This window comes from Shewanella sp. SM71 (genome assembly GCF_025653905.1).
Classification (GTDB): Bacteria; Pseudomonadota; Gammaproteobacteria; order Enterobacterales; family Shewanellaceae; genus Shewanella; species Shewanella oncorhynchi.
In genome coordinates this window covers 173,015-230,685 of sequence record NZ_JAKKRW010000007.1, presented here as the reverse complement: position 1 = coordinate 230,685, position 57,671 = coordinate 173,015, and the positions used below count along the sequence as shown (strand labels likewise).

At 44.6% G+C, this 57,671-nt stretch carries 52 protein-coding genes and 1 riboswitch (2 of these 53 running past the window's edge); of the genes, 17 read left to right on the top strand and 35 right to left on the bottom strand.

From position 1 onward, the window contains the following. From tolR to motY, 5 genes are all read right to left on the bottom strand, one after another. Window positions 1–47: the beginning of a protein TolR gene (gene tolR, locus L5L97_RS09355; RefSeq protein WP_113938780.1), read on the bottom strand. The gene continues 388 nt to the left of window position 1, outside the view; only the first 47 of its 435 coding nucleotides appear in the window; it begins with the start codon at window positions 45–47; the stop codon falls past the left edge of the window. Continuing rightward, window positions 47–733: a protein TolQ gene (gene tolQ / locus L5L97_RS09350; RefSeq protein WP_028760350.1), complete on the bottom strand. Its 687-nt coding sequence runs from the start codon at window positions 731–733 to the stop codon at window positions 47–49. The genes tolR and tolQ overlap by 1 nt, the downstream gene beginning before the upstream one ends. Continuing rightward, a complete protein-coding gene (gene ybgC, locus L5L97_RS09345) occupies window positions 723–1,124 on the bottom strand; it encodes a tol-pal system-associated acyl-CoA thioesterase (RefSeq protein WP_263181062.1) in 402 nt (133 codons plus the stop codon). Before ybgC ends, tolQ begins: the two co-directional genes overlap by 11 nt. Before the next feature lie 171 nt (window positions 1,125–1,295). Next, window positions 1,296–3,479 (bottom strand): prolyl oligopeptidase family serine peptidase, encoded by a 2,184-nt coding sequence (locus L5L97_RS09340; protein WP_173496538.1) that lies wholly within the window; start codon window positions 3,477–3,479, stop codon window positions 1,296–1,298. Window positions 3,480–4,240: 761 nt separating this feature from the next. Next, the gene (gene motY, locus L5L97_RS09335) at window positions 4,241–5,110 is read right to left on the bottom strand and encodes a flagellar protein MotY (RefSeq protein ID WP_113938782.1); all 870 of its coding nucleotides are present in this window, start codon (window positions 5,108–5,110) and stop codon (window positions 4,241–4,243) included. A gap of 141 nt (window positions 5,111–5,251) precedes the next feature. Between motY and rnt the strand changes: the two genes are divergently transcribed. Continuing rightward, a complete protein-coding gene (gene rnt, locus L5L97_RS09330) occupies window positions 5,252–5,923 on the top strand; it encodes a ribonuclease T (protein WP_105252848.1) in 672 nt (223 codons plus the stop codon). A gap of 100 nt (window positions 5,924–6,023) precedes the next feature. Here the strand turns inward: rnt and L5L97_RS09325 are convergent, their stop codons facing one another. Further along, the gene (locus tag L5L97_RS09325; protein WP_006081247.1) at window positions 6,024–6,629 is read right to left on the bottom strand and encodes a peroxiredoxin C; all 606 of its coding nucleotides are present in this window, start codon (window positions 6,627–6,629) and stop codon (window positions 6,024–6,026) included. A gap of 385 nt (window positions 6,630–7,014) precedes the next feature. Between L5L97_RS09325 and L5L97_RS09320 the strand changes: the two genes are divergently transcribed. Continuing rightward, complete coding sequence (locus L5L97_RS09320; protein WP_263181064.1) at window positions 7,015–8,334, top strand: Na+/H+ antiporter family protein; 1,320 nt, start codon at window positions 7,015–7,017, stop codon at window positions 8,332–8,334. A gap of 164 nt (window positions 8,335–8,498) precedes the next feature. Here L5L97_RS09320 and L5L97_RS09315 read toward each other — a convergent pair whose 3' ends face one another. Both L5L97_RS09315 and upp read right to left on the bottom strand, forming a co-directional pair. Next, window positions 8,499–9,632, bottom strand: coding sequence for a GGDEF domain-containing protein (locus L5L97_RS09315; protein WP_263181065.1), 1,134 nt, complete (start codon window positions 9,630–9,632; stop codon window positions 8,499–8,501). A gap of 527 nt (window positions 9,633–10,159) precedes the next feature. Then, on the bottom strand, window positions 10,160–10,786 hold the full coding sequence (gene upp / locus L5L97_RS09310) for a uracil phosphoribosyltransferase (RefSeq protein WP_011789711.1): 627 nt from the start codon (window positions 10,784–10,786) through the stop codon (window positions 10,160–10,162). Window positions 10,787–11,116: 330 nt separating this feature from the next. Between upp and purM the strand changes: the two genes are divergently transcribed. The 5 genes from purM (at window position 11,117) to asnB (ending at window position 17,862) form a co-directional block, all read left to right on the top strand. Beyond that, a complete protein-coding gene (gene purM, locus L5L97_RS09305; protein WP_263181067.1) occupies window positions 11,117–12,154 on the top strand; it encodes a phosphoribosylformylglycinamidine cyclo-ligase in 1,038 nt (345 codons plus the stop codon). Beyond that, window positions 12,154–12,798, top strand: coding sequence for a phosphoribosylglycinamide formyltransferase (purN, locus tag L5L97_RS09300; protein ID WP_263181068.1), 645 nt, complete (start codon window positions 12,154–12,156; stop codon window positions 12,796–12,798). Before purM ends, purN begins: the two co-directional genes overlap by 1 nt. Window positions 12,799–12,955: 157 nt before the next feature. Continuing rightward, window positions 12,956–13,702, top strand: a complete 747-nt coding sequence (locus L5L97_RS09295) for an HAD-IIA family hydrolase (RefSeq protein ID WP_028760358.1) — start codon at window positions 12,956–12,958, stop codon at window positions 13,700–13,702. Window positions 13,703–13,943: 241 nt separating this feature from the next. Next, window positions 13,944–15,620 (top strand): M28 family metallopeptidase, encoded by a 1,677-nt coding sequence (locus L5L97_RS09290; protein ID WP_263181070.1) that lies wholly within the window; start codon window positions 13,944–13,946, stop codon window positions 15,618–15,620. 577 nt (window positions 15,621–16,197) lie between these two features. Further along, complete coding sequence (gene asnB / locus L5L97_RS09285; protein WP_105252850.1) at window positions 16,198–17,862, top strand: asparagine synthase B; 1,665 nt, start codon at window positions 16,198–16,200, stop codon at window positions 17,860–17,862. Between the two features lie 192 nt (window positions 17,863–18,054). Here the strand turns inward: asnB and L5L97_RS09280 are convergent, their stop codons facing one another. The 3 genes from L5L97_RS09280 to L5L97_RS09270 form a co-directional block, all read right to left on the bottom strand. Continuing rightward, window positions 18,055–19,155 (bottom strand): patatin family protein, encoded by a 1,101-nt coding sequence (locus L5L97_RS09280; protein ID WP_263181071.1) that lies wholly within the window; start codon window positions 19,153–19,155, stop codon window positions 18,055–18,057. 243 nt (window positions 19,156–19,398) lie between these two features. Next, entirely contained in the window at window positions 19,399–21,645 is a 2,247-nt protein-coding gene (locus tag L5L97_RS09275) for a TonB-dependent siderophore receptor (RefSeq protein ID WP_263181176.1), read from the bottom strand. A 387-nt stretch (window positions 21,646–22,032) separates the two neighbouring features. Continuing rightward, window positions 22,033–23,823, bottom strand: a complete 1,791-nt coding sequence (locus tag L5L97_RS09270; RefSeq protein WP_263181072.1) for an acyl-CoA dehydrogenase C-terminal domain-containing protein — start codon at window positions 23,821–23,823, stop codon at window positions 22,033–22,035. Window positions 23,824–24,069: 246 nt separating this feature from the next. On the opposite strand from L5L97_RS09270, the gene L5L97_RS09265 reads away from it, so the two are divergent. Continuing rightward, on the top strand, window positions 24,070–24,918 hold the full coding sequence (locus tag L5L97_RS09265) for a D-hexose-6-phosphate mutarotase (protein WP_263181074.1): 849 nt from the start codon (window positions 24,070–24,072) through the stop codon (window positions 24,916–24,918). A 189-nt stretch (window positions 24,919–25,107) separates the two neighbouring features. Here L5L97_RS09265 and L5L97_RS09260 read toward each other — a convergent pair whose 3' ends face one another. From L5L97_RS09260 to yceD, 11 genes are all read right to left on the bottom strand, one after another. Continuing rightward, window positions 25,108–25,983, bottom strand: coding sequence for an NAD(P)-dependent oxidoreductase (locus L5L97_RS09260; protein ID WP_263181075.1), 876 nt, complete (start codon window positions 25,981–25,983; stop codon window positions 25,108–25,110). A 168-nt stretch (window positions 25,984–26,151) separates the two neighbouring features. Continuing rightward, the gene (locus tag L5L97_RS09255) at window positions 26,152–26,631 is read right to left on the bottom strand and encodes an acyl-CoA thioesterase (RefSeq protein WP_105252855.1); all 480 of its coding nucleotides are present in this window, start codon (window positions 26,629–26,631) and stop codon (window positions 26,152–26,154) included. 117 nt (window positions 26,632–26,748) lie between these two features. Further along, entirely contained in the window at window positions 26,749–27,117 is a 369-nt protein-coding gene (locus L5L97_RS09250; protein ID WP_168823881.1) for a hypothetical protein, read from the bottom strand. A 232-nt stretch (window positions 27,118–27,349) separates the two neighbouring features. Continuing rightward, complete coding sequence (gene fabF, locus L5L97_RS09245; protein WP_263181077.1) at window positions 27,350–28,588, bottom strand: beta-ketoacyl-ACP synthase II; 1,239 nt, start codon at window positions 28,586–28,588, stop codon at window positions 27,350–27,352. A 236-nt stretch (window positions 28,589–28,824) separates the two neighbouring features. After that, window positions 28,825–29,058, bottom strand: a complete 234-nt coding sequence (acpP, locus tag L5L97_RS09240) for an acyl carrier protein (RefSeq protein ID WP_006081231.1) — start codon at window positions 29,056–29,058, stop codon at window positions 28,825–28,827. Between the two features lie 164 nt (window positions 29,059–29,222). Beyond that, window positions 29,223–29,969, bottom strand: a complete 747-nt coding sequence (fabG, locus tag L5L97_RS09235) for a 3-oxoacyl-ACP reductase FabG (protein WP_006081230.1) — start codon at window positions 29,967–29,969, stop codon at window positions 29,223–29,225. A 9-nt stretch (window positions 29,970–29,978) separates the two neighbouring features. Then, window positions 29,979–30,905: an ACP S-malonyltransferase gene (fabD, locus tag L5L97_RS09230; RefSeq protein ID WP_173245461.1), complete on the bottom strand. Its 927-nt coding sequence runs from the start codon at window positions 30,903–30,905 to the stop codon at window positions 29,979–29,981. Between the two features lie 62 nt (window positions 30,906–30,967). Continuing rightward, window positions 30,968–31,927, bottom strand: a complete 960-nt coding sequence (locus L5L97_RS09225; protein WP_028760369.1) for a beta-ketoacyl-ACP synthase III — start codon at window positions 31,925–31,927, stop codon at window positions 30,968–30,970. A 9-nt stretch (window positions 31,928–31,936) separates the two neighbouring features. Next, complete coding sequence (gene plsX / locus L5L97_RS09220; RefSeq protein ID WP_028760370.1) at window positions 31,937–32,965, bottom strand: phosphate acyltransferase PlsX; 1,029 nt, start codon at window positions 32,963–32,965, stop codon at window positions 31,937–31,939. Window positions 32,966–32,980: 15 nt separating this feature from the next. Next, window positions 32,981–33,151 carry a 50S ribosomal protein L32 gene (gene rpmF / locus L5L97_RS09215; protein ID WP_006081226.1) on the bottom strand — a complete coding sequence of 57 codons (171 nt, stop codon included), beginning with the start codon at window positions 33,149–33,151 and terminating at the stop codon, window positions 32,981–32,983. A gap of 16 nt (window positions 33,152–33,167) precedes the next feature. Continuing rightward, a complete protein-coding gene (gene yceD / locus L5L97_RS09210) occupies window positions 33,168–33,692 on the bottom strand; it encodes a 23S rRNA accumulation protein YceD (RefSeq protein ID WP_263181078.1) in 525 nt (174 codons plus the stop codon). 262 nt (window positions 33,693–33,954) lie between these two features. Here yceD and L5L97_RS09205 point away from each other — a divergent pair, with 262 nt between their 5' ends. After that, window positions 33,955–34,539: a Maf family protein gene (locus L5L97_RS09205; RefSeq protein WP_131523926.1), complete on the top strand. Its 585-nt coding sequence runs from the start codon at window positions 33,955–33,957 to the stop codon at window positions 34,537–34,539. Window positions 34,540–34,737: 198 nt separating this feature from the next. Here the strand turns inward: L5L97_RS09205 and L5L97_RS09200 are convergent, their stop codons facing one another. Beyond that, window positions 34,738–35,427: an HAD-IA family hydrolase gene (locus L5L97_RS09200; RefSeq protein WP_263181079.1), complete on the bottom strand. Its 690-nt coding sequence runs from the start codon at window positions 35,425–35,427 to the stop codon at window positions 34,738–34,740. 22 nt (window positions 35,428–35,449) lie between these two features. Beyond that, complete coding sequence (gene rluC, locus L5L97_RS09195) at window positions 35,450–36,409, bottom strand: 23S rRNA pseudouridine(955/2504/2580) synthase RluC (protein WP_105252860.1); 960 nt, start codon at window positions 36,407–36,409, stop codon at window positions 35,450–35,452. A 542-nt stretch (window positions 36,410–36,951) separates the two neighbouring features. On the opposite strand from rluC, the gene rne reads away from it, so the two are divergent. Further along, window positions 36,952–40,392, top strand: coding sequence for a ribonuclease E (rne, locus tag L5L97_RS09190; protein ID WP_263181080.1), 3,441 nt, complete (start codon window positions 36,952–36,954; stop codon window positions 40,390–40,392). 1,012 nt (window positions 40,393–41,404) lie between these two features. Here the strand turns inward: rne and L5L97_RS09185 are convergent. The 4 genes from L5L97_RS09185 to L5L97_RS09170 form a co-directional block, all read right to left on the bottom strand. Further along, window positions 41,405–41,614: a cold-shock protein gene (locus L5L97_RS09185; RefSeq protein WP_011789734.1), complete on the bottom strand. Its 210-nt coding sequence runs from the start codon at window positions 41,612–41,614 to the stop codon at window positions 41,405–41,407. Between the two features lie 307 nt (window positions 41,615–41,921). After that, window positions 41,922–42,737, bottom strand: a complete 816-nt coding sequence (rlmA, locus tag L5L97_RS09180) for a 23S rRNA (guanine(745)-N(1))-methyltransferase (RefSeq protein WP_263181081.1) — start codon at window positions 42,735–42,737, stop codon at window positions 41,922–41,924. 39 nt (window positions 42,738–42,776) lie between these two features. Beyond that, complete coding sequence (locus L5L97_RS09175; protein WP_263181082.1) at window positions 42,777–43,625, bottom strand: hypothetical protein; 849 nt, start codon at window positions 43,623–43,625, stop codon at window positions 42,777–42,779. Window positions 43,626–43,913: 288 nt separating this feature from the next. Further along, window positions 43,914–44,321, bottom strand: coding sequence for a DUF1398 domain-containing protein (locus tag L5L97_RS09170; RefSeq protein ID WP_263181083.1), 408 nt, complete (start codon window positions 44,319–44,321; stop codon window positions 43,914–43,916). 451 nt (window positions 44,322–44,772) lie between these two features. Between L5L97_RS09170 and L5L97_RS09165 the strand changes: the two genes are divergently transcribed. Next, entirely contained in the window at window positions 44,773–45,696 is a 924-nt protein-coding gene (locus L5L97_RS09165) for a hypothetical protein (RefSeq protein WP_028760379.1), read from the top strand. A gap of 173 nt (window positions 45,697–45,869) precedes the next feature. Here the strand turns inward: L5L97_RS09165 and L5L97_RS09160 are convergent, their stop codons facing one another. Continuing rightward, window positions 45,870–48,116, bottom strand: coding sequence for a TonB-dependent receptor (locus tag L5L97_RS09160; RefSeq protein ID WP_263181085.1), 2,247 nt, complete (start codon window positions 48,114–48,116; stop codon window positions 45,870–45,872). A 232-nt stretch (window positions 48,117–48,348) separates the two neighbouring features. Here L5L97_RS09160 and L5L97_RS09155 point away from each other — a divergent pair, with 232 nt between their 5' ends. Further along, the gene (locus L5L97_RS09155) at window positions 48,349–48,810 is read left to right on the top strand and encodes a Fur family transcriptional regulator (protein ID WP_049821724.1); all 462 of its coding nucleotides are present in this window, start codon (window positions 48,349–48,351) and stop codon (window positions 48,808–48,810) included. A gap of 335 nt (window positions 48,811–49,145) precedes the next feature. On the opposite strand, the gene L5L97_RS09150 is transcribed toward L5L97_RS09155, so the two are convergent. Continuing rightward, window positions 49,146–49,364: an Arm DNA-binding domain-containing protein gene (locus tag L5L97_RS09150; RefSeq protein ID WP_263163179.1), complete on the bottom strand. Its 219-nt coding sequence runs from the start codon at window positions 49,362–49,364 to the stop codon at window positions 49,146–49,148. A gap of 955 nt (window positions 49,365–50,319) precedes the next feature. Beyond that, complete coding sequence (locus L5L97_RS09145) at window positions 50,320–51,060, bottom strand: carbonic anhydrase (protein WP_219252817.1); 741 nt, start codon at window positions 51,058–51,060, stop codon at window positions 50,320–50,322. A 552-nt stretch (window positions 51,061–51,612) separates the two neighbouring features. After that, window positions 51,613–51,724: riboswitch (yybP-ykoY riboswitch) on the top strand. Window positions 51,725–51,735: 11 nt separating this feature from the next. On the opposite strand from L5L97_RS09145, the gene L5L97_RS09140 reads away from it, so the two are divergent. The 3 genes from L5L97_RS09140 (at window position 51,736) to L5L97_RS09135 (ending at window position 55,270) form a co-directional block, all read left to right on the top strand. Then, entirely contained in the window at window positions 51,736–52,821 is a 1,086-nt protein-coding gene (locus L5L97_RS09140; RefSeq protein ID WP_263163181.1) for a sodium:calcium antiporter, read from the top strand. Window positions 52,822–52,913: 92 nt separating this feature from the next. After that, window positions 52,914–53,306, top strand: coding sequence for a diguanylate cyclase domain-containing protein (locus L5L97_RS22945; RefSeq protein ID WP_263238335.1), 393 nt, complete (start codon window positions 52,914–52,916; stop codon window positions 53,304–53,306). Window positions 53,307–53,548: 242 nt separating this feature from the next. Next, window positions 53,549–55,270, top strand: coding sequence for a potassium/proton antiporter (locus L5L97_RS09135; protein ID WP_263163183.1), 1,722 nt, complete (start codon window positions 53,549–53,551; stop codon window positions 55,268–55,270). A gap of 196 nt (window positions 55,271–55,466) precedes the next feature. Here the strand turns inward: L5L97_RS09135 and L5L97_RS09130 are convergent, their stop codons facing one another. The 3 genes from L5L97_RS09130 to L5L97_RS09120 are packed head-to-tail and all read right to left on the bottom strand — an operon-like array spanning window position 55,467 to window position 56,343. Continuing rightward, window positions 55,467–55,796, bottom strand: coding sequence for a hypothetical protein (locus L5L97_RS09130; protein ID WP_263181086.1), 330 nt, complete (start codon window positions 55,794–55,796; stop codon window positions 55,467–55,469). Window positions 55,797–55,815: 19 nt separating this feature from the next. Then, window positions 55,816–56,031, bottom strand: coding sequence for a helix-turn-helix transcriptional regulator (locus tag L5L97_RS09125; protein WP_168823718.1), 216 nt, complete (start codon window positions 56,029–56,031; stop codon window positions 55,816–55,818). A gap of 54 nt (window positions 56,032–56,085) precedes the next feature. Continuing rightward, entirely contained in the window at window positions 56,086–56,343 is a 258-nt protein-coding gene (locus L5L97_RS09120) for a hypothetical protein (protein ID WP_251073342.1), read from the bottom strand. A gap of 122 nt (window positions 56,344–56,465) precedes the next feature. On the opposite strand from L5L97_RS09120, the gene L5L97_RS09115 reads away from it, so the two are divergent. Beyond that, window positions 56,466–56,591 (top strand): hypothetical protein, encoded by a 126-nt coding sequence (locus tag L5L97_RS09115; protein ID WP_263163186.1) that lies wholly within the window; start codon window positions 56,466–56,468, stop codon window positions 56,589–56,591. Continuing rightward, the gene (locus L5L97_RS09110; protein ID WP_105252880.1) at window positions 56,588–56,803 is read left to right on the top strand and encodes a helix-turn-helix transcriptional regulator; all 216 of its coding nucleotides are present in this window, start codon (window positions 56,588–56,590) and stop codon (window positions 56,801–56,803) included. Before L5L97_RS09115 ends, L5L97_RS09110 begins: the two co-directional genes overlap by 4 nt. A 71-nt stretch (window positions 56,804–56,874) precedes the next feature. On the opposite strand, the gene L5L97_RS09105 is transcribed toward L5L97_RS09110, so the two are convergent. Continuing rightward, window positions 56,875–57,671 carry the 3' portion of a fascin domain-containing protein gene (locus L5L97_RS09105; protein WP_263163187.1) on the bottom strand. The gene runs 322 nt beyond the window's last position, so the window shows 797 of its 1,119 coding nt (coding positions 323–1,119); its start codon lies off the right edge, out of view — the gene reads right to left on this strand; the stop codon is at window positions 56,875–56,877.

Here is a 57,671-nt window from a genome sequence, read left to right as displayed (position 1 = left end):
ATTTCAGCAACGGGGCGGCGACGTTTGCGCTGATAAGCTGGTTGCATTATGCCCCTTCCTTCTCACTGTATGCTTGGCGATGCAAAATGCTGGAGAACTCTTCCATAAAGTTTGCGTAAGCCATTTCTAATTTATCGACTTGAGTCGAGAAACGGTTGTACGCAATTACCGCTGGAATTGCAGCAAATAAACCCATAGCCGTTGCAATCAAAGCTTCAGCAATACCGGGGGCAACCATAGCTAAGGTGGCATTTTCCATCGAACCAATAGCGATAAAAGAATTCATGATCCCCCATACAGTACCAAATAAACCGATATAAGGGCTAGTCGAACCAATCGTTGCTAATAACGGTAAGTTAGCTTCTAACTTTTCCATTTCGCGAGACAAGGTCACACGCATAGCTCGCGATGTACCATCCATGACGGCATCGGGCACTTTGCTATTTAATTTATTCAGGCGTGAATATTCCTTAAAGCCAGTCACAAATAATGACTCTAAACCGCTATTATCTGGACGAGATGATAATTCTTTATACAAACGGTTTAAATCAACACCTGACCAAAATTTGTCTTCAAACTTCGCCGATTTACTTTTTGCGGATGTCAGTAAGCTACGGCGTTGTAAAATCACCGTCCAAGACATCACCGACAAGCAAAGTAAAGTGAACATAACAAATTTCACTAATAAACTGGCTTGTAAAAATAACCCAACAATCGACATATCAGCTTGCACTGTCAAACTCCTGCACAATATTTAAGGGAATAGCTCGGGGACGCATACGTGATAGCGCAACACAAACAACCAGCACTGTGCCTTCACAATAACAGTCTCCCTGTTTATCGACCAAGCGTTGATGAAAGATCAACGAGGCCTTTTTCAACTCTATGACCTTAGTTTCAACAATAAGGTTCTGTTCAAAACGTGCTGCTTTGCGAAAATCGAGTTCCGCACGCTTTACGACAAAAGCGGTGTCGTCGGCTAATAACGCAGTCTGACTAACGCCAAGGACTTTTAACCACTCGGTTCGCGCGCGCTCAAAAAAGTTGAGGTAGTTCGAATGATAGACAACGCCACCAGCGTCGGTGTCTTCGTAATAGACTGAAATTGGCCAATGAAACATCATTTGAAAATAAGCAAATTTTGGTTGAAAAATTGACGCTTACTATACCTAGGGAAACAAGACTTGTGAATGACCCGATGAAGATATAGATAGGAATAGCGCGGGTTTCAGATGAATAGGGGCAATTGTAAAAGAGAATGGGGTCAAACGACCCCATTTTATTAACATAGTTAGTTATTTTGCGATAGCTTGTGGCAAGGTTAAGCCAAAACTCTGCCACAAGAAACTGTAGATGTCGGCAAATTCGTCGATCTTCATCGCCGTGGGCTTACCCGCTCCATGACCAGCATTTGACTCGATACGCATAATGACTGGTTTATTGCCCTGCTGTTTCTCCTGCAGCATGGCCGCAAACTTGAAACTGTGTAATGGCACAACACGATCATCATGATCCGCAGTCATTACCATAGTCGCAGGATAAGCTTGCGCTTTTACATTGTGATAGGGCGAATAAGCCAATAGCGCAGGGAATTGCTCTGCTTTATCAGCACTGCCGTATTCACTCGTCCAAGCCCAACCAATAGTGAACTTGTGAAAACGCAGCATATCCAACACGCCCACGGCAGGTAATACGGCAGCAAAAAGTTCAGGACGTTGAGTCACAGCAGCGCCCATCAACAGACCACCATTACTGCGGCCATAGGCACCGAGTTTAGAGCTGTTGGTATATTTTTCGCTTACCAGATATTCAGCAGCAGCAAAATAGTCATCAAACACATTTTGCTTTTTGTCGAACATCCCCGCTTGATGCCAGCTTTCGCCATACTCAGCACCGCCACGTAAACTCGGCACGGCATAAATGCCACCCATGTCTAACCAAGCGATATTGGCAGGGCTAAAACGTGGTGTCATCGAAATGGCAAAACCACCATAGGCATAAAGTAATGTCGGATTTTGGCCGTTTTTCACTAAGCCCTTTTTATAGGAGAGCATCATAGGCACACGCGTACCGTCTTTGCTGCTATAGAAAACCTGTTCAGAAACATAGTCATCGGGATTAAACGAGACTTTGGGTTTAGCAATGACGGTTGAACCGCCAGTTTTAAAATCAAACTTATAGGTGGTTTCAGGCTGAATATAACTATTGAACACATAATAGAAATAATCTTTGCTGGCTTTACCAAAAGGCCCTGCCACATTGCCAAGACCAGGCAATGTCACATCTTGACGCTTCTGACCACCCATACTGTAAATCGATAATTGACCCAACACATCATGTAAATAACTCACCACTAAATGGTCATTAATAATGGCGACATTATTAATCGGATCTTTAGACTCAGGAATAATCGTTTGCCATTGCGATTTATCACTATTGCGGGTGTCAATCGCAATCACTTTACCATTAGGCGCCTCTAAATCGGTTTTGAAATAAAACACTGAACCATCATTACCGAGAAACTCATATTCAGCTTCTAATTTGAGGATCAATTCCACCACTTGGGATTTAGGCTCAAATAACGATTTATAGAAGAAACGATTACGCTTATCCGTACCTTGAGAAATCGACAGTAATAAGTATTCACCTTTCTCAGAGACATCAATACCAAAGCCCCAATCTTTATTCTGTGGACGCTCATAAATCAATAGATCTTGATGTTGGTCTGTGCCTAATTTGTGGTAATACACTTTTTGGTTAAAATTAACGTCAGCTAAGACATCCCCCCCTGCAGGGGCATCATAACGGGCGTAGAACACACCTTGGTTTTCTTTATCCCACACTGCGCTAGAAAATTTAATCCATTTCAGTTCATCGGCCAGTTTCTTACCGGTTGCAATATCAACGAACTGCCATTGTTGCCAATCTGAGCCAGAATTTGAAACGCCATAGGCTAAAATTTTACCGTCATTACTCACAGCCACGCCGGATAAGGCAACAGTACCATCCGCAGACAGTTTATTTGGGTCAAGAACAGGCTTTTCAACACCATCTAAACCTTTAACGTACAAAACCGATTGCGCCTGTAGGCCATCATTACGGTAGTAAAATTGATTGTCGCCGTTTTCAAACGGGGCAGAGACTTTTTCGTAATTCCAAAGTTCTGTAATACGTTCGACCACAGCTTGTTTATTGGGGATCTTAGCGAGGTAGGCTTGACCAAAGTCTTGTTGTTCTTTTACCCACTCTTCAGTTTCAGGCGTATTGGCCTCCAGATGACGATAAGGGTCGGCCACTGCAACACCATGAATGGTTTCGACGAGGTCATCTTTTTCAGTGACAGGGTAAACGAGTTTAGTTGCGCTTGCCTGCTCAGTCGAATTTTGCTCAGGTGCATTACCACTTTGGCAGGCACCGAGTGCCATCCCCAATGTGGCCACTAACAAACCTTGCTTTGCAAGGCGAAATCTTAATGCCATCGTGTTGTCGTCCTTCTTATGGTTTCGGGCTTAAGGCCTTTTCAGCAAGTACTATACAAGCAAAAAAAATCATGGCAATGGCGTAACTTAATATGAAGTTTTTTAAGCTGTATCGTGAATTTAACAAAATAGCAGCAAGGATAAGCTTATTGAAGTGTATTATTATGCATTAATAGTGAGTTATAAGTTATTAATCAAGGTAAATAGTGACTTAAGTGATATAAATCACCTTTGTAGCCATTAGAATTACTAATGTTTATGGGCAATTTTTCTCGTTTGTTTTACAACAGGTTTCCCAATAGAATGTGCTTGTTTTCAGGAGATAACTGCTTGCAGATATCGAAAACAAAGAACTTTTAAACTGGTGTGTTCCCAACACTTCAGTTTCTTTTCTGGTTCTTATGCTTGACTTCCTTCCTTCAATTTGTTGATTGCAAATGCATTATTTTTGCGGCCCGCTTAGTTTAAGCGGGCTTTTTTTTTAGCATTTCAAACACTATCCTGATTATTGCAACGGCCAAGTTTTATACTTCATCTATATTACTCGTACTTATCCCACTCTCGCTTTCTGCAGTACTTGTTGAGGTGGATATGTCATATCTACAAATTAAAAAATCTCATTATTTTTACCCATACGCGCAAATTGAGCGAATCATTCGATTAAAGTGGCATACTGCCTGAACTCTCCTTCTTTTAAAAACGACAATGCCAAGTCATAAACTTGGCATTGAAAAATACTTAAAACCTAGGTAAAACAAACACTACAAAGGTTTACTGATCCGTATAACAACACGACGGTTACGCGCCCTTTCATCCATATCATCATTGGAGGCCACGTGACGACGCTCACCATGCCCGAATGTGACAATACGATCTTGAGGAATACCACTGGCAACAAAGAACTCTTTTACCGACGCAGCTCGTGTATCCGACACTTTCTGGTTTACTGAACGGCCACCATAACTGTCGGTATACGCATCCACCAGCACTAACTCTACCAAGGGATCATAGGCTAAATATTCTTGCACCCGAGACAGTTGTTGCTGGGAGAAACGAGTTAAATCGGTACCGCCTTCATCGTAATTTAATACAGTAAAAGCAATATCTTCAAAGCTATAGGGCAATAAATGCGCTAGACAAGCTTTAAACTCAGTATATTTACGGCCAAAATTAGCTGAAGACAAACCCACAGCTATCTTATTCGACTCATTATACCAATCAGCATAGTAGAACGTTGGTTCCATACCGCGACTCAACTCTGCTAACATAGACCAAGCTGCGCGCTTAGGCACTTCCCCGTTAAAGTACTTTTGATAATGTAATGAAGTGATCTCTTTCGATACCACACCAGGACGCCACTGTGGCGCGCGGCTAATTAATTTCGCCTGCGTCACTTGATCAGGTTTTACCCACATATCTAAGGTAAAAGTCATATTCTGCTGTTTACCCGCTTCACTGGTAAAAATTGCTTTACCGTAAGAAGGAATATCATGCTCAAGGCGACAGACGATGGGAGTATTTTCACTCACTCGCCACTGGGAATCACTTAAAGAGGCGACATAATGGCGCAACTCTGCCATTGCAGTTGCTGGAACGCATAAAATTGATACTAATATCAGTTTTCGCCACATAGCCTTTACTCATGTTTAATCGGTTACATGGCTTTATCGGCAAACTATTTAGTTCCTTTAGCTCATAAAACCACCAATCAAACATGACACACCCCAACACATTTAGCATAATAGCGCCCTGTGAATTTTCTTGAGTACTTTATGAGTGACATTTGCGACGCGAACAAATTGAAATACCGATTTCGAGGCTACTTTCCCGTAGTCATTGATGTCGAAACTGCGGGCTTCAACTCTCAAACCGATGCGTTGCTAGAAATTGCCGTCACCCTACTAAAAATGGACAATGAAGGTGTGATAGGAATCGATAAAACCCTACACTTCCACATTGAGCCCTTTGAAGGCGCAAATTTAGAACCCGAAGCGTTAGCATTCAACGGTATTGATCCCACTAATCCGTTACGGGGAGCGGTGAGCGAGAAAGAAGCCTTTTTAGAAATCTTTAAAGCCGTGAAGAAAGCCCAAAAAGCCTCCGACTGCCATCGCAGTATCATAGTGGCGCACAATGCGGCATTCGATCATGGTTTTGTGAGTAAGGCGATAGAACGTTGCGACTTAAAACGCTCGCCGTTTCATCCTTTTGCCACCTTTGACACAGCAACGCTCGCCGGACTCGCCATTGGTCATACCGTACTTGCCAAGGCATGCATTATGGCGGGTATTCCCTTCGATAATAAAGAAGCCCATTCGGCGCTATATGATACCGAACGTACTGCGGAGCTTTTTTGTCATATCGTGAATCGTTGGAAATCATTAGGTGGCTGGCCATTACTGGCTGTGGATGCGCAGGATGCAGAAAGCGGTACTGTGGAATAAATTGAACAGTTAACAATAGATCTTCAGCAATGAAAAACAAAAAAGCTGCCATTGGCAGCTTTTTTCATTTAACAGGCGACTGTGATTAGAAAAGTACTAATTACAGTGAGCTTGCGTTTTCAGACAGGTAAGCAGCAACACCTTCAGTGCTTGCATTCATACCTTTATCGCCTTTTTCCCAGCCAGCAGGACAAACATCACCGTGCTCTTCATGGAATTGCAGTGCATCGATCATACGTAGCATTTCATCAACGTTACGGCCTAATGGCAGATCGTTAACGACTTGGTGACGAACCATGCCTTCTTTGTCGATCAGGAATGAACCACGGAAAGCCACACCCGCTTCTGGATGCTCAACATCGTATGCTTTGCAGATTTCATGTTTAACATCAGCCACTAGCGTGTATTTAACTTGGCCAATACCGCCTTTTTCAACTGGGGTGTTACGCCATGCATTGTGGGTAAACTGAGAATCGATAGACACACCAATCACTTCTACGCCACGCTTAGTGAACTCTTCCATACGGTGATCAAAAGCGATCAACTCTGATGGGCAAACGAAAGTGAAGTCAAGTGGATAGAAGAATACGACGGCTGGTTTGCCTTTGATGGCTGCAGTCAAGTTAAAGCTATCAACGATTTCGCCAGAACCTAATACAGCTGCAGCAGTAAAATCAGGAGCCTGACGGCCTACTAATACGCTCATTTTATATCTCCATCTATGAGTTGAACTAAGTGTAAGGCAAGATGCCTTCTAGCCAGTATGTTCTCAACCTAGGTCAAGTTAAATCCTTACTGATTAAAAGGTGTTCTTACCAATCAAATCCTTAGGCATTATAAGTCGTGTGCTGTGCCTTACAACCTATTTAAGACCAATATCACATTTTTCAAGGGTATTTCCGTTTTGCCTGACTAAGGATAGAGCAATCTGCGTATCCAGTGTGCGGAGCAATCCACATTCGGCTAACAGACAAAACCCAGCATGATCACATTTTCAGATATTTTTCAGATAAGCCCTCGGCAAACTGGACATCCACTGCCTTTGCAGTCGAAAATAGCTCCTTTGGCTTAAAGAATTAAGAAAATTGATAATGAATGCTGTCGTAATTGCAGTGTGCTTAATGTTAGCACTCAGTTTAGCTAGGGTGAATGTGGTTATTGCCCTGACCGTGAGCGCCCTCGTGGCGGGATTGGTAGGCGGAATGGATCTGCACCAAACTATAAATGCCTTTAATACAGGCTTAGGTGGCGGCGCACAAATTGCGCTCAGTTATGCATTATTAGGTGCTTTCGCTGTCGCACTATCGCATTCAGGCTTAACGACGCTGATTTCTAGAAGCATCATTAGTAGCCTTGGACAAGATCCTAATCCCACAAACACTAACTGGGTACGCTGGTTACTGCTGTTATCGCTACTCGTTATGTCGATGGCTTCACAGAATATTTTACCGATCCATATCGCCTTCATTCCGATTTTAGTGCCACCACTATTACATGTGATGACCAAACTGAACATCGACCGCCGCCTTGTGGCTTGTGTTCTAACCTTCGGCCTAGTCACCACCTATATGATTTTACCGATTGGTTTTGGTGGCATTTTCTTAAATGATATTCTGCTTTCCAACTTAACCAGCAATGGCTTAGCCGCTGCTCGCGAGCAAATTCCGCCAGCCATGTTAATTCCAGCGGCGGGTATGGTCGTAGGGTTACTCACTGCAGTATTCATCAGTTACCGTAAACCTCGGACTTACGACGAGGCAAAAGTGTTGGTCGCTGAACCTGAAGAAAATCTCAACAAACGCAATATCATCATTGCTGCACTGGCGATATTAGCCACTCTCATCGTACAACTTGAAACTGACTCTATGATTTTTGGTGCCTTAGTCGGCTTCATGATTTTCAGTTTTTCGGGTGCCTTGAAGCATGTCGCCGACCAAGATATCTTCAACCAAGGTGTGCGAATGATGGCCAATATCGGCTTTATCATGATTTCAGCCGCAGGCTTTGCCGCTGTAGTGAAAGAAACCGGTGAAGTGGGTACGCTTGTGGCCTCGCTTAGCGACATCATTGGGGATAATAAAGCCCTCGCAGCCTTTTTGATGCTACTGGTTGGGCTACTGATCACTATGGGAATTGGGTCGTCTTTCTCCACCATTCCAATTATCGCGACGATATATGTACCATTGGCATTGAGTTTTGGTTTTTCAGTAGCAGCCACAATCGCGTTAGTTGGCACTGCAGCCGCGCTGGGTGATGCGGGCTCGCCAGCATCAGATTCCACCTTAGGTCCCACTGCAGGTTTGAATGCCGATGGTCAACATGATCACATTCGTGACAGCGTGATACCAACATTTATCCACTACAATATTCCACTATTAGTGTTTGGTTGGATTGCAGCAATGGTGTTGTAAGTGTTATCGCAGATGTTTACATTACCGTATTAGAAAGTAACAACAGCGTGGCATTCTCCGCGCTGTTTTTTATCTCGGGTATTCACTTTATTGCGGGCAGCTGGTTAACTCACTGATTCACTCGATAACTCACGTAATAACTCACGTAATAATGAACGTGATAATTAAGGTGTCAGGTCAAGCTTGCGACTTCCTTGCTTATTCTTTTTATCCTCATATAACGCTTTATCCGCCGCTTGTAGCACTGCCTCAAAGGAAGCATAATCTTGCGAATCAGCCACACCGCAGGAGACTGTCAGCACATTTAAAAACTGCCGCTCTGCGACCGCCTGACGTAAATGTTCAGCCAACAATAAGGCCCGTTCAAAAGTACAATTAGCCAAGATGACGACAAACTCATCACCGCCGGTTCTGATTAACAAATCATTTTCTCGAAATACACTGCGCATCGCATCAACAATTTGCATGATCGCCATATCCCCGAGTTTATGCCCATAGGTATCATTAATGGTTTTGATTTTGTCGCCATCCACGCAGATCACCGCATAATGCCCCTTAGTCGCGACATCAAACAGTGTGGTCTCATAGACTTTCTTATTATAGGTTCGAGTAAAAGCATCCAATAACATCGCTTCACTAAACCGTTGACGCTCAGTACGAAGTTTCCTAAAACGATTGATATTAATTTGAACGAAGAAGATTACGATAGATAACAAAAACCACAGGGGTAAATTCCACACAATGAAACGAAATATACTGATTTTATATGTCAGTGAAGTCATGTTATCTAAATGATTTGTCATCGAATAAAACAAGAACTCCGGCGTCAGTTCAGCCCAAAGGCTATCTGTCGTGATCACCAACTCAGTACCATAATCCGTTTTCTGCAATTCAACATGTTTATTACGCATAAAAACCGACGTCATTAAGGCCGTGTCGGCAATAACATCACCGATGAAATGATTAGGATCATTAGATGATGAAATCGGTGATGCCATCGATAAAATGACTTTCCCACTGACTTCATCTTGATAAGGAATGGATAATACGATTCCATCGGCTAAGGACTCTGGGGTCGCGTCTTTCGCGCAATAGTGCAGACTCTGACAAAACTCATTCGTTGAAGTACGGTCTTTAATCAGCCGCGCTTTTACGTCATCAGGAATTGGGGTGGCAAAATACATGGCATCACTGCGATAAAGTCCCACATACAGGAATATATCTTCGGCATTGGTCTTTTTACTGGAATAGAGATAATCAAAGTAGCGTAAGACTTGTTCTTCTTCTGCGGAAAGCACTCCCCCTTGCGGCAGCATTAATCTGGAAGGGTCAAGTTGAAAAAGCGCTAAAGAGGATTTATTGAAATCAATAATATCGTGCAGAGATAAGCTTTTACCGAGCAGTTCAATATAACTCGGTGTAAGTTGCTCATTTTTTTACAAAAGACACAAAGGATTTATGCTCTCTATCGATTTTAATCGGTAATAGAATAAGTAGGAGTACGACAAACAAGAGGGTCGCAAATTCAAATGATCGACGCAATAATAACCAGTTGAGAGCCGAATTTCCCATAATTCCTCTTAATCCCTGTTCTACCGACAATGTACCTTGCACAAAACGTAAACTGCGATCAATAACATTGCAAAATAAGCCAATAAAAACAACTTCAATAGATAATTATTATTTAGCTTATTCTAAACTTTAGCAGCTTAAGATAAAGTTGTTATTTCTGTATTGAACAAAAACAAAAAGGGAGCCTAGGCTCCCTTACTGACCACATCCGCTCAATTGAGCATCAGCAACTCAGATTATTTAGCAACTTTGGCTATTTAGTACCAAAGATTTTATCGCCCGCATCACCCAGACCTGGCAGGATATAACCTTTCTCGTTTAAGCATCTATCGATAGCGGCAGTATATAATTCAATATCCGGATGCGCCGCTTCTAAGGCTTTAATGCCTTCAGGCGCAGCCACTAGCACTAAGGCCTTAATTGAAGTACAACCGCGCTTTTTCAATAAATCAACGGTCGCAATCATAGAACCACCAGTCGCGAGCATTGGGTCGACAACTAAGGCGATACGCTCGTTCATGTCGCTGGCCAGCTTCTCAAAATAAGGCACTGGCTCAAGGGTCTCTTCATCACGGTAAATACCGACAACTGAGATACGCGCACTTGGAATGTGCTCGAGTACGCCGTCCATCATGCCCAAACCCGCACGTAAAATTGGCACAACAGTGACTTTCTTACCTTTGATTTGATCGACTTCAACCGGACCATTCCAGCCTTCAATCGTCACCGTTTCAGTTTCGAAATCTGCGGTAGCTTCATAGGTTAATAAACTACCCACTTCGGCGGCTAGTTCACGGAAACGTTTAGTGCTAATGTCACCTTCGCGCATTAAACCGATTTTGTGACGCACTAAAGGATGTTTAACCTCGACAACTTTCATTTTTCTCTCCTGCTTATTTTTCGGCGTATTATTTTAGGCAAATTTTTCAGATTCTAGTTGATTTGTTTACTAGGTAAAACAGAAAGTTTTGCCATTCGGTCTAATCGTGAGCTATCTCCCAAGAATAATCCCCAATCGTCTAAGATACCTACTGTGATTTACTATTTTGTGACCAAACTCAAGACCTCTAAAAATAGAATATCTCGCATTCAGACCAAAAAAACTCCGCCGAGGGGCATAAATCCAAATCATGACTTTCGACCCCTAGCACAAGCTGGTAGAATACCGCCGCATAAAATCCAATAACGATGTACCCGAGAGGATCCCTCCGTGAGCACACCTACCCCACTGAGCTATAAAGATGCCGGCGTTGATATTGATGCAGGTAATGCACTGGTAAGTAACATTAAAGCAGCCGTTAAACGTACCCGTCGTCCAGAAGTTATGGGCAACTTAGGTGGTTTTGGCGCCCTGTGTGAAATCCCCACTAAATACAAACAACCGGTTTTAGTGTCTGGCACCGATGGTGTTGGGACTAAATTACGTTTAGCTATCGACTATAAAAAACATGACACTGTCGGCATAGACTTAGTCGCCATGTGTGTGAACGATCTGATCGTTCAAGGCGCTGAGCCACTGTTTTTCCTCGATTACTACGCAACAGGCAAGCTCGATGTTGAAACGGCGACGTCTGTTGTCAACGGTATCGGCGAAGGTTGTTTCCAATCTGGTTGTGCGTTAATCGGCGGTGAAACCGCTGAAATGCCAGGCATGTACGAAGGTGAAGATTACGACCTAGCAGGTTTCTGCGTAGGCGTAGTTGAAAAAGCCGACATCATTGACGGTAGCAAAGTGGCAGCAGGTGATGCGCTTATCGCATTAGCCTCGAGCGGCCCTCATTCAAATGGTTACTCTTTAGTACGTAAAGTATTAGAAGTGAGCCAAGCAGACCCTCAACAAGATCTCAATGGCAAACCGCTAATTGAGCATCTACTTGAGCCAACCAAAATTTACGTGAAATCATTGCTAAAACTGATCGCAGCATCAGACGTACATGCCATGGCACACATTACTGGCGGCGGCTTCTGGGAAAACATCCCACGCGTACTACCAGATAATTTAAAAGCGGTTATCCAAGGCGATTCATGGCAATGGCCTGCTGTTTTCAGTTGGTTAATGGAAAATGGCAACATTGCAGAATATGAAATGTATCGCACCTTCAACTGTGGCGTCGGCATGTTAGTCGCGCTGCCAGCCGATAAAGTGGATGCAGCACTTGCATTACTGGCTGCGGAAGGCGAACAAGCATGGCTTATCGGTGCTATCGCACATCGTGAAGGCAATGAAGAGCAAGTGGAGATCCTGTAATGCCCCAGAGCTGTCGTGTAGTTGTATTAATTTCCGGAAATGGCAGTAACCTGCAAGCGATTATCGACGGTTGCGACGATAATCTGCAGGCCGAAGTTGTCGGAGTCATCAGTAATAAACCCGATGCCTATGGCCTAGTGCGCGCCCATCATGGCGAAATTGATACCAGCTGCGTGATAGCTCACCAAGGTGAATCTCGCTCTGAATACGATGCGCGTTTAATGACAGTAATTGAACAGTACCAACCCGATTTAATCGTGTTGGCAGGATTTATGCGGATCTTAACCGATGATTTCGTGAATCATTACCTAGGTCGCATGATCAATATCCATCCTTCACTGTTACCGAAATACACTGGCTTAAACACCCATCAACGTGCCATTGACGCTAACGACAGCGAACATGGTGCCAGCGTACATTTTGTCACGCCAGAGCTTGATGCAGGTCCGGTGATTTTACAGGCCAAAGTGCCTGTTTATGAAGAAGATACCGCTGATATGCTCGCCGCCCGCGTGCATGAGCAAGAACATGCCATTTATCCACTCGTGGTGAAATGGTTTAGTCAGCACCGTCTTAACATGCAAAATGGCCAGGCCTATCTTGATGGCAATCTTATCGGCCCGATCGGTTACGCGCCTGATTAGTTCCGCTTAAAAGCAATGGTAGCGAGATCACAAATGGAGACCTTAAGGTCTCTATTTTTTTAACTATTTTCCACAAAAGCATTGTTTTATGGGGCAATGTGGCATTAGATAACTTAACGAAAAGTGATTTTTGCTCGGCATGACAAGAGACTATTAGATGAAAAATATTATCTGCGATATCGATGGTGTACTACTGCACGACAATAAACTGATCCCCGGCAGCGACAAATTTATCCAGCGCATTTTAGAGCAAGGCAATCCGTTAGTGATATTGACTAACTATCCCGTACAAACGGGTAAGGATCTGCAAAACCGTTTAAGTGCCGCCGGTATTGATATTCCTGAAGAATGCTTTTACACCTCCGCCATGGCCACCGCCGACTTTTTAAAACACCAAGAAGGCAGCAAGGCCTATGTCATTGGCGAAGGCGCCCTCACCCACGAACTCTACAAAGCAGGCTTTACCATTACCGATATTAACCCCGATTTTGTGATTGTCGGTGAAACCCGCTCCTACAACTGGGAAATGATCCATAAAGCGGCAGGCTTCATCGCACGCGGCGCGCGCTTTATTGCCACTAACCCCGATACTCACGGTCCAGCCTACAGCCCTGCTTGTGGTGCACTCTGCTCACCCATCGAACGTATTACCGGTAAGAAACCTTTCTACGTGGGCAAACCGAGTGCTTGGATTATTCGCTCTGCACTTAATCATATTGATGGACACTCGGAAGACACTGTCATCATAGGTGACAATATGCGTACCGATATTTTGGCGGGCTTCCAAGCAGGGCTTGAAACCATTCTGGTCACCAGTGGCGTGAGTAAGCTTGAAGATATTGACAAAGAACCCTTCCGCCCGAACCATGTGTTTGCCTGCGCGGGCGACATCGATGTTGTTTAAACAATTATCTAAACCTTTGTCTAACCCTGCGTAGCCAGTCATTCTACAAGTCATTCCAACATTACCTATGCAACACGCCTAGCCCAAAGGCGTATTGCATAGGGTAAAGCAACATTAAGTAACATATTCACCTTCTTCTCAACCTTGTGGCTCACCGCGGCTTGCTTCATGATAAGTCTCGCTTCTGATTGATTAACATAAATCTAAAATACCTTAATTAAAACAACAGTAGGATTAACCTATGCGACGTCTGTATCCACTCTGTGCGTTGGCCATGCTCAGTGCCTGTAGTCCAAATGTATCAGAGCCTGATGGCAACAGCACTTTGGCTGAACTCAAACCAGTGCAGTTTAATGAAGCGCGCTTTAGAAATGATATTAAAACCCTGTCATCCGATGAATTTGAAGGTCGTGCGCCGACCACTCACGGTGAAAAACTCACCTTGGACTATTTGACTAAAGCCTTTACAGAGATGGGACTCAAGGGCGCGTACCAAGGCAGCTTTTTGCAACCTGTGCCTATGGTCAGCTATACCGCAGATGAAGCGCAGAAAGTCACGCTGGCAGGATTACCCTTTAAATACCGAAAAGATCTGGTGCTCAGCAGTCGCCACGATAACGGTGGTATTAGTATTGAGAACGCACCATTAGTCTTCGTCGGCTATGGAGTGAACGCACCCGAATATGGTTGGAATGATTACCAAGATCTCGACATGAAAGGCAAAATTGCAGTGATCTTAGTTAACGATCCCGGCTTTGCCCGCCCTGACTCGGGGAAATTCAACGGCAAAGCCATGACCTATTACGGCCGTTGGAGCTACAAATTTGAAGAGGCCAGTCGTCAAGGCGCACTCGGCGCACTGATTATCCATGATACCGAGCCCGCCTCTTACCCTTGGTCCGTGATAGAAAATAGTTGGACTGGACCACAGCAAGATCTGGTCCTCAGTAAAGCAGAACAAGATAGCCGTATCCAAGTCGAAGGCTGGCTTACACTGGACGCGGCTACGCAACTGTTCGATAAAGCCGGTTTATCACTGCCTAATTTAATGGCGCGCGCCGCCGACAGCTCAATCAATTTACCCCTTGAACAAACGGCCAACATCGCCTTTAAAAATAAAGCCGAATACGCAAATAGCTACAATGTGGTCGCCACACTCCCCGGCAGCACACAAGCCAACGAGCAAATCCTCTACACCGCCCATTGGGATCACATAGGTAAAGACGAGACGAAAGCAGGCGATCAAATTTATAACGGCGCCATGGATAATGCCTCAGGCACTGCCGGCATTCTCGAAATCGCCAGACAATTAGCCGACAATGCCAAACAAGGCCACGGTTTAGCGCGCTCGGTCACCTTTATTGCCACCACAGGTGAAGAACAGGGCTTACTCGGTTCGCGCTATTACGCCGCCAATCCACTTTACCCTATAGACAAAACCGTGGCAGTGTTAAACCTCGACAGCACGAATATCTACGGTAAAACCAATGACTTTACCATCGTTGGCAAAGGTAAATCTGAGTTAGAAACTTATCTTATCGATGCGGCTAAACAACAAAACCGCATCGCCATGGGTGAGAAAAATCCCGCTTCGGGCGGTTTCTTCCGTTCAGATCATTTCAGCTTTGCCAAACTAGGCGTGCCCGCCGTCTTTGCCGGCGGCGGTAGCGACCCCGTTGACGAAGCCACGGCTGCTTATAAAACTCAGATGCAAGCTACAATGAAAGGCTGTTATCACAATGTCTGCGATGAATATCGTGAAGATTGGGATTTAAGCGGCGCGCTGCAAGACTTGCAAATCTACTACCAAGTCACGCGCACATTGGGCAACAGCCAAGATTGGCCGGGATACTATCAAGGCACAGAATTCAATAGCCTGCGCCCAGCCAAAACAACACTGGTAACGGACGCAAAATAACAAGCTAAGTCTTTGGCTTCTTGTGAGAGACAGTTGGGTTAGTCGTCTCTTATTGACGCCTGCTAGTCGCACCTGCGAAATAAAGCGCCAGCTAAATAAAGCGCAAACAAGACCTACAAGCACGTGAACCCTTCACGTGCTTTTTTGTTTTCAGCCCACAAAAAATGCCGTTATCACGAAATATCCATCCTGCCACACAATTCTGAATAGGCTTATGCCATTGGTTGATGTCAAACTCAGCGCATTAATTGATTAAAAATAAAACACTTAAACGGGACAACTCATTATTTAAGGGCTTTTTTAGCGGTTTTTCTATCATCGATACTTTTTTAAAACACATTGTGAATTCCCCAAAACCCCTCATGCCAAATCAGATAATAAAAACAAATCATCAAAAATAACGCAAATTAAATGGATTATTCTCAAATAAAAGCATTAAACACAAACATCTAAATCAATAAAAACACCAATAAACAGATAAAACATCAAAAATAGTATTTGGCAAATACCTAAATTGCTGGCACATTAAACCTCAATTGAGACATCCTCAAATGACAGACAGTGTGGGAGTTGTACTATGTGTTCAATCTTTTCGATTTTAGATATCCAATCTGATGCCAAAGAACTGCGCCAAGTCGCGCTAGAAATGTCTAAGCTCATGCGCCACCGTGGCCCTGACTGGTCAGGTATTTATGCCAGTGATAAGGCAATTCTTGCCCACGAACGTTTAGCGATTGTTGACATTGAACACGGTGCTCAGCCACTGCTGACCGAAGATGGCAGTTTGATCCTCGCGGTCAACGGCGAAATCTATAACCACAAAGAATTGAAAGCCCAGCTAGGCGATAAGTACAGCTATCAAACCAACTCTGACTGCGAAGTAATCTTGGCTCTGTATCAAGAATACGGCACTGAATTTCTTGATAAATTAAACGGTATCTTCGCCTTTGTGTTATATGACAAAGCCCAAGACAGATACCTTATCGGCCGCGATCACATGGGTATCATCCCGCTATACACAGGTCGGGACGCTGCGGGTAACTTCTATGTTGCCTCCGAAATGAAAGCCTTGATGCCAGTGTGTAAAACGGTAGAAGAATTCTTACCGGGCCAATATTTGTACTCAAGCGATGCCGCTGCGGTGAAATACTACACTCGCGATTGGCAAAGCTATGATGCGGTTAAAGATAATCCAGCCAGCCAAGAAGAATTGCGTGACGCATTAGAAGCGGCGGTCAAACGTCAATTAATGTCAGACGTGCCCTATGGTGTGTTGCTGTCGGGCGGCTTAGATTCATCTATCATTTCCGCCGTGACACAAACCTTTGCTAAACGCCGCATTGAAGACGATGGCGAAACCAACGCTTGGTGGCCACAGTTACATTCCTTTGCCGTCGGCCTTGAAGGTGCGCCGGATTTAATCGCCGCCAAAAAGGTCGCCGAAGCGATTGGTACGATTCACCATGAGATCCATTTCACCTTCCAAGAAGGCTTAGATGCGATTAAAGAAGTGATCTATCACTTAGAAACCTACGATGTCACCACCATACGTGCTGCCACGCCAATGTATTTAATGGCGCGTAAAATCAAAGCGATGGGCATTAAGATGGTGTTATCGGGTGAAGGTGCTGACGAACTATTTGGCGGCTATTTATACTTCCATAAAGCGCCAAACGCACAGGCATTCCACGAGGAGTTAGTCCGCAAACTCGATAAACTGCATCTGTTCGATTGTCTGCGAGCCAACAAAGCCATGGCCGCTTGGGGATTAGAAGCTCGCGTGCCCTTCCTCGATAAAGAGTTTATGGATGTGGCAATGCGTATCAACCCTGAAGCGAAAATGTCTAAGGATGGCCGTATTGAGAAACACATTCTGCGTAAAGCCTTTGAGCATAAATTGCCAAAAGAAGTGGCGTGGCGTCAGAAGGAACAATTCAGTGACGGTGTGGGCTACTCTTGGATTGACGGTTTGAAAGAACAAGCTGCAGCGCGTGTGGATGATTTACAATTGGCGAACGCGAAATTCCGTTTCCCATACAACACGCCAGAAACCAAAGAAGCCTACTTCTATCGCTGCTTCTTTGAGGAACATTATCCACTAAGCGGCGCTGCAGAAACGGTTCCAGGCGGTAAATCCGTCGCCTGTTCAACGCCAGAAGCATTGGCTTGGGATGAAAGCTTACGCGGTATTATCGACCCATCGGGCCGAGCAGTACGCTCAGTGCATACCTCAAGTTATTAATGACTTAACCTTGAAGGCCTAGGTTAATAAACTGGGCTGATGAGCTAGATTAATCATATAAATTAATTAGATTGATGAACCGGTTAATACAGCCAACCACAAGCGCCACCCTAGGGTGGCGCTTGTATTTTAATGCTTTTTACTTTTATTGCTTACTCGCGTACAAAATGGTGACTTAGCTAAAATACCAAACTAGGCCGACAACGCACTGAATGGCTTGATTTGAGAGTGAGTTTGAGTGTGGGTTTGAGTGTGAGCGTTGGTTTGCACTTGAGTTTGAAAATAAGCATTACTCTGCGTCAACGCCATCGGATCTAAGCTTAAAAACTGCTTTCCAGCACTCAGCCCCGCATGATAATCATGGCGTAAATCCGCATCGGTACTGCCCAGCAATTTACTTTGCAAATTTTCAGCAGCAAAAATCTGCACTATCTCCACATCCTCTGGCGGATTAGCGATGAAATCCAATTCATCCTGATAGGCTTGTTCGTGCTGCACTAAGTAATCTATGGTTTTCGGACAAAAGCCAGAAACACAAATCCAAGATTTGAGTTTATGCACCCAAGCCGATTGCGCCTGAAAATCCTCGCTCACAGTACGGATCACCACAATTTTGTGGGCACCACGACGATAGGCCTCACGCACAGGTAAAGGCGCAGCTAAGCCGCCATCGAGATAAAAATCACTATCAATACCTTCGCTTAATGCTGTGCCGTGACCAGAGGCGCTATGATTAGCCGCGCCGTTATTACAGGCGTTGTCACTCAGCCAAGGCGTGAGTTTCACCCCTTGTTTATATAAAAATGGTAATGCGCTAGAAGCTTTTAGCAATTCGCGCCACTGGCCTTTACTGCTTGGACTTAAAAAATAACCCTTGCGATCACTGGCATTAGTGGTGGTGATCAGTAACTGCCGATGACCGAGTGAGGCTGTCGCCGCGTTAAGATCTAATTTAAACATCCCTTGTCGCGTCTGCTCAAAATACCAATCTAAATCGACTACATTGCCGCCGACTAACCCGCGACCGAGTCGATAGAAGCGTTTATGGCGCGATAAACCGCGGATTAAGCGTTTGGCATAACCCTTTTGGCGGGCCAAAAAACTACTGAGATTCTGTGAACCTGCTGAGGTACCGATAAATAAATCAAAGGGATCGAATCCGCCATCAAGCCAGGCATCGAGCACGCCTGCGGTGAATATACCTCGCTGACCACCACCTTCTGCAATCAGGGCCACCAGTGGGCTAGCGTTAGATTGAGTGTCTTTGGAGGCTAAGTGGCTGACGGCGTGCATAGGGAAACCTTATCGAATAATTCATATAAGGCGAGTCTAAACAAGCTGAATCAGAAAGGATAACGGATAGAAACTATCATCTTAATAGGTAAACACTATTAAGATGATAAGTCACACAAGGTTAATCCATGCTCAAGGCACGAATACAGACAGAGAGCTACGGCGGTTATTCGCACAAGATTAACCCATTCGCTCCAGCTTGCTCATCATCCTTAACGAACAAGCTATTTTTACATCAATGCATTAAAACTTATGACTCAGTTCTAACGTGATATTACGCGGCTCACCGGGGAAATGGCCATTACGCTCGCTAAAACCACTGACGGCATATTCTTTGTCGAAGATATTTTTAAGATTTAAACGAACTTGAGTTTGATCCCACTGAGTCGTCCAGCTCATGTCAAAAATCGTATGGGGCTTCACTATTTGACCATCGAGGCTGAACTGCTCGCCCACATAGTCCATACCAAAGGCAATCGCCGAATCGAGTGCATTGATATCGTAACGGGTCCATATCCCTGCTTGATGACGCGGCGCATTGGCAAAGTGCTTACTATCAAACGTATTGGTTAAACTGTCGTTCGTTACCCCTTTAACCACTTCGGTCTCGTTATAGGCATAGTTTGCCGTGACGGTCAGGTTATCGGTTAAATCCCCCACCAGCGTCCATTCAAGGCCTTGACTGTGTACTTCACCCAAATTAAGTAAAGCGGGAATACCATCGTCATCACCAGTATCTAAAGGGTTAGCTTGGGCGACATTTTGTTTTTCAATGCGATACACAGCAAGCGTGGTCATAAACTGGCCATCAAGCCATTCATTTTTCATCCCAAGTTCAATTTGATTGCCCGTTTCTGGATCGAGGAAACCGTCACCAATATCTTCCGCTTGATTGGTTAAAGATGCTGGATTGAAGCTCTCTGAGTAATTCAAATAAAAGGACATTGAATCGATTGGGCGATAATTAAGCCCTGCTCTTGGCGTTATCGCGTTGTCGCTGAAGGAGAAACCGGTATTTTTATCATAATCATCAAACTGGCTAAAACGCAGACCGGCAATCAATGACCACTGTTCATTAAAGTGCAGATGTTCCTGTACATAAATGCCGTAACGGTTAGCGCGGGTACCATCGGTATTTTTATCCTTCAAGTTGTAACTATTAGGGTTGGTTTCACCATAGTTAAGGTCAAAAATATTCAAGTTACCAACACCATCCTTATCAGTCGCCAATTTGTACTGATATTCGGTTTCGACATAGTGATAGTCGCCGCCGAACAGGAATTCATGTTCAAAACCTAAAATATCGAATGCATAGACAAAATCATTGGTTAAACTGATTTCATCATTAGCCCGTGCTTGAACTCGGTATTCACGCTTAATGGTGCCATCACCCATAATGGGCTTTTTATTGGCATCTAAGGTCGCCCAACCTCTCGATTCATGATATTGCTGCGTGGAATCATTATTCAGATAACGGATCTGAGTCTTGACCGAGAAATTATCGGTAAATTGATGATCGAGAATCGATTGCAGCACCAGTGCATCCATCTTCTGGAAGTCACTCTTCTCATTGGCATTATAGGAAGGTGCGACAAGGAAATTGCCCGCATCATCGACGGGAACACCGCGAAGTCGGTTACCGCCTAAATCCTGCTTAATAATATCGAAAGTGGTGGTGAGCTTAGTATCATCACTGATTTCGTAGAGTAACCCACCCGCCACTTCGGCATTTTGGCTATCGGCATTATTGCGAAAGCTATCTTCCTGCTGATAATAGGCGCTAAAGCGATAGGCAAGATTTTGGGTTAAGCCACCGGTGAAATCCAGCGAGCCGCCCATCATATCCTCGCTGCCCGTACTTAAGGTCAGCTCTTTACTCTCGACAAAGGTTGGTTTTTTAGTGACATAGTTGATCATGCCGCCGGGTTCACCGCCGCCATAAAGTGCGGATGCAGGACCTTTTAACACTTCAACCCGCTGCACATTAAAGAGTTGCGGCACAGAAAATCCCGAATAGGGATCGCCCCTTACCCCATCATAAAAAACGTTGGCATCGTCGCGGAAACCGCGAAAGGTCACGCCCGAATAACTAAACTCACTCACGCCCGCGATAGAGCGGTATAAATCGGTAATATTGCGCGCCGCTTGGTCGACGATTAACTGCTCGGTCAGCACTTGCACCGACTGCGGCAATTCCATCACATTAATCGCCGTCTTAGTGCCAACTGTCGTTTCTTTATCGACGTACATTTGCATTGCACGGCCATGGACAGCAATACGCTCAGGTGCTGCGAGTTTTATCTCCCCATCGGCTGCGGATTGAGTCGATGCAGGACTGGGGACTGGTGAGCTCGTAGACAAGGTCTGCTGTGGGGCCTCTTTATCGAGTACAGTTTCAGCGGCGAATACCGACTGATGTTGAGCGAGTGCAAGTGCGATTAATGAGTAGGCAAAACGAGTCTTCACAGAATGTCCCCAGCGCGAGCGCATAAAAATGGCATAAACCAAAGGGTTTACAAATGTATTCAAACGAATTGGCCGTCATTATAAAGGATGATTTACGAATGACAATAATTATCATTTGAATTTGCACAATTGTGAAAGGCGTTTAATAAATCATCGACATCAGCCCACATAATCCTCGTTATGTTTGGTTATGACTCAAACGAAAGAGAGCGCCAGTAACACAAACCTTCGATGGAAGTTTTTATGTGGAATGAGACAAAGACTCACAGCATCCAGCTGAGTACTTGCGTGCAGATTAATAAAAACAATAAGTTAAAGATTTAAACGATATAAAAATAAAAACCAGCGACAATGCGCTGGTTTTTGAGCTGTTCTTAAGCAAAGGCTTCACTCAGCCTATAAGGTGAATGCTTAAAAGATTGCTTCATCCAATTGTGTGAGCATTTCACTCGCCTGCTCGATTTGCTTACGCAGACTGCGACCTTGCACCGCCCAGTAAGCCATGTAGAAATCAGCAGTTTTCAATTTAGCTTGGTAAAACGCGGTTTCTTCAGTGCCCTGCTCCAGTGCCGCTAATGCCACCGCGGCACTTCTGGCCCACATCCACGCCAGTGCCGTCACCCCAAACAACTCCAGATAAGCCATTGAAGCTGCGCCAATAATGTCAGGATTAGTCGCCGCATGGGTCGCTAAATAACCACTGGCCTTTTGCAAATCACCCGCACAATCCATTAAACCACTCACGTAAGGTTGCATCGCCACATTCGTGCTATGCGACTTAATGAACTCAGTCACTAATGCCGACCATTGCTGCATCGCCGCGCCGCGGTCGCTAAGTAACTTACGCCCCACTAAATCCAGCGCCTGAATGCCGTTAGTGCCTTCATAAATCAGCGCAATACGGCTATCACGCACAAATTGCTCCATGCCCCACTCATGGATATAACCATGTCCACCAAACACTTGCTGCGCATCGACACAGGCATTAAAACCACGGTTAGTGATAAAACCTTTCACAACGGGCGTGAACAGGGCCGCTAACTGGGATGCCGCTTTCGCTTTGGCGGGATCGGTATGGCGCTCAGCTTCATCGAGCCACAAAGCTTGTTGTCCAACTAAGGCTCTTGCGCCTTCATTAAAGGCTTTTTGCGACAGCAACATACGGCGCACATCGCCGTGAACCAAAATCGGATCGGCGGCTTTTTCGGGTGCTTTGGCACCGCTTAAAGCGCGGCTCTGTAATCTGTCTTTGGCATAGGCCAGCGCATTTTGATAGGCAATCTCAGAGACACCCAGACCTTGCACGCCAACGCCTAAACGCGCTTGGTTCATCATAGTAAACATGGCGCGCAGTCCTTGGTGCGGCTCGCCGACAAGCTCACCCAGCGCAGCTTCAAATACCATCACACAAGTTGAGTTACCGTGAATGCCCATCTTATGTTCAAGGCCACTGGCATATAAAGTGTTCGGCGCGCCTAAACTACCATCGTTATTCACTAATACTTTAGGCACGGCGAACAAAGATATGCCCTTCACACCTTCAGGTGCATCGGGCAAACGAGCTAATACGAGGTGCACTATGTTGTCGGTGAGTTGGTGATCGCCTGAGGAGATAAAAATTTTCTCACCGCTGATAGCAAAAACACCTTCGGATACTGGCACGGCTTTAGTGCGTAATAAGGCTAAGTCCGTACCGGCGTGGGACTCGGTCAAGTTCATGGTCCCAGTCCATTCACCGCTGACCAGTTTACTTAAATATTTTTGCTTGAGCGCATCACTGCCGTGGGTATGGATGGCGGCATAAGCGCCATGGGTCAAACCGGGATACATGGCAAAGGCCATGTTAGTTGCCGTTTGTATCTCAGTGGCAAAAATCCCCACCACTTCGGGTAAGCCTTGGCCGCCATATTCAGGATCGCAGGTCAGCGTCGGCCAGCCATTATCAACAAACTGCCGATAGGCATTATCAAATCCTTCCGGTGTAATCACCTTACCATCGACCAACTTACAGCCTTGCAGATCGCCGACACTATTGAGCGGCAGCATGACTTCAGTACTAAAGTCAGCCATACCTTGCAGGATCGCATCAACAAGATCTGGATCGATTTCATCGAACCCCTTAAGAGCATCTTGCTGATAAATATGTAACATTTCATTGAGGATAAATTGATAGTCGCGCAGCGGCGCTTGATAGACTGGCATAATCGCTTCCCTTTTCTTGTTAGACTGCAACTCAACTAAGTGATCTGACCACTTTGGTGCTCTGACCACTTTAGCTAAATTTGCCGAAAAAGAAAGCACCTCAGTATCTGCCACAGACTTTTGTTTACACAAACGAACAGCGAAACCGTAAATTGATCGCAACAAAGCCTTATGTTATCGCGGAAAACTTTGTAAGCTAACTGCCTGTTTTTCTGATATGTCAGCAGAGTTAAGGATATTGTTACTATGGGTTCTGTCACTACTAAAAAGCACGCCAACGGGCTCGATTATGTCGAAGTGAATACGGCGTTATGTCAGGCAAGAATTTTTTTGCAGGGCGCGCAAATAGACTATTTTCAACCCGTAGGCAAACCACCTTTGCTGTGGGTTTCATCGGCTGACGATTATCAACCCGGTAATGGGATCCGTGGTGGTGTACCCGTATGCTGGCCTTGGTTTGGCATGAGTAGTGAAGCGAACTTTCCCCAACACGGTTTCGCCCGTACCCGAATTTGGGCGCTGGAATCGGTAGAAATGCGTAATCAGTTAGTGGATTTACGTTTTAGCTTAAAAATCAGTGAGCAAGATAAAATCTATTGGCCGCATAACACTGAGGTCTGCGTGTTATTTACCCTAGGCGACACTCTAAGCATTAGCCTTGTGAATACCAACTTAGGCGATGAAACCGTCACGCTTACCCAAGCGCTGCACAGCTATTTCCCGATTGAGGATATCCACCAACTCAAAGCCAGCGGTTTTAGTGGGTCAAAATACATCGAATTTGCACAAGGACCTTACCCGCAAACCACGGATGAAGTGCTGTTTAATCGCGAGACAGATCGTGTCTATACCGATCTCGGCCCAGTGCAGTTATTGCATACACCGCAGGGGACAATCGAAGTCAGCCGTGAAAACAGCCAATCAGCGGTATTATGGAATCCATGGATTGAAAAGTCACAACGCCTTGGCCGATTTAATCCAGAGGATTATCTGACCATGGTCTGCCTAGAAGCGGCCAATGTATTAGAAGATAAAGTCGTGCTTGCTCCAGGTGAAACCCACAGTTTAGTGACCCATATTCGCTGGAAAGACTAACGATTACATATCCTAGCTCTTAATGTTCTAGTCAAAAGCGATACAAACAAAAATGCCCAGTCCTATTTGCCAACGCAATCGGGACTGGACATTTTTATCACTGTAAAAACTGAGTGTTTATCACTGCGAAACCAGAGTTTTATCACTACGAAACCTAAGTTTTTATAACGATGAAACTTAAGGTAAAACTTATTTCGCCGATTTCTCTAAGCGCGCCAGCAAGCTAGACGTATCCCAACGGTTACCGCCCATGCCCTGAACTTCTGAATAGAATTGATCCACCAAAGCGGTCAATGGCAAGTGTGAACCGTTGCGGCGGGCTTCTTCTAAGGCTATGCCTAAGTCTTTACGCATCCAATCGACAGCAAAACCAAAATCATAACTTTGGCCCCACATCGTCTTGTAGCGATTTTCCATCTGCCAGCTTTGCGCCGCGCCTTTGCTGATCACTTCAATGACTTTCTCGCCATCGAGTCCCGCCTTACGGGCAAATTGCAGCGCTTCAGCCAAACCTTGTACCACTCCTGCGATACAGATTTGATTCACCATCTTAGTTAACTGGCCAGCACCCACTTCACCTAAACGCTCGGCGCAGCGGGCAAAAGCTTCAATCACAGGTTTAACACGCTCAAATACCGCTTCATCGCCACCGACCATCACAGTCAAGGCGCCATTTTCGGCGCCCGCTTGACCGCCAGACACGGGCGCATCGAGGAAATCAATGCCTTTTTCGGCTAAAACTTTGGCAAGCTCGCGGGCGACATCGGCCGAAGCCGTAGTATGGTCAACCAACACAGTGCCCTTTTCCATCCCATAAATAACGCCATCAATCCCTAATACCACTTCACGCAGGTCGTTATCATTGCCCACGCAGGTAAACACTATATCTTGACCCTGAGCCGCTTCCTTTGGCGTTGGGCAGCAACGTCCACCATAGGTGTCGACCCAAGTTTGCGCCTTGGTAAAAGTACGATTATAAACAGTGACCTCATGGCCTTTGTTCAGTAAATGCCTCGCCATGGGATATCCCATTACGCCTAAACCAATAAATGCAACTTTTGCCATGAGCTGATCCTTAAATAGATAAACAAAGTGAATCGATTCAAAATAGTGGCCGCAGTTTAACATTCATCAACGGTAACGTCAGAGTGAAATCGGAGCGAGTGATAAACGCACTTTTCGCTAGAAACAACAAAGGCGCCTTAAGCGCCTTTGCTGATTTAATTTATGGAGCTATTTCACCACATGGGCTTCCATTTCGGCGCCAATCTTTTTACGCATTTCCATCAAGCGCAGTGCAGAATCCCGCAAATGAATATCATGTTCCGTCTGTGGTATCCACTCAGGCACTGGCGTAGGTAGGCCATCTTCATCAACTGCGACCATGATCACAATACAATGGGTGGTGAGATGACGCTCAGAAACTTTAGGATCGCCCGCTCGCACATCGATACCGATATGCATAGAAGTTTTACCCGTATAAATCACTTTTGCGCTAACTTCAACGATATTGCCCACCAAAATGGGTTGCACAAAACGAATACCGCCCGCATAAGCAGTAATACAATATTTACCGCTCCAGCCCGCTGCACAGGCATAGGCTGCGAGATCGATCCACTTCATCACAGCACCGCCGTGAACTTTACCACCAAAATTCACATCCGCAGGCTCTGACAAAAATCTCAGGGTACTTTGTCTATCTATACCAGCCATATAACCTCAACTTATTCAGCCACTGTGGCTCAATGTTTCGTGCAATAGGCTGAGTTTACGATAGAAAGCCCCATTAGCGTAAAAATAATTACGATTGACCTCGTCAAAAAATTCGATTTAACCAAAGTGGCTAATAAGCACGCAGCAAAGCAATAAACTCGGCAACGCTAAACGATAAATCCATAGTTGAAGTTCACTACTGACGAAACGCGTACCCTTAGCAAAAGTGTAAACGCCTAAGCCAAACATAAAGAAACCCAGCACTTCGAGGCCCGAGGACATATTGCTATCGCCACCGACGTTAATCGCCGTCACCAATAAGGCAAACCAAACCACCACGTAAGCAGCGATTGCTAAGGTAAAAGTCTTGATCCCAATGTCCATGTTTGGATGCCACACTTTAAACTCACCACGGATCAATTCGGTCAGATTGGCAGTTAATGCGCCAATGAGGGGAACAAGCGGGATCACCGCAGGATTTAACATGACACACTCCATTAAGATTGAATATGTCTGTCATTATCTGTGGTCACTAGAATTAAACAAGCTTGATGAACAAATGTTAACACTATGGATATCATACAGTTATAAAGTGACATCCATCACAATAAAGTCATAAGATAACGGAGTTCAACTCACATGAGCAATGAATTTGACCCATAAAAAATGCGCCCTCAGGCGCATTTTTTCACTATTTTTTACACCATAAATGCGTGTTTTACACTTTCTTGAACAGTAATGAACCGTTAGTCCCACCAAAACCGAAGGAGTTACACAGAGCGTAATCCATCTTCACGTCACGGGCTGTGTGGGCGACAAAGTCTAAGTCACAACCTTCATCTGGATTATCCAAGTTGATGGTTGGCGGTACGGCTTGGTCGCGCAGTGCTAGCAAAGTGAAAATCGCTTCAACCGCACCCGCAGCACCTAACAGGTGACCCGTCATCGATTTAGTCGAGCTAACCAGTACTTTATAAGCGTGGTCGCCAAATACTGACTTAACCGCTGCCGCTTCCGCTTTATCACCCGCTGGCGTCGAAGTACCGTGGGCATTGATATAACCAATTTGCTCCAGTGATAACTTAGCGTCATTAATGGCATTGACCATAGCAGCCGCAGCGCCTGCTCCGTCACTTGGAGGCGATGTCATATGGAACGCATCACCGCTCATACCAAAACCGACTAATTCGCCGTAAATGGTCGCACCGCGCGCTTTTGCGTGTTCGTACTCTTCCATCACCATCACACCAGCGCCATCACCGATCACAAAACCATCACGGTCTTTATCCCATGGACGGCTCGCCGCAGTCGGATCGTCATTGCGTGTCGATAACGCTTTCGCTGCACCAAAACCTGCCACGCCTAAAGGAGAAGTGACATCCTCAGCACCGCCCGCAACCATCACGTCTGCATCGCCATAGGCAATGGTACGCGCCGCGAAACCGATATTATGCACACCCGTAGTACAAGCGGTCGTCACGGCAAAATTTGGGCCTTTCATGCCAAACATGATCGACAAGTGGCCCGAAATCATATTGATAATGGTACTAGGTACGAAGAAAGGAGAAACCTTACGCGGGCCACCATTGATCAATGCGCTGTGACCTTGTTCAATCAACCACATACCGCCCATACCCGCACCAATAGCAGTACCGACACGACCAGGGTTTTCTTTGCTCATGTCCAGACCAGAGTCTTGGATAGCTTGGATGCCAGCCGCCATACCGTATTGAATAAAGAGGTCCATCTTACGGGCGTCTTTTTTCGTTACGTATTGCTCAACATCAAAATCTTTTACTGAACCACTGAAACGAGTGGTAAATTCACTGGCATCAAATTTGGTTATCGGTGCAATACCACTCTTACCCGAAAGCAAAGCCTTCCAAGTAGTATCGACAGTATTGCCCACTGGAGTTACTAACCCCAAACCGGTTACCACTACACGACGTTTAGACACGGCAGTCACCTTTAAATGCTAATTTGTTAATTCAGATAGAGGACGCAGGGTTTTCTATCATTAGACAATTTCTTCAATAACTTTTATTTAGAAAAATTCGCCAATCTGCGGCGAGCATCTCGTGGATAACAATTAAAACACGATCCAGAGACGATTGAATGGCACGGAGGCAGAATTTGACGGGGGTAAAACAAAAACAGGCGGCAAAAATGCCGCCTGTCTTCAAGAATTCAGAATTACTGATTCTTAGAAACGTAGTCGATCGCTGCTTGAACAGTAGTGATCTTTTCAGCTTCTTCATCAGGGATCTCGGTATCAAACTCTTCTTCCAGAGCCATAACCAACTCAACAGTGTCCAGAGAATCTGCACCCAGATCGTCAACGAAAGATGCCGCTGGCTTAACGTCTTCTTCTTTAACGCCCAGTTGCTCTACAATGATTTTCTTTACACGTTCTTCGATGTTGCTCATTAGTTTTCTTTCCTATTCAAATTACGCACTTGCGTAAGATTGCGAGTAGTTTATTAGATTTGGCTGACAATGCAAGCTTAGTTTTCGTGGTCTAACCACGAAATTTCACTATCAATTGATACAGATCACTACTCAGTTGCGACAGAAATCCCTGCCATTCGCCCTTAAACCATGTACATGCCGCCATTCACATGCAAAGTTTCGCCTGTGATGTAAGCGGCTGAGTCCGAGGCCAAAAAGAGCACTGCATTGGCAATTTCTTGCGCTTGCCCTAATCGTTCCATCGGAACCTGTGACATGATAGCTTTTTGCTGCTCTTCGGTCAGCTCATCTGTCATATCGGTCTGGATAAATCCAGGAGCGATAGCATTAACTGTAATTTGACGAGATGCAACCTCTCTTGCAAGAGATTTTGTAAATCCAATCAAACCCGCCTTTGCTGCCGAGTAGTTAACTTGACCTGCATTGCCCATGGTGCCTACCACTGAACCGATATTGATGATTCGGCCAAAGCGCTTTTTCATCATGGTACGCATCACAGGTTTTGACAGTCTAAATAACGATGTCAGGTTGGTGTCGATAATATCCTGCCATTCATCATCTTTCATCCGCATCAGCAGATTATCACGGGTTATACCCGCGTTGTTGACTAGAATATCAACATCACCCGCTTTTTCTTTGATCGAGGCGAATAAATGTGTAACAGATTCACTATCTGTGACATTAAGCACTAAACCAAAACCTTTGTCACCCAGATATTCTTGGATCGCCGCAGCGCCCTTCTCACTGGTTGCGGTTCCAATAACTACGGCGCCCGCTTCGACCAGTGTCTCTGCGATCGCACGGCCAATACCGCGGCTCGCACCTGTCACTAAAGCCACTTTGCCTGTTAAATTCAGGTTGAAACTCATATAAACTCCTTACTCAGTTAATGCTGCTAATGAAGCAACATCATTAACCGCTTGGGCTGATAGTGATTTATTAATTCGTTTTGCTAATCCTGTCAATACTTTACCTGGACCACATTCCACCAGTTGGGTAATGCCTTTTTGGGCCATTAGCTCAACCGTTTCGCTCCAGCGGACAGGACAATATAACTGACGCACTAACGCATCTTTAATGTCATCAGCAGAGGTGGGTGATGCCACATCAACGTTATTAATCACTGTAATTGTTGGGGTATTAAACTGTACATCGTTTAATGCCACGGCCAGTTTATCCGCCGCAGGTTTCATTAATGCACAGTGTGATGGCACGCTGACAGGTAGAGCCACCGCCATTTTAGCGCCCGCTGCTTTACAAGCTACTGCAGCGCGCTCAACTGCGTCTTTTTGACCTGCAATGACCACTTGACCAGGACTGTTAAAGTTAACTGGACTCACCACGTCACCTTGAGCCACTTCGGCGCAGGCATTAGCGATACTCTCGTTGTCCAAACCGATAATCGCATACATAGCACCCGTGCCAGCTGGAACCGCTTGCTGCATCAGTTGACCACGTAATTCCACTAACTTAATCGCGTCTTTAAAATCCATCACACCGGCGCAAACTAAAGCAGAATACTCGCCTAAGCTGTGACCCGCGAGTATAGCAGGCATAGGTTTGCCTGAAGCCACGTAGGTACGCCAAATCGCCACGCTCGCCGCTAATAGGGCTGGTTGAGTTTTATCGGTTTCATTTAAGCTTTCAACAGGACCTTGCTGAACCAATGCCCACAGATCATAACCTAAGACGTCACTCGCCTCAGCAAAGGTTTGTCCAACAACAGCATGAGATTCGGCAAGCTCGGCTAACATGCCTAGGGCTTGTGAACCTTGACCCGGAAATACAAAAGCAACATTTTCCATATTCAAATTACCTATGGCTAACTTAATTTATTGAAAAATCATGTGGAACACACATGTAGAACTTAGAAACGAATGAGCGCACTGCCCCACGCAAACCCAGCACCAAAGGCCTCAAGCAGCAGTAGTTGTCCGCGCTGAATACGGCCATCACGTACGGCTTCATCCAATGCAATGGGCACTGACGCGGCAGAAGTATTACCGTGTTTAGCTAAGGTCAATACGACTTTATCAAGACTCATATCGAGCTTTTTAGCGGTAGCATTGATAATTCGGAAGTTGGCTTGATGTGGCACTAACCAGTCAATTTCTGACTTATCGATATTATTAATGCGTAACGTCTCAGTCACGACATGGGACAATTGAGTCACAGCCACTTTAAAGACATCGTTGCCTTTCATGGTCATAAAACCGACCGCTTCAGAGGTTTCGCCTTTACGTGGTGGGAAAGCGCATTTCAATAAGTCACCTTGGCGACCGTCGGCATAAATGTGGGTCGAAATGATCCCTGGCGTTTCGGATGCGCCTATCACAACCGCGCCCGCACCATCACCAAATAAAATAATCGTTGAACGATCTTCTGGCTCACATAAGCGAGACAATACATCGGCACCAATCACTAATACTTTTTTAGCCGCGCCCGTTTTTACAAATTGATCGGCAACAGATAAAGCATAAACAAAGCCTGAACACGCCGCTGCGATATCAAAAGCTGGAATGGTATGCACGCCAAGCATGGCTTGAATTTCACAGGCCGCAGCCGGAAAAGCATTGGGAGCACTGGTGGTGCCGCAAACGATCATGTCTAAATCTGATGCTTCTATGCCAGCCATTTCTAGCGCTTTTAATGCCGCTTGGTAGCCCATAGTTGAAACGGTTTCATCGAAAGCCGCAATGCGACGTTCTGATATACCTGTACGTTCAACAATCCATTGGTCAGTGGTTTCCACCATTTTTTCCAAATCTTGATTGCTACGCACCTGCACCGGTAGATAACTACCAGTTCCGAGAATTTTTGTATGCATAAGGAGGGATCAGTTATTTATATCTAAAAGAATCGACTCCAAACGATCTTTTATCATTTCAGGGAGTCGACGTTGAGCTTCCGTTACTGCCAAACTAATTGCTTGTAAATAGGCAGTTTCATCCGCGTTTCCATGGCTTTTTACAACTATTCCGCGCAATCCTATCAGACTTGCACCGTTATAGTGGTCGGGGTTCATCTGACTAAGGACCGCCTGGATACGAGGGGCGATAAGTTTAGCCAGAAAACGAACGAATAAACCTTGGGTTAGTCCCCGTTTTAACTGATGTACTAATAACTTGGCAATACCTTCAGAGGTCTTGAGCGTGATGTTACCCACAAACCCATCACAAACAATCACATCCACATTACCGGAATAGATTTCATCCCCTTCGATAAAACCTGTGTAATTGATTTGTTCTGTGTGTTGCAGCAACTGCGCGGCTTGCTGAACTTGGTCATTACCTTTAATTTCTTCAACGCCCACATTGAGCAAGGCAACTTTTGGCCGAGATTTCTTATCTACCGCTTCGCACAGGACTGAGCCCATCACGGCAAATTGAAATAAGGTTTCCGAGTCACAGGAAATATTCGCGCCCAAATCCAACAAATAAACCGGTTTTTGAGTCACCGCAGGTAAACAACTGACTAATGCTGGTCGATCAACACCAGGCAAGGTCTTCAGCAATACTTTCGCCATTGCCATCAGCGCCCCTGTGTTACCGGCACTCACACACGCTTGTGCGCGGTCGTCACGCACTAACTCAATAGCCAATCGCATGGAACTGTTTTTACGTGTACGCAAGGCATGCACAGGCCTATCGGACATACTAACGACTTCATCGGTATGAATGATTTCTATGCGCGAAAGTAAACTCGCTTCGGCTTGACGTAGATAGACATCAATTTCAGTCTTGTCACCGACTAAAATGATTTTAAGAAAAGAATGTAATTGTAGTGCCCGCAAGGCTGCAGGCACCGTGACGTGGGGGCCATGATCACCACCCATTGCATCTAACGCAAGCGTCAGATTCGTCATTAGGAAACCAACAAATTACTTGTTGATTACCTTTTTACCGCGATAGAAGCCATCTGCAGTCACATTGTGACGCATATGGATTTCACCGCTGGTAGCGTCTACAGACAGCTGAGCAGTGCTCAGTGCGTCATGTGAACGGCGCATTCCGCGCTTTGAACGTGATTTTTTGTTCTGTTGTACAGCCATTGGCCTGTCTCCTCGATTACTTGCTCTTCAGTTTTTCTAACACTGCAAACGGATTTGGACGCTCCTCTTGAGCGGGTTCTATCTCGCCTACAACCATGTCTTTAGATCCTGCACTGCAATCAATTTCTTGATGCATTGGGATTATCGGCATAGCGACTATCAATTCATCTTCGATCAATTGATGTAGACGCACTTCGCCAATTTCATTGCACTCAATTGGGTCATACGCATCCGGGAGCTCATCGATTTCTGCTTTAGTCCGACATGGACCAAAACAAAACTCGACCGTAACCTCAGTGGTAAATAGTGTCATGCAACGTTGACATATCAGAGTGAGCTCCGTCACAGCCTTCCCTTTCAGGTAGACTATCCCCTGTAAATCTACGCCACATTCAAGCGACACTGCCACATCGGAACAGTCGCCGGCACATAACTCAGTTAATCTTTTCAGTTGCACACTAGGAACAACGCCCTGATAAACTAGGCGACTCGAGGCGGCGCGAAATGGATCAATTGAAACCGGTATCTTTACTGTTTGCATAAGGCGCGCATATTATAGTTTGAAAACGCTAGAGTCAAAGAAAAAATACTAACTTAAGTCCAAGTTTGCGACTTAAGCCTTTCCCCTGCCCCAACATTGAAATTGACGGAAGCGAAATAGTACCCAAGCATGGGGCCGCATACAAGCGCAAGCCGCCTAAAATAGTCGCATTCATTGAAAAGAAACCGTAAAAGACGAAACTCTTGCACTCTCGCGCATTGATTGGTCACAATATGAGTCACTCTTTTGCGGATATCTCATTATGCCAACCCCATTAATCTTAGCTTCGACGTCTGTATACCGACAATCTTTACTGCAAAAACTCGGGTTACCCTTCGAATGCTGCAATCCTAATATTGACGAAACGGCGTATCTCGAAGAATCGGCCCATGCTTTAGTGCTGCGATTAGCCAAAGCAAAAGCAGTCGCGGGAGCAGAACAATTCCCCGATGGTCTGATTATTGGCTCCGATCAAGTTGCCGTCATTGATGGCAAGATTATCGGTAAACCCCATCATTTTAATAATGCCGTCGCGCAGCTCACTCAAGCCTCAGGCAAGGCCATCACCTTTTATACTGGTCTTGCACTTTACAACGCCGAAACGGGAGCCATGGCCGCCGAGGTTGAACCCTTTACGGTTCATTTTAGGCACCTTAGCCATGCGCAGATTGTGGCTTACATTGAAAAAGAAGAGCCTTATTATTGCGCGGGGAGTTTTAAGAGCGAAGGTTTAGGTATCGCGTTATTTACAGAGCTCGAAGGTCGCGATCCCAATACCTTAGTTGGCTTACCACTGATATTACTGACGGAAATGCTGTTAGCCCAAGGTGTAGACGTTCTCGCTTAAACGTTTGCCAAGGCTTTGCTCTATTTGCTCAGTTTATTGAATCGATGACGCGCATCAAAAATACTGGGCTACTGAGTCGTTTCATCGACGAGAAGATGAGACGTAAATAAAAGTGATAAGGAAGTCTCATGCGCAGCGGCATGCATTGCCGCTCCAGCATTAAAAGCAGTGTTAGAGGTATTGCAGTAATTGCTTTGGTTAATCTATCAAGGCGATAGGTTTTGCCCGCAGCAACTTTTCGGCACTGTGGGCGCCATAGGTCACGCCAACGCTATCAATTCCAGCATTGGCCGCCATGGTCAAATCCAGCAGAGAATCACCCACCATTAAGGCTCGGTTCGGGGCAATATTCAATTCTTTTAGCAAACTTGAGATCATTTCAGGATGGGGTTTGCTGTGCACTTCATCGGCGCAGCGTGATGCAACAAAGTATCGACCTAAGCCTGTTTGCTCAAAGACGCGATCAAGTCCCGCACGGGCTTTACCGGTTGCGACGGCTAACTTATAGCCTTGGCTATGCAAGTCATCAATTAACGCTGGAGTTTGTACAAACAAGGGCGTTGGCGTGGTGTCTAAATGCAAATATTGTGCTTTAAACTCAGCGCGCATCTGCTGATATTGATCATTTTCGCCTTGGCTGAATGCATTATTAGAATGTAGAGGCTGAGAATATACAGAAGAAGCGCTGCAATTAAGCCCCTGTGGGAACAGGACTCGCAGCGCTTCTGTCATAGAAAGACCAATAATATCGCGAATGTCACTTTCAGTTGGGATAGGTAACTGCAATGCCTTAGCCATATTTTCAATACAAGTGATAATTTTACCGATGGAATCCATCAGAGTGCCATCCCAATCGAAAATCACTAAATCGTATTGCTTTATCTTCATCCTTGAAACCTATCCCCATCGATTACGCACGCTTTAACTTATCGAGTAATTGCGACAAATTTTCATCTAAAGGCGCTGAAACCCGCATCACTTCATCATTTTCTGGATGAATGAACATCAATTCAGCGGCATGTAAAAAGAGTCGAGTTAAGCCTAATGCACGCATGCTATCGTCAAATCCTTGCTCGCTGTACTTATCATCACAGGCGATTGGATGACCGGCAAATTGACAATGCACCCGAATTTGATGAGTACGTCCAGTGACAGGGCTTGCCTTCACTAAAGTACAACCTTGGTAACGCTGCATAATTTTAAAGCGCGTTTCTGAAGGTTTACCTTCCGCATTAACACGCACAATGCGCTCACCGGATTTGAGGGTGATTTTCAATAAAGGCTGTTTAACGGCTTTATCTTGAGCAGACCATTCACCTTTAACTAAGGCCAAATAGTCTTTCTGCATCTTTTTATACCGAAGCTGATCATGCAGATGTTTAAGCGCGCTACGCTTTTTCGCCACCAACAACACACCCGAAGTATCTTTATCGAGACGATGCACTAGCTCTAAAAACTTTTGTTGAGGACGCAGTGAACGCAATGCTTCAATCACACCGTAATCGACTCCACTACCACCATGCACGGCAATGCCAGCAGGTTTATTCAGCACGATCAAATGATTGTCTTCATGCAAAATACGGTCTTCGAGTTGCGAGACTTTGCTTAAGTTCGCCGATGGTGCGGTACGGTTATCCGGCTCTGCCACGCGGACTGGCGGAATACGCACTATGTCGCCAATCTGCAACTTGTACTCGGGTTTAATGCGTTTCTTATTCACTCGAACCTCGCCCTTGCGGACAATGCGATAGATCATGCTTTTCGGCACGCCCTTCAGCTTGGTCATTAAGTAGTTATCGATACGCTGTTCGAAGTGATCTTCATCAATCGTGATCAACTGAACCTGTTGTGGGGTGGATTCTATATTCATGATGCGCCATCTAATTATAACGGTCGCCATTGTACAACAACTGAGAAGAATTGTGCCTTTCCATTGCTGAATTTTTTGATTATTGCTATATTTCACCAGCGATTAGGGATAAGCCGTGAATAAAGTGTTCACAACGCCCTGATCCCAAGCGGAAAATTTAACGGATAAAAAAAGATTTTCTTGATAGCAAATCATTGATTTGCAAATCGTATACAGAGTAAAAATACCACAAATGCGTTTTTTACGATTAAATCGAGAAAGTCACCTTACTTTAATAAGGTTTACCCTAGATTTTCCTCCCCGATTTCGAAGGATATTTTAACTTGTCGTCAGACAAACCGATTCGACTTGGGCATTACCGGAACGAAACTAAAGAATTTATGGGGTTGGTTGATGTTTTACAACGAATTCCTTGTTTTTGTAATCATTAAAAAATAAGCCATAAATAGGATGCGACACGCAGCGACTGCGTCTAACAGTAATGCGCACCTCTTGCCTAGCCACCAGCCGTGAGGCTCAGTTGACCTACTGCTAGGCCCGTAATGCAGCGAAGCGCGATGTTTGATGACCTCTATTTAAAGAAGAATGACGTCATCATGAAACGTATGTTAATCAATGCAACTCAATCAGAAGAGTTGCGTGTTGCCCTTGTTGATGGGCAACAACTGTATGATCTAGACATTGAAAGCCCAGGTCATGAGCAAAAAAAATCAAACATTTACAAAGGTAAAATTACCCGCGTAGAACCGTCTTTAGAAGCCGCTTTCGTCGACTACGGTGCCGATCGTCACGGCTTTTTGCCACTGAAAGAAATCGCTAGAGAATATTTCCCGAAGGGATATTCGTTCCAAGGTCGCCCAAATATCAAAGAAGTGGTCAGTGAAGGACAGGAAGTTATTGTCCAAATTGACAAAGAAGAACGCGGCAATAAAGGTGCAGCCTTAACGACCTTCATCAGCCTTGCAGGCTCTTACTTAGTATTAATGCCAAACAACCCACGTGCTGGCGGGATTTCTCGTCGTATCGAAGGTGATGAACGCACTGAGCTAAAAGAAGCGATGGCTGACTTAGAAGTGCCTGCGGGCATGGGTCTTATCGTGCGTACTGCGGGTGTAGGCAAAGAATCTGCCGAGTTAAAGTGGGACTTAAAAGTTCTACAACACCACTGGGCGGCGATCACCGAAGCTTCACAAGTTAAAGGCGCACCTTTCTTAATTCACCAAGAAAGCAATGTGATAGTTCGCGCTATTCGTGACTATTTACGCCGTGACGTGGGCGAAATCCTCATCGATCATCCACGTATTTTTGAAGAAGCGAAGCAACATATCGCCTTAGTTCGCCCTGATTTCGTTGAGCGCGTAAAACTGTACGAAGCTGAAGTGCCATTGTTCACTCACTTCCAAATCGAATCACAAATTGAATCCGCCTTCCAACGCGAAGTGCGTCTGCCATCTGGCGGTTCAATTGTTATCGACCCAACTGAAGCCTTAACCTCAATCGATATCAACTCTGCCCGTGCCACTAAAGGCGGCGATATTGAAGAAACAGCACTTAACACTAACCTTGAAGCCGCCGATGAAATTGCCCGCCAATTGCGCCTCCGCGACTTAGGTGGCTTAGTGGTTATCGACTTTATCGATATGACGCCTGTACGCCATCAGCGTGAAGTTGAAAACCGTTTACGTGATGCTGTGCACCATGATCGTGCTCGCGTGCAGTTAGGTCGCATTTCTCGTTTCGGTTTGATGGAAATGTCGCGTCAACGTCTGCGTCCCTCTTTAGAAGAATCTGCAGCGCATATCTGCCCTCGCTGTCATGGCCAAGGCACGATTCGCAGTACCGAGTCTTTAGCACTGTCAATTTTACGTTTGATGGAAGAAGAAGCCATCAAAGAAAACACCTCACAAATCGAAGCGATTGTGCCTGTGGATGTTGCAGCTTTCTTGTTAAACGAGAAACGCAAAGCCATTCGCATCACAGAACAGCGTCACGATGTTGAAGTGTATGTGATACCTGACGCACACATGATGACGCCTGATTACCGCGTGATCCGTCACCGTAGTGATGATGAAATCAGTGAATCAAGCTATAAGCGTATAGAGCATCCTGAAGCCAAATTGTATGAGCCACGCAAACTGGAACGTACTGCGGCGCCTATTCCGGCATTAAAAGGTTTTGCAGCGCCACAAAAAGTAGAACAAGCCCCATCACCAACGGTGAAAGTTGAAGCGCCACAACCAGGCTTCTTCAGCAAGCTTGTGAGTGCAATCAGTGCCATGTTTGCGCCAAGTGAAAAAGCTGAACCCGTAAAAGTTGTTGAAACTAAAGCAACGGATACCAGTGCGGCTAACGCAAATCGCCGTAACCGTCGTAATGACACTCGCCGCCCACGCAATGCCCAAGATGCCGACAAAGCAAAAGAAGGCACTCGTGAGCCGCGTAGCCGCAATCCAAAAAAGCCGACTGATGCAGTAGTCAGCACACAAGAACGTCCAGTACGCGAAAAAGAAGAAGCGCCTAAACGTCCAGCTAAAGCTGAACCGAAGCCACGCGTACAAGCGCCAAAAGATGTTGTTGCCGACATTGAAGCAGATGATGCCCCTAAGCAAGAAGTCGCCCGTGAGCGTCGTCAGCGCCGTAACATGCGTCGTAAGGTGCGTATCGATAATGGCCATAATACGCCAGATAATGCGATCCCAATTGCACCTGAAGATGCCGCAGAAGTGTTAGCGGAAATTGCAGCCCTTAACGCCGCAGCGGCAAGTACTATCAGTGTTAATGCCAAAGCTGAAGTCATTGCCCAAACGCCAGCAGAAACTAAAGCGCCAAGAACACGTCGCCAGCCTCGTAAAGAAGCTGCACCAATGCAAGAAGCGCAAGAAAATATTGTGCTAGAAGAGACAACTGTAATTTCTACTGTAGTAGAAACACCTGCTGTTGATGCTGTTAACGTAGCTGAAAACACCTTGGTTGACACAGCAGCTCATACTGTAGCAGCGGATGCTGTATCGCAAGATAGCGAAGTTGATGCAGACAACGAAAATGCTAATGCTGATGATCAATCAAAACGCGAGCAAAGAGATGGTCAACGTCGTAGCCGTCGTAGCCCTCGTCACCTTCGTGCAGCGGGTCAACGTCGTCGTCGCGACGAAGATGACCAAGGAACATCAACCCCAGCGCAATTCGTTCCTAATGACGAATTAGGTGCTGACCAAGAGTACCCAAGCGAAATCGTCAGTGTTCGAGTGGAAACTCCTGTTGTTGCAACTCAAACAACAGCGGTAACTGAACCGGCCGTTAAAACTGATGACGTCGAAATAGCTGAAACAAGTTCAACTCCAACTGTTGAAGCTCCTGCTGTTGTTAAAGTAGAAGCAAAAGTTGAGCCTCAGCCTCAAGCAAATGACGTTGCAGCAGTTGAAACTCAGCAAGTTGAAACTAAACCTGTTGTGACTAAAACCACTGAAACGAAAGTGGAAGAGCCAAAGGCTGCTGACGCAAAAGTTGACCTTGCGTCAATCGTTGAAACTCAGGTGACCAGCGTTACTGCTGAAGCCGTAGTCGTTGCAGTCCCATCACTTGAAAGCTCAGTGACTAAATCAGTAGCAGTACCCAAAGCTGAAGCAGCTAAAACCGAAACACTTGTCGAGCCAAGTGTTGCACCGAGCGCTGAAGTAAAAGAAGCCGTGAAAGCAACAGCCTCTGCGCCAATGGCCAGACCGGCTGCTATCGCTAAGCCTCAAGCCACAGTAAAAACAGCTCCAACAACACCGCAAATCACGGATGCAGTTGTTGTCAGCAAGCCGAAAGCCGCCAGCCGCTTTGGCTCTATGGTGTCTTCGGATATGACCAAGCCTGTCGTTGAAGTGAGAGAACAAGTGGCAGTCCCTAAAGGACGAGAGTATGAGAATACTGCGAACGAAGAGTCTACAGCCAAAATCAAACTCGCTAATGGTGCAGAGTCGGATATGGCGCGTCCATAATCACTTAAGCTAAACCAGAAAAGCCATGCAATTGCATGGCTTTTTTATTTATACTGTAATACTCCACAATATTTAAATTTAGCTCTATCCATTTTTCGGCTTAATCGTAGTCCCTTGAATAACATAACCCATCAAAAGATCCTCGGTATATAGTTCTCAACTTTAAGTATTCTTGCGTTGTCACTAACGTCACATTAGAAGCAATAAACATGCTAACAAAATATCAGGCCAATACCCGCCAGTAGAAAGGGCTCTTAATCCATTTAGTGCTAACTGTAGACCCCTCCTTTATAAGTTAGGAAAACTAGTCGAGGGAAAGCATTATTCCGCTATAAAGTAGCCGATAATTAAGTTGGATTAGCAGCCTAAAGCTTCTGTCGGAAATACTTAAATGTACGAAATGCAAGGCATCTCAATAGCCATATTCGTTTTTTGGTCGGCTCCAAACTACATCATAAATAAGCTAGTGTTCTTTAATATCAAGCACTAAATGCTTTGCCAGCCTCAACTCTTTACTACAAGGCTTTCAGCCTTAGGTGCAGCTTAGTATATGTAGGATAACTAAGTGCAAGAAATGCAAGTGCACCAATCATATTCGGCAATATCTGAAGTCACTGATTTACAACAAATGAATGATTAGACACATTCGCGTTCGATATTGAATATAAGATTACGCAAAAAATAAACTCGATAAGAGTAAGCGTTAAGAGTTAAGAGTTAACATATAATGGAATTGAATGTTACAGGGGTAAAAATAAGGAGAGTGTATCAAATGGTTTTATTGAAAATCTTGGAGATATCAGAATTGGATTCTAACAGAGAAATATTAGAGGATTAACTTCAGATTTAAGCATTAAATTAATGCGAGATGTTAAGTGGATCTCGTCGCTTATACTGGATTCAACAATCTAAACTAAATGAAATTTTATTTTCGCACAAATAAAAAGAGCCACGGAATTAACCATAGCCCTTTAATCCATTGCTATCAGCTCTAGGCTAACAGCACTGAAAATTAACCAATGATAGTTACGTTTTCAGCTTGTGGACCTTTTTGACCTTGAGTCACAGTGAAAGACACTTTTTGGCCTTCATCAAGAGTTTTGAAACCGTCAGAGTTGATCGCACGGAAGTGTACGAATACATCTGGACCAGATTCTTGCTCAATGAATCCGAAACCTTTGTCAGAGTTGAACCACTTAACAACACCAGTAACTTGAGACATAATATAAATCCTGTAAATAAAAAATTAAAGCCTTAACGGCGGGTGGAGCTGGAAAATGCCGGTATTACTTATGTTTACAGGACGAACTGGTCGTATTGAACACATAAATATAAGCCCAACCTTCAAGCTGATAAGACTATAAACCATTCTAAAGATAAGTCAACACACTGCGACACTTTGGATTATTTATTTTGCCTAAATCTACTTTACGGTTTTGCAACCGGCTAGCAGAACACTAGGTTCATGCTATTTAGCAAGTACAGTTAAGCATTTTAAATAATTTATTTCAATAGCTTAATCTTATCGCTTACTTTGAAATCCGATGCACTTCAATTTGGAAATCCAATTCACAGTTCAGTCCTTGCAACGCAAATGCTTGCTTTTGGGCATGAGTAAACTTCCAAGCATAGGGCGTCATTTCTAAAAAATGAGCGATATGTTCACTATTTGCCAGCTCTAACTGGGAGATTAAGCGTTCCTGATGAAGACACTCAAATCCAGCAATATGCGCTGTGGAAACGGGATGTAATCTTGGCTCAGCATAAATTTGTTGTTTCAACGCAAAATGGTGTAAAGGTCCCGGAGAAACCGTTATCAGTAAGCCTCCATCAGCCATAATTCGTTGTAACTCTTCTACTTTTGAAGGGGCATAAATACGAATGGCAAGATCGACACTTTGGGATGTGATTGGCATTTCATAGGCACTTGCGACACAAAATTGCAAATTAGGGTAACGTTTAGCTGCATATTTAATTGCAGACTTAGAAATATCTATACCTTGTAAATTGCAATCATGGTGCTGGCTCAACACATGGAATAAACGTTGACTGTAGTACCCTTCCCCACAGCCTATATCGAGGATTTGTTTTGCTTCGGCACTAAACTCAAGCGCGAGCTCATTCACTCTATCACTCAAACCTTGATAGTAACCCGCGTTTAAAAATTCACGCCGAGCAAACATCATCTGTTTATTATCACCAGGATCTTTTGAGTTTTTCTTCTGTACAGGTAATAAGTTGACATAGCCTTCTTTGGCCATATCAAACTTATGTTGCTGTGAACAACCCCAAGTTCGCTCCGTTAACGTCAGTGGGGCGGCACACAGGGGACATAAATAATGCATAATGGACTCTTATCATTTCGCTAAATTTGGGTAAAAAGTTTATGTTTCGTCTTCCATCAATCGATCTACCATCAGGGTCAATTCCGGTGAAACGAGTAGTTCATAACACTCTAATTTTCTTAATAGCTTATCAGTGTTATCGACATCATTAGCAGCGCGGCTGTAGTTTGGTCGCTCAAACATATGGGTATAGGTTCTAAATAACCATTGTTGTTTCTGCAGTAGCAAGGGATCGATCCTTAATACTTCATCAGCAAGGCTGGCGTGACATTGACCAAGCTCCCCGCGCATAAACGCCTGCAATTCTAATCTAACCTGCTCGATTTCAGTCATGTAAATTGCAAGAGATTCAGATGATGCGGCATAGTCGTAGTGCCTTGCTAACAGTGCTTTAGCAACCATTAACGCTTTGGGCTCATGCAAAACCCGCAAATCCGCTTCTAAGGGTACTAACTCAAACTTTGAATTGGCTTGTAAGGCAAAAGTTAAGTAACTATCTGCACCTATTAAGTCATTATCTGCATCTAAATGACGAGTCGTATCTAAGGTAAAAGATACACCTCGCCTCAATTCAGCCGCACAAAATTTCGCAGCAGTTCCCATCCGTGTATAAAGCCTAAAACCTTGCCCAAGGCTGCGGGTTATTGGTGTATTGAAAGCCTGAGGACTTTGCGGTAACGATTCGACCTTAAGACCCATAAACGGCTGGAAGCGGATGACTATATTTTGCTGAATTCCGGCTTCAGCTATAACGATAATCTCTAGTAAAGGGGCATTGATCGCCTGCGACACAATAAAATCACTCACATCGTCGGGTAGCCGTAATGTGAGTATTGATGCCTTTTCAATATCAAGCACCATAGGTTCATTTAGAAATTGATGGTACATAAGACATTATTCTCCTATTTAACCGCAATTGCACCGTCCAATACCAATTAAAATCACCCCGTAAACCATTACCATCGCAAGATATGACTTAATCTTCATGATGCCGTAAATCGGCATTCGAGAAATAGTAGTGACATTGCGTGGTAGCATATTTATGCCTCCAGTGATCTATAACGTTAAGCACAGGAAGATGTAAGTGACGTATACAATGAACTTCACGTAACCATTCACCCAATGTAAAACTCACGATGCACCCAGCCCAGAAAGTGGCGAGCCTAGTCAGCATTGTTAGACATTGCTCGGCTTAGCGCCAGAAAACCATTCGGTATGCTGGTCACCTTGACGGCCCAAATAGGTTACACGTTTACCTCGCAAAAACACGAAATAACCTTGAACGCCAGCATTCATAGCGCGCTGGCAGAAAAGCCGAAATGTTTGCCCATGCTGCTGACTATCCAAGATGGCGGCTCTGAGTTCAATCACATTAAAATTGTCAGCAATTAATGGAAGCCCCTCAAATGATAAAGGTGCTTGCACTGTAGAACCTACTGCGCTATAGAAAGTAAATGACTTCGTGGCATAGTCTACATAGTAATACTCGACACCTTCAGCAATAAGATTGCCGACAATTTGAGGAAATGGTATTAATCCAGACAAGGTTGCTTGTGCAGATTCTAAAATTTTATCCGAGTTCATTGATGTCCTCTCTGGGTCTTGAGTGGTCAATTTATATGTTTAACATCAGCAGTAGAGCCAAAGTGATAGCACAGTAAAAACGTGGAGCATGCGCCAGCGCTGGTTAAACGCTCAAAGCACGTACTCATAAATGATTAACGCAATAAACACGACCTTCAAACTACCCCAAAATCGTTGCCAGACTACAAACACGTTTATGCATATATAACGTAAAGCCATATTAAAAATACTATGGCCAAACAACATAAGGACTTTAAAATATTCTGCGAGCCACTCGCACCCAGTGCCAACACCGTTGGGCTGTCTAAATTGATTTACAACTCACATAAACCCAAACTAAAAAAATGTATCATTTACGCTTATCATCTGTTTCTTTATCCCGCAAGCCATCTAGGCTACTGCTAAAATAAGCACACCGAATCAATTTCAACCTCTAGCAATGAGTTTATTGATGGATAATTTACAGCGACTGGGCATTATTTTTTGTATTCTTTCCCTGTGGGTCTTGGCAAACATACCCGTCACTTATGCTAATGATCAATTCATTATCAATCAGTCAGAATCCAAGCTTGATCACAGATATCAGTATACTTATGACCTTTTACAATTAGTTATTGATGCAACCAAAGCCGATTTTGGTGAAGCATCACTGCAAGTCTCAGATCTAATAATGAGTCGAAATCGTATCTTCAGAGCATTACAAGAGGGTGAAACCATCAATGTTATTGCAGAAGCCTCTAACCTACAGTGGAATAAACAGCTTATTCCAATAAAAATTCCTATTAGAAAAGGCATTCAGGGATTTAGAATTTTTATTATTAAAAAGGAAAATGTACCTAGGTTAGCCCAAATCACCTCGCTAGCGCAGTTAACTGCTCTTGATACTGGTTCAGGTAGCCAATGGTCAACTAAAGTTGCCATGCAACAAGCAGGATTTAAGATTATAGAAAGCAATCAATATGACAGTTTATTTAATATGTTATCAAAAGGGCGGTTTATAACATTTGGCCGCGGAGTGAATGAAGTCTTTCAAGAGGTTGAGCAGTTTAATCAACAATATCCAGATCTCGTTGTTGATGAAAGCATCATGCTACATATTCCGCTAGCGACATATTATTATGTTTCACCTAACAAACCTCGCTTAGCTCAGCGAATACAAATTGGCCTCCAGAGAATTATCGATAATGGTCAATTTGACCAGTTATTTTATCAACGCCATTGCGATTTTTTGATAAAAAGTAAATTGAATCAACGATTAGTTTTTAAAATTGACAATCCTTTTATATCTGAATCAGAAATGACTTCCATTGTCGGTAAAGATTTCTTACTCAATCCAATGGATGACTTTTCCATATTATGTAAGAAATATCATTAAATAGGCTTCATCAGATAAACGCTTTGGGTCCGTCATGACTTAAAAACATCTCTCGGAAAATGGGATAAAAAACAGCAAGTCGCGGCTTGAATTGAAGGAGGTTAGATTTTTGGCCTTGGGTATTAAGAAATCAAATGAAAACCTTCAAGGCCATTAGCCTTGAAGGAAACTTTTTAGAATTGCACTCTGACACCAATAGCCGCTGAGCGACCTGGCATAGGGGATAAATGCCTTAGGAAACTGTTATGTGGGCGCGCATCTACATCGGTAAGATTATCTAAGCTTAGGTAGAATTGAGTCGGCACTTTCGAAATGACTTGATCTAAAGTGATATTGGCTCCGAGCAAAGCATAAGATTCAGAGGGCCTCTCAAATCTGCTAACGTCACCTTGTGAATGATAGCGAACATAATCGATGGACACAGTAAGCGCATCATACTGCCAATTTAGTGCAGTGCCTGTTTTGGATTGTGGTGTTCGAGGCATTGAAGTGCCTTCTAACCTGCGGCGAAAGTATTCGTCCCGCTCACCTGCGAGAGGTGGGCGAGTACTAAAGATGTCGTAACTACCATCATATTGATATCGAGGAGTATTTCTCACTCTGTCAGTAAATGCGCTGAGCTCAAAAACTCCCCACCTTTGCCACGGGAAGGTATAAATAGCTTGTACCTCTAACCCTTGATTGTTTGTATCTGCTTGGCGCCATTCACGAACATAAGTACCGTTACGCTCAAGGCCTGTACTACCAAGATAAATAAAATCATTGAATTGATTTTGATACCAACTTGCCATTAGCTGTAAATCGGCGATTTTAGCGGTGGTATTTATTTCAAAGGAGTGATTAATTTCCTTTTTAAGATTTGAGCTGCCCTGTTCTTCAATTAACAGAGCATAGTGTGGGTTACTGGCGTAAAGCTCATTCATTTCAGGAGCACGCTCGGCATGAACGTAATTGACTCGTGTTGACCAATTTTGCAATATGTCCCATTGCAGTGATCCTGAGTAGCTTTGGAGATAAAAATTTCTATCTTTAACATTCGCTCCTGAGCCTCGACCTACCTTGTAACCCTCTGCGTTTACTTGGTGCTTAATCGCATCATAACGACCTCCAAACTCAAAAGTAACCGGACCAAAGTGCAGGATTTGTAGCGTATAGGCTGCATAGTTTTGACTATCGACATCAGGCATGTAATTGTCATAGCCCTCCCCTTTATAGGCTTTAGTGTCGTACTGTAATCCTAAGACACCATCGAAGTTTGATGTCCAACTATGATAGAGCTTAGGGCTAATGACCCAAGAGGTAAGTTCGAATTGGTTGACGGATACCTCTGCCATATGCTCATCATCGACTTGATTCGAATAGGCGCCATCGAGGCTAAATGAGTTTATCCAATTGTCATCCCAGTTTTCGACATACTTCATATCTACGCGATCACCACGGGAAAAAATTCGAATATTACCCCGTTGATCAAAATCCACTGGTGCGCTGCTGCCACGACGCATGAATCCCGGAATACCGCGATGAGTGTCCGTATAACCGTAAGCCAAACCCAAAAGACGTTGTTGGCCAGTGTAGCTTCCGCCTGCCGAGAATGATGATGTGTGGTGGCTGCTGTTAAGTACAGTGCCATTACTGTCTATTGAGTAGTCGGTGATAATTTGTTGTTCTAAAGGTGTAGCATCTTCATAGCGTTTTAATTGATTGTTCATCTGCCACACAGGTTGCGCATATTTGATTTGGCATAGATCGGCAAACTGTGCGGCACCTACGACTTTTGACCACGTTTTACAATCACTGTCTTTAGAATATCCAGGGATATCGTAGTCACCACGGTCTTTGATGATCATATTCAGCGCAAAGTTAAAAGATTCATTCCCTGCGGTAAGTTTTGCCAGTGCGGTACTTGTACTATTGAAGCCAGCTTTCACTTCAGCGCGACTGTTAAACCCATTGATTGGGCTCAATGGAATACGACCATCTTGGAGATCAACAATGCCTGCCATCGCTTGCCCACCATAGGCAATCACAGCTGTAGGACCTTTAATGACCAAGATACTATCAGCAAGAAAGGGCTCGATGGGGATGTATTGATCCTCACTCACCGACGACATATCCTCAACTTGAGTTCCATTGAGCAACATTTTAACCCTGTTTCCACCAAATCCACGGATTTGTGGCCTACCCGATGAGCTACCAAAAAAACCACTGTCTACTCCCGGTAATTGGCTTAAAGTTTCTCCTAAGGTATCGGCTTTACGATTATTTAGTTCATCGCCGCTGAGTTCGATTTTACTGGCTTGTATTCTTTGGCTTAATGGTTTTTCTAAAGCATGCCCAGTGACATTGATACGTTCAATAGGTTCTGCTGAAACAGCTAAAGTGCCAACACCTAATAACAGAAGGTATTTGTGGGAATTCATTTTGTGGGTCGTCTCCATATGATTACTTCTGAAAAAAATGATATGTTACAACGTATCATTATGTATCAGTCGAGTTCAATATGAATGAAAGCAAATTAAGTTACTGATTGTAAATGGCAATCAGAACAGCACTCGGTATGGTGACTGATGATTGCTAACAAAGATTGTCATTAGAAGGGGTGGATCAGGTAAACTGTTCAAGTATGATCATTTCAAAAAAATTGGCAGTTCTATGACAGGAAAAAATCTTGATTTACTGCGTGAAGTAGTGAAAAAGTGTGAAGAAAAAGGCATCAATCTTACCAGTAAGCGCAAAAAAGTACTTATCGTATTACAGGAACATGATGTTCCTTTGTCTGCCTATGAAATTGCCGATGTGTTAAAACAAAGTTTGGGCGAGAGTTTACCCATAATGTCTATCTATCGCATGTTGGATTTCTTAGTACAGGAACAATTAGTGCATAAGTTATTAACGGTGAATAAGTATATTGCCTGCCATCATGTATGCGATCATCACATTCACAATCAATTTTTAATTTGTAATACTTGTCAAAAAGTCACAGAGATAGCATTGCCCACTGCTCTTGTTGAACAGTTACAGTTGAATGTTAGCCAAGCAGAATTTACCTTATCGAGCCCACAGCTTGAATTAGCGGGTTGGTGTCATGAATGTCAGCAGCAACATAATAGTTAAGTTATGTACATTAACTAATTTGGAACGCTATTTATCATGGTTGCTGAACTTATCCCATACTCACAGTAACGCTATAAATTCCCCAGCTTCCGATATTCTGGTCGATAATGTCCGTCTAAAATCGTGGATATGCCAGTCTTGGTTTCATATCGCGGACCAGCTCATTAATGGAAGCAACATTACCCGGTCGCTTGCCGTGGGAAAGCGCCATGGCGAGTGATATAAGTTCCACTGTTCTTATAATATCTCGAGTAAAGCAGAACTGATCGGCCTTCGAATGTGTTAAGCGGTTTCCAAAACGCATGGGGATCTATAATATTTACCCATGAATTTAGTCACGCAGGGACCAGCTTACATGCGTCAGCAAGTCCTAAATCCGGGTAGAGACCAAAGGTTAAGCACCCTGATGGATTATCAATCCTAAATCGATACTGCCATGTTATAGTCCCTGCAGGGGTAATACGAACGCTTAAGCCGTCGCGGTCTGCAAGCTCTGGTTTCTCTAAATATGGTTTGCCGTTTATTGCACGTAACCAATTGTCAGATAAAGACATTTTAATTACCCTGTGTACATGTGATTTTAGCTAATCTGACGCAGAACCCAATATATACAGATATGTACTCACATCTAAGTTGTAGCAAACTAAATTGATGTGAATGACAACGAATCCAATTAAAGAAATTTAACTATTGATAACATGAAGTTACATGCTTTAGAGAACGAAAATAAATGAAGATGAAAGACGATAAAGCAGGGTCAATATTTTAGCACGACTACGGAAACATGTAATATTAACCATTGATTTATAATAAATATATGTACAAACTTCGTTTAAGAACCTTCCAATATCACAGCTGCTAAACAACAAAATCACTTCTAAATTCGATACTATTTTTAATTGCAAAAAAATGTTGTCTAATTATGTTTATCTATTAAAAAGTGGTGTGCATGACAAGTGCTTAAGATCTTCCGGCTCCATACTTCTGATTACTTTAGCAGAGTGTTCTAATTCTAAATTAAGCTCAGACCAACCATCAGTGCTCATAAACTCTGCCAGTAGATAACAAATCCTAGGTGTAACGGCTCACAATCGAAATTCCTTGTGCTCGCAATTAGCGCAATCTTCGGCTCAGATTAAGTGACAATAAAATCTTACTGAGCTCACATTAAGTGATAGACAGATGACGGTCAGCTTTATTGGTAGTGCTTAATTTCAATGCAGTGTTCAGTTTACAATAGTGTTCTGTCGCGCAGAGTTTGCGTCAGCAAGGCGAGCTCCTGATCTTTGCTTCAAACCCGAGCATAACCGTAAAAGGCCATTGTTATTAAAAATGTCTCGTTAGGCTTTAGATGAGGAAAACATAACATCCAAATGAGACAGAAAAACCGTCTCATTTGGATGTATGCTTTAGGTATACTCAAAACATACATTAGCATCAGAGATAAAATTTAATAATCTCTTAGTAGAGTGCGAGGCTGACTTTTTGGGCTACGGACTTCTGTTACAGTTATACCTCGAAAAACTCAATCTTACCGCCAGTAAGGTGATACATACTACCAACGATTTTAATTTTATTCTGGTCTTCCAGCTGTTTCAGTACCGGGCTGTTTTTGCGGATATTCTCGATAGTCAGTTCAACATTTTTCCTTGCCACAGCATCGACAAAATCGTAATTACTCCCTTTACGCTCTCCGGTGTACTCTGTTTTTTCAATAGCAGGTTTAATTTCATTCAGCAGGCCCGTCAGGTTGCCTAGTTCTGCATTATCAATAGCGCCACGTATCGCACCACAGCGGGTATGCCCCATAACCAGCACCAATTTCGCACCAGCAAGAGCACAGGCGAATTCCATACTGCCCAATATATCGCGATTACTGATATTACCCGCAACACGAGAATTGAACGTTTCGCCGATCCCCGCATCCAGCACAATTTCCGCTGGCGCACGTGAGTCAATGCAGCTAAGGATCACTGCAGCAGGATACTGACCCGTGATACTGTTGCGTTTCTGCGCCAAATAATCATGTTTCGCCGTGCGATTCTCCCGGAAGCGCAGATTGCCCTGCTTAAAATGTTCAATCACAGCCTCAGGTGTCATACCATCACGTTCATCTTTACTGAGGGATGCCGCAAAAGAGATAGAGGGCACCGATAAGGCCGCCAGCCCAGTTACCGAAAGGGCCGAGACAGCAAGTGTTTGTTTCAGGATTGTCCGGCGTGAGGGTTGAGCCGGTTGGTTATTTTTCATAATGTTCTGCAGTCCAGTTTGTTGAGTTAACAAAGGTTGTTGCGATAGTACTGTTAAACAAATCACAGCTTCAACCTAATGATAGTGGAGACCCAGTCAACGCGATTAAATACGGGCGGCAGGGTTACAGGTATGGCGTTTTTCATTTGCAGTTATTGTGAGCCAGAAGCAATGGATAGCTAGCCCGAGGGATTTCGATTGCGAGCCGCCATACCTAGGTTCTTCCACTGATGCCTGTAACATTCCTGATAAACGAAATATTCCAAAATTTGTATGAATACGATTATCGAAAATTTCTTCATATGCTGCCTATAATTTCGCAGCTCAACTACCATAAGTCTAACAAAGCTAAGAGAAAGGGCGCATAAAGCAAAGATCAAAAGATCACAAAATAGATCTGTCAAAGTTGTTGTTTCCCGCATACCTACTATTTTCAACTTCTGAGCAGAAAAACAAAATAACAACGTAAAATCAATACAATACACAGAGCTTGAAATTATGAGTACACTAAAACCTAATGGCGACATTTACCTGCAAGAACGGTAAAATGCCCCCATTGTCATTGGGGAGTAGTCATCCTTAGCCTCCCACTAAGGAGTCCACGTCAACAAAATTGAGGTCTAACACCTCATGGCGTGGTCAGCCTCTGCGAATGCGGAGAGCTAGGCGAGACCTTTGGCCGCAATACGCTTTCCCAGCCGGGCGAGCAGTGTTGTCGTGCCATTGGATTATTGCTCGCCCGGCCGGATTGCTCACATGATCCTTACTCTTACTCTGTTTTTCATCTCAGCAGGTACCATTTATTTGGCCTGCGAATACTTCGTCAACGGCATCGAATGGTTCGGCCGCCGTTTGAATCTTGGCGCGACAGCAGTGGGTTCAGTACTTGCTGCCTTCGGTACAGCACTACCTGAAACGGCGGTGACCTTCATTGCCGTTGTCTTCGGCAAAACACCAGAGCAAAAGGACATTGGCGTCGGCGCAGCCATGGGCGGTCCGCTCGTGCTCGCTACCTTAGCCTATGCAGTGGTCGGCTTGGCACTGATTTACCACCATCGCCGCCTTCAACGGGAAACGTATCATGTACGTGCCGATCACGCCCGTATGAGTCACGACCAGCTCGCCTTTCTCGCAGTGTTTGTAGTGAAAGTGGCACTTGGCCTAATCGCCTTTGCCATCAAGCCGTGGCTGGGTGTCTTGTTTCTCGTAGCCTACGCAATCTATGTCTGGCGCGAAATTCAGGAGAGCGACACAGCGCCTGAAGATGAAGAGATTGAACCTCTCAAAATTCAACCTTCCGTGACGGAGCCATCGTTAAAATGGGCGGCGCTGCAAGCCGTGTTGTCCCTGATCGTCATAGGCATTGCATCCCATATATTCGTAGGTCAACTTGAGGCCATTGGTACAGCGCTACAATGGTCACCACATTTGGTAGCATTGCTGCTGAGTCCGGTGGCGACGGAGCTGCCCGAGATGATGAACACTCTCATATGGATACGGCAAGGAAAGGAACGCTTGGCATTGGCCAATATTTCTGGTGCCATGATGATTCAGGCAACGATTCCCAGTGCGTTGGGTATCTTCTTTACGCCATGGCTTTTTGATGGCTCACTGATGGCGGCAGGAGTCATTACTGCTTTGGCTATTATTTTTCTATGGCAGCTATTTCGACGAGGCGTTGTAGATGCGCGTGCATTGGTCGCCGTAAGCTCATTGTACGGCGTATTTGCCTTGCTGATTGCGTTCTACTTCCCTCTCTAAGGAGCAAAGTGTCAGAGAACGCAGTGTGGTATGGCTTTCCTATTTGGCTAAATTTGCCCTACACGCCAAGAGTGTAATATTAAATTTTGTAAATGTTGCAAAAAATTGATTTAAATGAATTAGACTTTTCAGCGATCCTTGTGACCATCACTAGTGATGATCAATGTATATGTCTCGTCACAAAAGCACTACGCACAGCGATACACCGCCCGAACGATTTGGTTGCGCACTATGGTGGTGAGAAATTTATTTGTCTATTACCGGATACTCAGCATTTAGGCGCGATGAACATAACTCATCGTCAACGCAGTGCTCGCTTTACATTTACTCTAGTTTCCAAGCGGTCACCATTAACTGGCGTTGTGCGTATTCAACCTCATCGGCATTTGAAATGGCAAACGCTTATCGAATCCGCAGATAAGCAATCATACTTAGCTAAAAAGCATGGACGTAATCAAGTCAGCAGGGCCAGCTTGCTACGGTAAACAGCATTATTGAGTGCCAATCGTAAATTTTGATTTTTTGAAATTATCAAAGTTGAAATGTGAAGTGGGTCACGTAGCATTTGGATAAATGGAATCATTGACTACAAGACCAAAATGCATCATGCATTTGACGATTTCTAACTGACAATTAGGCTTAGTGAAGTATCATTTTAGAGCTGGCGCAGTCATTAAAAGCTCTGTAATGGTTTAATTTCCCTACATTAATTAAAGAGAAACTATTTATGTTTGTGATCGATCAAATTATTCTCCTCGCCGCGATTTTGATTATTCTTGGTATTTTATCCAGTAAATTGTCTGCGAGATTGGGTTTACCCGTACTGGTGCTCTTTCTCATGGTGGGCATGTTAGCTGGTGAGGATGGCCCTGGAGGTATTGTTTTTGATAATGCACAAATTGCTCACGCGCTTGGGTCTTTAGCTTTAGCCATTATTTTGTTTGACGGTGGTTTGCAAACACCCATCGCGTCGATTAAGCAAGTGTGGAAGCCTGCTTCTGTGTTGGCGACTTTAGGCGTATTGGTGACAGCCATGATCACTGGTGCTGCAGCGGCTTATATTCTAGATGTTTCCTTACTTTACGGTTTACTGATTGGTGCCATTGTTGGTTCAACCGATGCTGCCGCCGTATTCTCATTACTGCGTAATGCAGGTATTCATATCAACCCACGCCTTAAAGCCACATTAGAAATTGAAAGTGCGACTAACGATCCTATGGCAATTTTTTTAACAGTTGGCTTATTGGAGATCATGGTCAAAGGGCTTGAACCAGGGACTGGATTATTGATGCTGTTTATCCAGCAAATGGGTATCGGCTCCGCAGTGGGTTTAGCGGCAGGCTGGTTATCAGTACGTATTATTAATCGTATCCATCTGACGACCTCTGGATTATATCCTGTGATGGTCGCGGCATTTGGTTTACTGTCCTTTGGCGTAGCAGCTAATCTTGGCGGCAGCGGCTTTTTAGCTATTTTTATCGCTGGTGTGGTGATAGGGAATAGTCGTTTTGTTTTTCAGCGCAGTACCTTTTTATTTCACGATGGTTTGGCATGGTTAGGCCAGATTGTTATGTTTGTTTTTTTAGGCTTGCTGATTAATCCTTCGTCTTTGCTGGATGTCTGGCAGGAAGGACTGATGATTGCAATCGTCCTGACCTTAATCGCGCGACCCTTGTCGGTAATCCCTGTACTGAAGATTTTTGGCTTTAATGCGCGTGAAATTACCCTAGTATCCTGGGTTGGGTTACGTGGTTCGGTGCCTATTATTCTGGCTATATATCCGCTGATTTATGGTCTGCCTGGTGCCAGTCTTATTTTTAGCGTGGTGTTTTTCGTCGTGTTAATTTCAGCGACAATACAGGGGTCAACATTACCCTGGGTTGCACGCGCTTTAGGACTTACGGAACCGCCTCCTGCGACACCTGCAGCGACACTGGAAATTACTGCTTTAGGCGATGTGGATGCTGACATTGTCGAGTATCAATTGGGCGATACCTCACGGGCTTCTGGTCGCCGTTTATCCCAAATGGCTTTACCTGACGGTACAGTAGTGGCGATGATAACCAGAGGAAACAATGTAATTCCACCTAGGGGATCAACCTTCCTGTATGCTGGCGATCATTTATTTATTGTGATGAAGCCCGATGTGCGTGAGTTTGTTGATCTGGTTTGCTCTGGTGTTGCAGAAGCCAATCATTATGAATTACCTACGGGTGAATTGAAGTTGAAAGGCTACACCAAAGTAGCAGATTTAAAGCACTCCTACGGTATTGAACTCTCTGCTAATGATAATTTGTCATTAGATGAAGTGCTACGTCAGAGCTTGACTGACGAGCCGACCTTAGGTGCAAGTAAAGATTTTGGGGAAGTAATATTGCATGTTCGTGAGATGGTGGGTTCGAGGATTGCGACAGTGGGTATCGTACCGAACTCAGCCAATGAAAACTGATACCAAAACAATAATTTGTAAAAGCATAGTTTCATTGTGGTCAATATAGAGATCACACCTAAGCTCAGTGCATCATTTAATCGCGAATGAGTTTGCATAGGTATCTGTCCGAACTTTTGATAAAATCCAGTCAACGGGTTAGCAATCTTGGTGGACAACCGTCTAACCCGCCAGCCCTCGTAAGAGGGCGTTCCCTCTAATTCATCCTATCCAGCAGTGCCATTTCGGCTTTTCTTAGCCAGAAGATATAAGACTTTTTGCTGTCAAATCCCATTAAGGCCCACTGCTCTTTACACAGATAATGGGCGCGAATGGCGCGTTTACAGTTAATGGATAACTGCTCAACGAGGTGGTCAAAATGGGCGACGTGGGCAGGCACGTTGAGTTCATGCTTTAAGTTGCCACCGCCCAAGGCTTCGCCTAAACGGTCGCAGGCGTAGCGGTTTGAAAAACCCTTGCCCAATTCTTGGTACACCCAATAACAGCCCCAGCGATATAACCCTAACCGTAACGCCTTAATGTTCATCCTCTACTCGGGGTCATCGCTAAAGGCCATTAGCTACCTCATTTATCTTCTTAACCGAAAGCTTAAACACATCAATGCATATCGATGTCACATCGTCATAGGGCGCATTAGTGCGGCCATTTTCCCAACGTTGATAAGTGCTGCGACTGATGCCGTAAATCTCAGCCACTTCGTCTTGGGTCATGCCCCGTAAACGGCGCCCTACTTTCAGTAAATCCGCGGCGCGACTAGCCATAAATCCTCCTGCGTGAAGTCCATAACCCAGTTGTGCTATTTGTTATTGTCATTGTCATAACCACCCCACTAACATTGGCTCGTCCGTCTCAGTGGTCGATTGGCGCATAATCTCGGGCGCCACATCATCAAACCCTAGTGTGATTAAGTGTGTGTGGGAGGTAAATGCCTTAAACCGAATCGTTTCACTCCAATATTGCGCAGTGCGAATGCTCACCGGCCCTACATCGTAAGGGAACAAAACGCTCATACGACGGACATTGAAGCGGTGATCTGCATCGGCGAGGCGTTTTATTGCAACGCGGCGGGCCATTCACAAAAGCAAGCTGACATTGCGCAGCACAATGCTAAGGCCGAAGCCTTTAAACAGCGACTGTTATCACTGCGCCCTGCTCTCACCTTCACGGCGTTTAACAGCACCAAGGAGAAATCGGCATGAAGCAATCTGCAGTCATCAAAGACGCTTTACGCCAGTGTTATACCCTGCCCCGCAAACAAGTCGGCAGCTGCCAACAATTTTTAAAACGACTCGCCGAGGAATTGGCAAAGGAAGGTAAATGATGATTTCGACCCAATCGACCGTGGATCAGCAAATGCAAGTGCCGCTCTTTCTTACCACTAAGGAAGTCATGACACGCTACCGGATTAGCTCATCAGCAACGCTTTGGAAGTGGCGAAGAAACGACGGTTTCCCTGCTCCTATCCATAATGGCCGCCATTACTTAAAAGCGTCGCTCGATAAGTGGGATGAAAAACAGCAAGTCGCGGCTTGAATTGATTTATTAAGCCTTAAGATAAAGCCCCATTTTTGGGGCTTTATTTTTAGACCTTTATCGATGGACTGTTAGGCCATAAACTCATCGCCTTCGACATTACAGCCTTTACTACCGCAGTTAGTGCCTACTGCTACAGCATCAGCGATGATAGCGGCAAGTCCTGTGCCGACCAGTACTATTTGGGCAATTAACAAGACACCATCGGTTGATATCCATGCGACCACTGTCGCGATGAATGATACCGCAGCGACTATGGCTCCAAACCAGCTTAGGCCATTGACGATTGTTTTAATGACGCCTTTAATAAACCCTATATTGAATAGTTGCGAGATAAACTGAAATATCAATGTCGCCTTTTTCAGCGTGGTAGAAGCACTGCTGATACCCGTGATCAGTCTCTCCAAGCCAACAGCTTCAGCCCCCAACGCCTGTACTGCCGCTTTTACCATGCTGTCAGTTCGCATAATGCGTATGCTTGCAAGTTGCAGAGCAAGCAATAACACATCAATACAGAATGTTGCGATTGATTTAGTGCAAGGGGAAATTGCCTCTAGATCAATTGCTTCTATTGCTACACTTTCGTTCTCCGTTAACGTTAAAAAACTTTGCATTTCAGTGGCCGCTTGCATTTCGACATTACTGGGCTGTTGGCCTGTGATTATGGCTGCCACAAGCTTCTCTATCTGTGCAGGTGTAGGTTGTGAGTCTGGGAACCACTGTCCAAGAGTCTCAACTGACTCTTTAAGGACTGCACCTAGATGAAATTGCTCATAAGGTCCGACAGAGGCTTGGCAATTTACGGTACCAAACCCTGCAGCATTAAACGAGGGAGATTGCTCTCCGGCCATACGAAGATAGTTACTTG

Excerpts from the sequence above, each read along its gene's own strand:
- L5L97_RS09205 (WP_131523926.1), top strand. The coding sequence starts at position 33,955 with ATGCCAACCCCATTAATCTTAGCTTCGACGTCTGTATACCGACAATCT.
- L5L97_RS09290 (WP_263181070.1), top strand. The coding sequence starts at position 13,944 with ATGCGACGTCTGTATCCACTCTGTGCGTTGGCCATGCTCAGTGCCTGT.
- L5L97_RS09175 (WP_263181082.1), bottom strand. The coding sequence starts at position 43,625 with ATGTACCATCAATTTCTAAATGAACCTATGGTGCTTGATATTGAAAAG.
- fabD (WP_173245461.1), bottom strand. The coding sequence starts at position 30,905 with ATGGAAAATGTTGCTTTTGTATTTCCGGGTCAAGGTTCACAAGCCCTA.
- L5L97_RS09110 (WP_105252880.1), top strand. The coding sequence starts at position 56,588 with ATGATGATTTCGACCCAATCGACCGTGGATCAGCAAATGCAAGTGCCG.
- upp (WP_011789711.1), bottom strand. The coding sequence starts at position 10,786 with ATGAAAGTTGTCGAGGTTAAACATCCTTTAGTGCGTCACAAAATCGGT.
- L5L97_RS09155 (WP_049821724.1), top strand. The coding sequence starts at position 48,349 with ATGACAGGAAAAAATCTTGATTTACTGCGTGAAGTAGTGAAAAAGTGT.
- L5L97_RS09135 (WP_263163183.1), top strand. The coding sequence starts at position 53,549 with ATGTTTGTGATCGATCAAATTATTCTCCTCGCCGCGATTTTGATTATT.
- rnt (WP_105252848.1), top strand. The coding sequence starts at position 5,252 with ATGAGTGACATTTGCGACGCGAACAAATTGAAATACCGATTTCGAGGC.
- L5L97_RS09260 (WP_263181075.1), bottom strand. The coding sequence starts at position 25,983 with ATGGCAAAAGTTGCATTTATTGGTTTAGGCGTAATGGGATATCCCATG.
- asnB (WP_105252850.1), top strand. The coding sequence starts at position 16,198 with ATGTGTTCAATCTTTTCGATTTTAGATATCCAATCTGATGCCAAAGAA.
- rpmF (WP_006081226.1), bottom strand. The coding sequence starts at position 33,151 with ATGGCTGTACAACAGAACAAAAAATCACGTTCAAAGCGCGGAATGCGC.
- L5L97_RS09340 (WP_173496538.1), bottom strand. The coding sequence starts at position 3,479 with ATGGCATTAAGATTTCGCCTTGCAAAGCAAGGTTTGTTAGTGGCCACA.
- L5L97_RS09170 (WP_263181083.1), bottom strand. The coding sequence starts at position 44,321 with ATGAACTCGGATAAAATTTTAGAATCTGCACAAGCAACCTTGTCTGGA.
- L5L97_RS09120 (WP_251073342.1), bottom strand. The coding sequence starts at position 56,343 with ATGGCCCGCCGCGTTGCAATAAAACGCCTCGCCGATGCAGATCACCGC.
- L5L97_RS09255 (WP_105252855.1), bottom strand. The coding sequence starts at position 26,631 with ATGGCTGGTATAGATAGACAAAGTACCCTGAGATTTTTGTCAGAGCCT.
- L5L97_RS09125 (WP_168823718.1), bottom strand. The coding sequence starts at position 56,031 with ATGGCTAGTCGCGCCGCGGATTTACTGAAAGTAGGGCGCCGTTTACGG.
- acpP (WP_006081231.1), bottom strand. The coding sequence starts at position 29,058 with ATGAGCAACATCGAAGAACGTGTAAAGAAAATCATTGTAGAGCAACTG.
- rlmA (WP_263181081.1), bottom strand. The coding sequence starts at position 42,737 with ATGCATTATTTATGTCCCCTGTGTGCCGCCCCACTGACGTTAACGGAG.
- rluC (WP_105252860.1), bottom strand. The coding sequence starts at position 36,409 with ATGAATATAGAATCCACCCCACAACAGGTTCAGTTGATCACGATTGAT.
- L5L97_RS09150 (WP_263163179.1), bottom strand. The coding sequence starts at position 49,364 with ATGTCTTTATCTGACAATTGGTTACGTGCAATAAACGGCAAACCATAT.
- L5L97_RS09250 (WP_168823881.1), bottom strand. The coding sequence starts at position 27,117 with ATGTTAAATCCTGCGGTGATCCCGCTTGTTCCCCTCATTGGCGCATTA.
- L5L97_RS09265 (WP_263181074.1), top strand. The coding sequence starts at position 24,070 with ATGGGTTCTGTCACTACTAAAAAGCACGCCAACGGGCTCGATTATGTC.
- L5L97_RS09320 (WP_263181064.1), top strand. The coding sequence starts at position 7,015 with ATGAATGCTGTCGTAATTGCAGTGTGCTTAATGTTAGCACTCAGTTTA.
- L5L97_RS09165 (WP_028760379.1), top strand. The coding sequence starts at position 44,773 with ATGGATAATTTACAGCGACTGGGCATTATTTTTTGTATTCTTTCCCTG.
- motY (WP_113938782.1), bottom strand. The coding sequence starts at position 5,110 with ATGTGGCGAAAACTGATATTAGTATCAATTTTATGCGTTCCAGCAACT.
- L5L97_RS09200 (WP_263181079.1), bottom strand. The coding sequence starts at position 35,427 with ATGAAGATAAAGCAATACGATTTAGTGATTTTCGATTGGGATGGCACT.
- L5L97_RS09275 (WP_263181176.1), bottom strand. The coding sequence starts at position 21,645 with ATGCGCTCGCGCTGGGGACATTCTGTGAAGACTCGTTTTGCCTACTCA.
- L5L97_RS09280 (WP_263181071.1), bottom strand. The coding sequence starts at position 19,155 with ATGCACGCCGTCAGCCACTTAGCCTCCAAAGACACTCAATCTAACGCT.
- ybgC (WP_263181062.1), bottom strand. The coding sequence starts at position 1,124 with ATGATGTTTCATTGGCCAATTTCAGTCTATTACGAAGACACCGACGCT.
- L5L97_RS09160 (WP_263181085.1), bottom strand. The coding sequence starts at position 48,116 with ATGAATTCCCACAAATACCTTCTGTTATTAGGTGTTGGCACTTTAGCT.
- L5L97_RS09295 (WP_028760358.1), top strand. The coding sequence starts at position 12,956 with ATGAAAAATATTATCTGCGATATCGATGGTGTACTACTGCACGACAAT.
- plsX (WP_028760370.1), bottom strand. The coding sequence starts at position 32,965 with ATGACGAATCTGACGCTTGCGTTAGATGCAATGGGTGGTGATCATGGC.
- L5L97_RS09185 (WP_011789734.1), bottom strand. The coding sequence starts at position 41,614 with ATGTCTCAAGTTACTGGTGTTGTTAAGTGGTTCAACTCTGACAAAGGT.
- L5L97_RS22945 (WP_263238335.1), top strand. The coding sequence starts at position 52,914 with ATGTTGCAAAAAATTGATTTAAATGAATTAGACTTTTCAGCGATCCTT.
- L5L97_RS09325 (WP_006081247.1), bottom strand. The coding sequence starts at position 6,629 with ATGAGCGTATTAGTAGGCCGTCAGGCTCCTGATTTTACTGCTGCAGCT.
- L5L97_RS09145 (WP_219252817.1), bottom strand. The coding sequence starts at position 51,060 with ATGAAAAATAACCAACCGGCTCAACCCTCACGCCGGACAATCCTGAAA.
- purN (WP_263181068.1), top strand. The coding sequence starts at position 12,154 with ATGCCCCAGAGCTGTCGTGTAGTTGTATTAATTTCCGGAAATGGCAGT.
- yceD (WP_263181078.1), bottom strand. The coding sequence starts at position 33,692 with ATGCAAACAGTAAAGATACCGGTTTCAATTGATCCATTTCGCGCCGCC.
- fabG (WP_006081230.1), bottom strand. The coding sequence starts at position 29,969 with ATGAGTTTCAACCTGAATTTAACAGGCAAAGTGGCTTTAGTGACAGGT.
- L5L97_RS09130 (WP_263181086.1), bottom strand. The coding sequence starts at position 55,796 with ATGAACATTAAGGCGTTACGGTTAGGGTTATATCGCTGGGGCTGTTAT.
- L5L97_RS09115 (WP_263163186.1), top strand. The coding sequence starts at position 56,466 with ATGAAGCAATCTGCAGTCATCAAAGACGCTTTACGCCAGTGTTATACC.
- rne (WP_263181080.1), top strand. The coding sequence starts at position 36,952 with ATGCAGCGAAGCGCGATGTTTGATGACCTCTATTTAAAGAAGAATGAC.
- L5L97_RS09270 (WP_263181072.1), bottom strand. The coding sequence starts at position 23,823 with ATGCCAGTCTATCAAGCGCCGCTGCGCGACTATCAATTTATCCTCAAT.
- L5L97_RS09225 (WP_028760369.1), bottom strand. The coding sequence starts at position 31,927 with ATGCATACAAAAATTCTCGGAACTGGTAGTTATCTACCGGTGCAGGTG.